A 57,671-nucleotide genomic window follows, 5' to 3' on the forward strand; every position below is an offset into this window, starting at 1 on the left:
CCCCGGTCCGGCCCCCGCCCCGCCCCCCGAAGCCGGCGCGTGTGCCCGTCCGCCTGCCGCCGGCGCCTGCCCCGCCGCCCGCGCCTGCCGGCCCGCGCCGCCGCGGGCGGCGTCCGTCCCGGGGGTACGCGGGGGTTCTGACCCGGATGCGCCAGGAATGCGGCGCTGTCCACGGGGTATGGCTGCGATGTTCCCCGGCGGTGTTCCATGGTCCCTGACCCACCCTCACCCCCCGTACGGACAAAGGAGCAACCGCCCGTGAACACCGCATCCGGCACCCGTCACACCCCTCTGCTCGCCCACCTGCCCGCGCAGGCCGGGCCCGCAGAGGGGCCCCTCACCAGCGAGCCCCCGCTCGCCGGTTCCGCGCACGCGCCGCTGACCAGCGAGCCCCCGCTCGCCGAAGAGGCCCCGCTGACGAGCGAACCGACCCCGCCCGCCGCGGCCGCTGCCGCAGGCGACTAGACACAGGGACACAGGTACTCACATGGACGACCTCGCCCGGCTCGCGGCGCTGCACGGCGTCGCCACCACCTACCAGCCCGCCGAGGACGTCACCGTCCGGGTCCCGGAGGCCACCGTCGCCGCCGTGCTGCGGCAGCTGGGCGTGGACTGCGACGGCCCGGAAGCCGTACGGCGGCACCTGGCCGAAGCCGAGCGCGAGGCCTCGCACCGGCTGTTGCCGCCCGTGCTGGTGTGGTGGGCCGGGGCGCGGCCGCCCGCGGAGCTGGCCGCGCTCCCTCCCGGTACGCGGATCCGCCTGGAGGGCGAAGAGGCGGAGGGCGACGCGGCCGCGGGCGGGGTGTGGGACCGGGGCGCGGGCCGAGTGCCGCCGTTCGGGGTGCACCGGCTCGTCGCCGAGACCCCCGAGGGGCGCACCGGGGACGCCACGCTGATCGTGGCTCCGGAGCGGGCGCCCGCCGGGGGCGGCCGGGTGCACGGGGTGCTCGTGCAGCTGTACTCCCTGCTCTCCGAGCGGTCCTGGGGCATGGGGGACCTCGGTGATCTCGCCGCGCTCGCCCGGTGGGCCGGCCGGGCCCACGGGGCCGGGTTCGTCCAGGTCAACCCGCTGCACGCCGCCGTGCCCGGGGCGCCGACCGACCCCTCCCCGTACCGGCCCTCCTCGCGCCGCTTCCCCGACCCCGTCCACCTGCGGATCGAGGACGTCCCGGAGTACGCCGACTGCCCCGACCAGGAGGCCCTCGGCGAACTCGCCGGCCAGGGCGCCGAGCTGCGCCGCGAGGTGCTCGAAAAGGGGGCGCTGATCGACCGCGACGCCGTCTGGGAGCTGAAGCGCCGGGCCCTCGAACTGCTGTACGCCGCCCCGCGCACCCCCGAACGCGAGGCCGACTACCACCGGTTCTGCGCCGAGCAGGGTGCGGCGCTCGACCGGCACGCCGCCTGGTGCGCGGGCCGCGGTTCCGGAGGCGGGGCCGACTTCCACCGCTGGCTGGTCTGGCTGACGGACACCCAGCTCGCCGCCGCCCAGCGGGCCGCCCGCGAGGCCGGGATGCCGGTCGGCATCGTCCACGACCTCGCCGTCGGCGTGCACCCGCACGGCTCGGACGCCGAGGGCCCGTCCCTCTACGCGAAGGGCGTCTCCGTCGGCGCCCCGCCCGACGCCTTCAACGCGCGCGGCCAGGACTGGGGGCTGCCGCCGTGGCGGCCCGACCGGCTCGCGGCCACCGGGTACGAGCCGTTCCGGGCCCTGCTGCGCGGGGTGTTCCGCTACGCCGGCGCCCTGCGCATCGACCACGTCATGGGCCTGTTCCGGCTCTGGTGGATCCCGGAGGGCGCCCCGCCCGCCGACGGCACGTACGTCTCCTACGACGGCGAGGCGATGCTCGCGATCCTGGTGCTGGAGGCCCACCGGGCCGGGGCCCCGGTCATCGGCGAGGACCTCGGGACGGTGGAGCCGCGCGTCCGCGAGGCGCTGACCCGGCGCGGGGTGCTCGGCACCTCGGTCCTCTGGTTCGAACGCGACTGGGCGGGCGACGGGCAGCCGCTCTCCCCCGGGGCCTGGCGCGCCGACTGCCTGGCCACCGCCACCACCCACGACCTGCCGCCCACCGCCGCCAAACTGGCCGGCGGCCATGTGGAACTGCGCGACCGGCTGGGCCTGCTGACCCGCCCGGTAGCGGAGGAGCGGGCCCAGGACGCCGCCGACACCGCGCAGTGGCTGGACGTACTGGAGGGGCTCGGCCTGGACACCAAGGGCGAGGAGGCCGCCGTACGGGCCCTGTACGGCTTCCTGCTGCGCACCCCGGCCCGGATGGTCGGCGTATGGCTGCCCGACGCGGTGGGGGACCGGCGGCCGCAGAACCTGCCCGGGACCTGGGACCAGTACCCCAATTGGCGGCTGCCGCTCGCGGACTCGGCGGGACGGCCGCTGACCCTGGAGGCGCTCGCCGCCTCGCCCCGGGCGAACGCCCTGCTGAGCGCGGTGCGGGAGGGGGCGGGTGCCCGTACGGCACCCCCGGGCGCGCGCCTCGTTTAGGTGTTCGCTACGTTTGCACCGTGGACAAGAAGAACGCTCTGCGCGCCGGCGCCGTCACGGCCGGATCGACGCTGATGATGCTGCTCATGACGTCTCCCGCGCTCGCGGTGACCCGCGACGACGGCGACGACCCGGGCAACGGTCTGAGCATCGCCCAGACCCTCGGCCTCTACGTGGCCACGCCGATCGTGCTGTTCCTGATCATCGTGGGCCTGGTGATGGTCCTCGACAAGTCGGACAGGCCGCAGCCCACCAACTGAACAGACTGACCGACCGACCCGACCGGGTCGGTCCCCGTCAGGCCTCCGGGGCGGGGTGTCCCCCGGTGGCTCCCCCGTTGGCCCCCTAGACCTCGGCCATCAGCTTGCGGAGCAGGCCCGTCAGGACGGCGACCTCCTCGTCGCCGAGTCCCGCGAGCGCGGCCCGCTGCACCTCCAGCCCGGCGGCGACGGCCTCGTCGACGAGGGCGAGCCCGCGGTCGGTGATCGTCACCTGGAGCCCCCGCCGGTCGTGCGGATCGGGCTTGCGGCCGAGCAGGCCGGCCTTCTCCAGCTTGTCCAGGCGTCCGGTCATCCCGCCCGTCGTGAGCATGAGCGTGGCCGACAGCTGGCGCGGTGAGAGCGTGTACGGGGCTCCGGAGCGGCGCAGCGTCGCGACGACGTCGAACTCGCCGCGCGAGATCCCGTACCGGACGTAGGCCTGCTCCACGGCGTCGCCCATGGCGCGGGCGATCCGGTAGATGCGGCCGAAGACGGCCATGGGAGCGGTGTCCAGGTCCGGTCGCACCACGTGCCACTGGTTGATGATCGCGTCGACGGCGTCCGCGTGGACAGTTTCCCTGTCGGCGGTGTCCTTGTAGGCCTCGGTCATGAAGCGCAGTATCCGGCCTTCCTCCGATCGTTCGCAAGAAAGTAGCTTGCCTAAAAGTAGCTTAGGAGTAAGCTACTTTCTTGCAAGCAGCCTACTGGGGGAGCCACTGCCATGAAGCGTTTCGCCACCGTCGCCCTGACCGCCCTCGCCCCGATCTCCTGGGGCTCGACCTACGCCGTCGCCACCGAACTGCTCCCGCCCGACCGGCCCCTGTTCACCGGGGTCATGCGGGCCCTGCCCGCCGGACTCCTGCTCACCGCCCTGGCCCGCAGAATCCCGAGCGGCGCGTGGTGGTGGAAGTCCGCCGTCCTCGGCACGCTCAACATCGGCGCCTTCTTCCCGCTGCTCTTCCTCTCCGCGTACCGGCTGCCCGGCGGGGTGGCGGCCGTCCTCGGCTCCGCCGGGCCGCTCTTCGTCGTCGGGCTCGCCGCCCTCGTCCTGGGGGAACGGGCGCGGCTGCGGACCGTACTCGCGGCCGTCGCGGGGGCGTTCGGCGTGAGCATGGTCGTCCTGACCGCCGCGGCCCGGCTGGACCTCGTCGGCATCGTCGCCGGCGTGGTCTCCTCCGCCTCCATGGCCGCGGGCACGGTCATGACCAAGCGGTGGGGGCGTCCGGAGGGGGTCGGCCCGCTGGCCCTGACCGGCTGGCAGCTCACGGCGGGCGGGCTGGTCATCATCCCCGTCGCGGCCCTGATCGAGGGGGCCCCGCCCGCGCTCGACGGCAAGGCCTTCCTCGGGTACGGCTACATGATGCTGATCAACACCGGCATCGCGTACTGGCTCTGGTTCCGCGGGATCGGCCGGCTCACCGCCGCCTCGGTCACCCTGCTGGGCCCGCTCTCGCCGCTCACCGCGGCGGTCATCGGCTGGGCGGCCCTCGGCCAGGCCCTGTCGCCCGTACAGCTGCTGGGCATGGCGATCGCCTTCGGGGCCACGGTCGCGGGCCAGCTGTTCGCCGCCGGAACGAAGGTGGAACCGTTCAGTTCTACTGAAAAGAATGATCGGAACATTTCGATGGACCTGACGGATGGCCCGGTGCGACGGTAGAGCCACTTCAGGCGAGACCTGATCAGACCAGCACCCGAGGGGGAGACACACCGTGGCCGTCATGGACAGGGTCCGTACCGGTACGCAGCACCAGCCCGAGGCCGGGCCCGGCGGCCGGGCGGCGAAGGGGTCCGCAGGACTCGGCCTCCTCCTCGCCCTGGTCGCGACGGTCGTCTGGTCCGGCAGCTTCGTCGCCACCCGGGGGATGGCCGACACCGTCCCGCCCGTCCAGGCCGTGTTCTGGCGCTGGGTCATCGCGGCCCTCGCCGTCGCCCCGTTCGCGGCCCGCCAGGCCTGGCAGCAGCGGGCGCTGATCCGCCGCCACCTCGGGTTCATCGCCCTCGCCTCGCTCTTCGGCGTCGCCCTGTACAACACGCTCGTGCACCAGGCCGGACTGACCACCTCCGCCTCCAACATGGGCATGATCATGGCCGCCTCGCCGGTCGTCATGGCGCTGTACGCCCGCCTCGGCGGTGAACGGCTCGGCGTCCGGCGGACCTTCGGGCTGCTGCTCGCCGCGTTCGGGGTGCTGCTGCTCGTCGGGGACGGCTCGCTCGGCTTCGACTTCGGGGCCGGCGACCTGTGGATGCTCGCCGCCGCGCTGTCGTTCGCCACGTACAGCGCGCTGCTCAAGCGCAAGCCCGCCGAGCTCGGCGGCCTCGCCTTCCTGATCACCACTTTCGTGCTCGGCGCGCTGATGCTGGCCCCCGCGTACGCCGTCTCCGTCACCGTCCAGGGCGGCTTCGAGCTCACCGCGGGCACCGGCGGCATGCTGCTCTACGTCGGCGTCATGTCCTCCGCGGTCGCCTTCTTCGCCTGGAACAAGGCCATCTCGCTCATCGGCGCCGCCCGGGCGGGAGTCGTCTACTACCTCCAGCCGGTCTGCGTCGCGGGCCTCGGCCTCCTGCTCCTGGGCGAGCGGACCGGCCCGGCGGAGCTGCTCTGCATGGCGCTGATCCTCGGCGGCGTGGGCCTGGGGGCCCGCCGGTAGGTTCGGTCCCATGACCGAGTGGGACATCAAGAAGCTGCGCATCCTGCGGACCCTGGCCGACCGGGGGACCGTGACCGCGACGGCCGAGGCGCTGCACATGACGCCCTCGGCTGTTTCGCAGCAGCTGACCAATCTCGCCCGGCAGCTGGGGGTGCCGCTGCTGGAGGCGCAGGGGCGCCGGGTCCGGCTCACGGACGCGGCGCACCTCGTACTGCGGCACGCGGAGGCGGTGTTCGCGCAGCTGGAGCGGGCGGACGCCGAGCTGGCCGGGTACCTGGCCGGGGACGCGGGGGAGGTCCGGATCGGGGCGTTCTCCACGGCCGTGCCCGTACTGGTGGTCCCGGCGGTGGCGGCGCTGCGCCACAGCCACCCGGGGGTGGAGGTACGGGTACGGGAGACCGAGGCGGCGCAGTCGTACGAGCTGCTGGCGGCCGGCGCCGTCGACCTGGCCCTCTCGCTGGCGGCGCACGCGCCGACCGCCCGGGACCCGCGGTTCACCCGCATCACGCTGCTGGAGGACCCCCTCGACGTGGCCCTGCCGCCGGACCACCCGCTGGCGGCCGCCCCGGCCCTGCGGCTGGCGGACCTGTCCGGCGATCCGTGGATCTACGGGGGCAGCGGCCCCTGGCAGGAGATCGCCCGCAACGCCTGCGAGGCGGCCGGATTCGTCCCGGAACAGGCGCACTCGGCGTCCGGCTGGACCGCGATCCTGGCCATGGTCGAGGCCGGGATGGGCGTGGCCCTGGTCCCCCGCATGGTGTCGAGCCGTGCCTCGGGGGTGGCGGTGCGGGTCCTGACCCACGACCGCCCCACCCGTCACGTCCTGGCGGCCACCCGCCGCGGCGGCGAAGGCGCCCCGGCCGTGTCCAGGGTCCTGGCCGCCCTCCGGGCCGTGGCCGCGCAGCGCACCCCGTGAGCACGCGTCGAACCCCGCGACCGAACGCCGAACCCCGTGACCGAACGCCGGTGCCCGTGACCGAACGCCGGTGCCCCGGCCCCGCGGGAGCGGGGGCCGGGGCACCGGACTGTCAGGCTGCGGGGCGGCTCAGGAAGCCGAGGCCGCGTCCGCGGACTGGGCCTTGAGCGCGCGCTCCACGCCCGAGCGGGACTCCGAGACCAGGCGGCGCAGGGCCGCGTTCGGCTCGGCCGAGGCCAGCCAGGCGTCCGTCGCCGCCAGGGTCTCCGGGGAGACCTGGAGCGAGGGGTACAGGCCCACCGCGATCTGCTGGGCGATCTCGTGGCTGCGGTTCTCCCAGATCCCCTTGACCACCGCGAAGAACTTCTCGGTGTACGGGGCCAGCAGCTCGCGCTGGTCGGTCTGGACGAAGCCGCCGATCACCGCTTCCTGCACCGCGTTCGGCAGGTCCGCGGACTCCACCACCGAGGCCCACGCCTTCGCCTTGGCCTCCGCCGTCGGACGCGCGGCCCGCGCCGTGGCCGCGTGGCGCTCGCCCGCCGCCGTACGGTCGCGCTCCAGCTCCGCGTCGATGGCCGCGTCGCCCAGGACACCCGTCGCGACGAGGCGCTCCAGGAACGCCCACCGCAGCTCGGTGTCCACGACCAGGCCCTCGATCTCCGCCGCACCGTCCAGCAGCGCGGAGAGGTACGTCAGCTGCCCCTCGGTGCGGGCCGTCGCCGCGAACGCGCGCGCCCACGCCAGCTGGTGGTCGCTGCCCGGCTCGGCGCCGCGCAGGTTCTCCAGCGCGGCCTCGGTCCAGGTCGTCAGGCCCTGCTCCCGCCACGCCGGGTCGGCGTACAGGTCCACGGCCAGCTTCACCTGCCGGTGCAGCGACTGGACGACGCCGATGTCCGACTCCTTGCCGATGCCCGACAGGACCAGGGCGAGGTAGTCGCGCGTCGCCAGCTCGCCGTCGCGGGTCATGTCCCAGGCCGAGGCCCAGCACAGCGCCCGCGGCAGCGACTCGGTGAAGTCGCCGAGGTGCGCGGTGACGTTCTCCAGCGAGACCTCGTCCAGGCGGACCTTGGCGTACGACAGGTCGTCGTCGTTCAGCAGCACGACGGCCGGACGGGTCCGGCCGACCAGCTCCGGAACCGCGGTCAGCTCGCCGTCGATGTCCAGCTCGATGCGGTCCGTACGGACGAGCTTGCCGGCGGCGTCCAGGTCGTACAGGCCGATAGCGATGCGGTGCGGGCGCAGCGTCGGCTCGCCCTTCGCACCCGCGGGCAGCGCCGGGGCTTCCTGGCTGACCGCGAACGCGGTGATGGTGCCGTCCGCCGCCGTCTCGATGCGGGGGCGCAGGACGTTGATGCCGGCCGTCTCCAGCCACGCCTTCGACCAGGCGGTCAGGTCGCGGCCCGAGGTCTCCTCCAGGGCGCCCAGCAGGTCCGACAGGCGCGTGTTCCCGAACGCGTGCGCCTTGAAGTACGCCTGCACGCCCTTGAAGAAGGCGTCCGTGCCCACGTAGGCGACGAGCTGCTTGAGCACCGAGGCGCCCTTGGCGTACGTGATGCCGTCGAAGTTGACCAGGACGTCGTCCAGGTCACGGATGTCGGCCATGATCGGGTGCGTGGACGGCAGCTGGTCCTGCCGGTACGCCCAGGTCTTCATCGAGTTGGCGAAGGTGGTCCACGCGTGCGGCCACTTCGTGCCCTCGGCGGAGGCCTGGCAGGCGACCGAGGTGTACGTCGCGAACGACTCGTTCAGCCACAGGTCGTTCCACCACTCCATGGTGACCAGGTCGCCGAACCACATGTGCGCGAGCTCGTGCAGGATCGTCTCGGCGCGGCCCTCGTACGCCGCGTCCGTCACCTTCGAGCGGAAGACGTACTGGTCGCGGATGGTGACCGCGCCCGCGTTCTCCATCGCGCCCGCGTTGAACTCGGGGACGAAGAGCTGGTCGTACTTGGCGAACGGGTAGTCGTACGCGAACTTCTCCTGGAACCAGTCGAAGCCCTGGCGGGTCACGTCGAAGATCGCCTCGGCGTCCAGGAACTCGGCGAGCGACGGCCGGCAGTAAATGCCCAGCGGCACCGACTGGCCGTTCGGGCCCTCGTACGAGCTGTGCACCGCGTGGTACGGGCCGGCGATCAGGGCCGTGATGTACGTGGAGATGCGCGGCGTCGGCTCGAAGCGCCAGACGTTGTCCTTGACGTCCGCGGCATCCGGCGTCGGAGAGTTCGAGATGACCGTCCAGCCCTCGGGGGCCGTCACGGTGAACTGGAACGTCGCCTTCAGGTCGGGCTGCTCGAAGCTGGCGAACACGCGCCGCGCGTCCGGCACCTCGAACTGGGTGTACAGGTAGGCCTGCTGGTCGACCGGGTCGACGAAGCGGTGCAGGCCCTCGCCCGTGTTGGTGTAGGCGCAGTCCGCGACGACGCGGAGCTCGTTGGCGCCGGCCGCGAGGTGGTGCAGCGCGATGCGCGAGTCCCGGAAGACCTCGGCCACGTCCAGCGACTTGCCGTTCAGGACGACCTCGTGCACGGCCGGGGCGACCAGGTCGATGAAGGTCTCGGCGCCGGCCTCGGCCGACTGGAACCGCACGGTGGTCACGGACGGGTACGTGCCGCCCTCCTGCGCACCGCTGAGATCGAGTTCGACCTCGTACGAGTCGACGGTGAGCAGCTTCGCCCGCTGCTGAGCCTCTTCACGGGTGAGATTCGTGCCAGGCACGCGGTCATCTCCTTTGATGGTGACGTTGCCCCGCCATCCTTCCACGTGGCGCCGACCAGGCGCCTTCGAGTAATCCACGGGCGAAACTCGACGTCCGATTTCCGCCAGCTTCGCCGCTTCCGGGCGCGCACTCTGGACGCCATGACCACACGATTCGCACCCTCCGCGCCCCGAACGGCGCTCCACGCGGTACGTCCCATCGCCCCCGCCGCACTCGCCGCACTGCGCGTCCGTGACGACGCCGGCCGCCCCTGCCTGCCGTACGAGGACCCCGAGGGCGGCGCCCCGCTGCGCTGCTGCCTGCGCCGCAGCCGCCCCGGCGAGCGGATCGCACTCGTCTCGTACGCGCCGCTGCGCCGCTGGGCGGCCGAGCACGGCGCCGACCCGGGCGCGTATGACGAGCAGGGGCCGGTGTTCATCCACGCCGCCGACTGCGGTGGCCCGGCCGAGGCCCCCGGGTACCCCTTCGCCCACCCCGGGGCACTGCGCACGGCCCGCCGCTACGACGCCGCGGGGCACATCCTCGGCGGTCGCGCCCTGTCCCCGGGCGCGACCGCCGAGGAAGCCGACGCGGTGCTGGAGGAGGCGTTGGCGCAGGCCTTCGCGGACCCGGAGGTCGCGCTCGTGCACGTGCGCGCCACCGAGTTCGGCTGCTTCCTCTTCGAGGCCCGCAGGCCCTGACGGGCGGCGGGAACGCAGGAGGGGGCGGCACCGGCCGGTGCCGCCCCCTCCTCGCGCGACCGGGATCAGCCGCGGAGCTCCTCGGCGATCAGCTCGGCGATCTGCACCGCGTTCAGGGCCGCGCCCTTGCGGAGGTTGTCGTTCGAGACGAACAGCGCGAGGCCGTTCTCGACCGTCTCGTCGACGCGGATGCGGCCCACGTACGAGGCGTCCTTGCCCGCCGCCTGGAGCGGGGTCGGGATCTCCGAGAGCTCGACGCCCGGGGCGTCCTTGAGCAGCTCGTACGCGCGCTCCACGCTGATCGGGTTCGCGAAGCGGGCGTTGACCTGGAGGGAGTGGCCGGAGAAGACCGGCACGCGCACGCAGGTGCCGGAGACCTTGAGCTCCGGGATCTCCAGGATCTTGCGGGACTCGTTGCGGAGCTTCTGCTCCTCGTCGGTCTCGAAGGAGCCGTCGTCGACCAGGTTGCCCGCGAGCGGGATCACGTTGTACGCGATCGGGCGCTTGTAGACGGCCGGCTCGGGGAAGTCCACCGCGCCGCCGTCGAAGGTCAGCTGGTCGGCGGCCTCGGAGACCGCGCAGGCCTGGCCCTTGAGCTCGGCGACACCGGCCAGGCCGGAGCCGGAGACGGCCTGGTAGGTGGTGGCGACCATCGACGTCAGGCCGGCCTCGTCGTGCAGCGGGCGCAGCACGGGCATCGCGGCCATGGTGGTGCAGTTCGGGTTCGCGATGATGCCCTTGGGGCGGTTCTTGACCGCGTGCGGGTTGACCTCGGAGACGACGAGCGGCACGTCGGGGTCGCGGCGCCAGGCGGAGGAGTTGTCGATCACGACCGCGCCCTGGGAGGCGACCTTCTCGGCGAGGGCCTTGGAGGTCGCGCCGCCCGCGGAGAAGAGGACGATGTCGAGGCCGGAGTAGTCCGCCGTGGAGGCGTCCTCGATGGTGATCTCCCGGCCCTCCCAGTCGAGGGTCGAGCCCGCGGAACGGGCCGAGGCGAACAGCCGCAGCTCGTCCACCGGGAACTTGCGCTCGGCGAGGATGCCGCGCATGACTGCGCCGACCTGACCGGTGGCTCCGACGATTCCGACCCTCACGGTGACTCCTTTTGCTCCGTACGACGCGGGCGCGCGTGAAGCCATCATGCGTTCGACCCCACGAGGCTTGTCCAATCCATTGTCCGAGGAACGGACAGTGTCACGCGTGTGAACCCCCGTGACACGTTCGTGGCGGCCGTGTTGCACCCCCGCCGAACGCCCCTTTCGCCAGGTCGCGGCTGGTTACGGTCCGGTCTGTCGCGTCCGCTCGCCGGACGGGCGTTCCGCATATCGAACTCGGGGAGAACCACCGTGCGCGCCATCCGCCACAGCCACCGCCACCGCCGCCGGTCCATACCGGCGCTCGCCGCCCTCGCGGCGGCCGCCGTCGCCGCACCCGTCCTGCTGGCCGCCACCCCGGCGGCCGCCCATCCGCGCGAGGGCAGGCTGGCCAAGGAGCTGGTGTCGGAGGTCACCGCCCGCGGTGCCTACCGCCACCTGGCCAGGTTCCAGCAGATCGCCGAGGCCAACGGAGGCAACCGGGCGGCCGGCACGCCCGGCCACGCCGCCTCGGCCGCGTACGTGCACGACACCCTCCGGAAGGCCGGGTACCAGGTCGCGTACCAGGACTTCGACATCTACGAGGCGCACACGAAGACGGAGAGGACCACCGTCCTCGCGGGCGTCGACGGCGCGCCGCGCGAGCTGGCCACCGCCGCCTTCACCTTCACCAAGTCCACCCCGGCCGGCGGCCTGACCGCCCCGCTCGCCCTCGCCCGGGTCGACGAGACCCCGGGCTGCGACGCCGCCGACTACCCGGCCGGGGCCTTCACCGGGAGGATCGCCCTGGTCAAGCGCGGCTCCTGCACCTTCGCGGAGAAGCAGAAGGCCGCCGCCGCGGCCGGCGCCCTCGGCGTGATCGTCTACAACCACAGCGGGACCACCCCGGTGCGGGGCGGGTTCTCCTCGCCCGCCGAGGGGATCATCCCGAGCGCCGGACTGACCCTCGCCGACGGCGAGGCGCTGGCCGCGGCCGCGGCCGCGGGCGAGGTGACCGTACGGCTGGACCTGGACCAGGAGCACGTGAAGAAGACCACCCGCAACGTGGTCGCCGAGACCAGGGGCGGCCGCTCCGACCGCGTCGTCACCGTCGGCGCCCACCTGGACTCGGTCCCCGAGGGCCCGGGCATCAACGACAACGGCTCCGGCTCCGCGGGCCTGCTGGAGGTGGCCCTCAAGCTCGCGGACGAGGGCGCCAACAAGAAGGGCAAGGGCCCCGCGAACAAGGTCCGCTTCGCCTGGTGGTCGGCCGAGGAGCTCGGCCTGCTGGGCTCCGAGCACTACGTGGCGCAGCTGTCCGAGAAGCAGAAGAAGGACATCGCGCTCTACCTGAACTTCGACATGATCGCCTCGCCGAACCCGGTCCAGTTCGTCTACGACGGCGACGACTCGGACCGGGTCGGCGAGGGCGCGGGCCCGGCCGGCTCGGCGCAGATCGAGGCGCTCATCAACGGCTTCCTCGACACGAAGGGCAAGCCGCACGAGGGCAGCGACTTCGACGGCCGCTCGGACTACGGCCCGTTCATCGCGAACGGCATCCCGGCCGGCGGTACGTTCACCGGCGCCGAGGGCATCAAGACCGCCGAGCAGGCCAAGCGGTACGGCGGCACGGCGGGGGCCCCGTACGACCCGAACTACCACGGGGCGGGCGACACCCTGAAGAACCTGGACCTGAAGGCCTTCGACACCAACCTGGACGTCATCGCCCACGCGGTCGGCACGTACGCCCAGGACCTGAGCTCGCTGGGCAAGTAGCCGGCGCGCGGCCTCGCGGGGGGAACGGCGAAGGGGCGGGCGCCCGATCCGGGCGCCCGCCCCTCCGTCATGCGATCAGCCGGTCACCCGTTACGGGAGGACCTTCTCGATCTGGACGCTGCCGGTGCCGGCGGCGGTGCCGCGGGCGTTGAGCAGCTTGACCTCGCCGAAGAACTGACGGCCCTCGGGGGCCGGAGCGGCAGCGAGGACGTTCGCCGTGACGGACGCCGAGGCGCCGTTGGCGAGGTTCACCGCGGCGGCCTCGTCGACCTGGACGGCGCCCAGGGCGGACGAGAAGTACACGTCGCGGTAGTCGTACGTGGTGGACCCGGACGGAACGGCGTAGCCGTCCACCTGGATGGTGTAGGTGCCGGCGGCCGGGTTGAGCAGGGTCACGGCCTCGTCGGAGTCGCCGTCGGCGGAGGAGCCGACCTTCACGCCGTCCTTGAGGACGGTGAGGTCCAGGTCGGCACCGGTGTCGGAGACACCGCCGATGGCCACGTCCAGGCGGGAGACGCCCTCACCGATGGTGACGGTGCTCGTCTGGGTCTCGCCGTTCGCGATGGTCGGCTTGGCGACCTTCGCGGAGCCGAGCGCGCCGCCCTGGAGCTTGCCGCCGCTGATCGCCGCGGCGTCGTTCTTGATGGTCCACTGGACCGGGGCGGGGGTGCCCTGCTTCACCTCGGGCAGGACCTTGACCGCCGGGTCGAAGGCCGCGCCGAGGACGCTGATGTCCAGCTTGAACGGGTTGTCGAGCAGCGGCGACGTACGGCGCGCCTCGACCTCGATCTCCCAGACGCCCGGCGTCGGGTTCGCGTACGAGCGCAGGTCGGGGCGGCACAGGTTGGCCGGGTTGTCGTAGTTCGGGTAGCACTGGGTGGTCGCGCTGTCCTCGACGCCCACACCGTACGGGTGGATCGAGATGAAGCGCGTCTGGCTGCCCGGCTTGAGACCGCCCAGGGCGACCTCGAGGGACTTCGCGCCCTGCGGGACGGTCACGAAGTACGACTTGTGGCTGTTGCGCTGCACGGAGGAGGTGTCAGACGTCGTGAACGACGGCTTCGCCAGCGGCGTGGAGGCGACGACCGTGGTCAGGATCTGCTTGTCGATGCCCTCGGTGGTCTCGTCGTCCAGCTGCAGGATGCCGCTGTGCACGCCGGCCGTCTTGGGCTTGGCCTCGACCTTGATGGTGACCGGCTTGTTCAGCGGCAGCGTGACGTAGTCGTAGTCGCCGAGGACCTTGAACGTGCCGTCGTTGTTGCGCCAGCTCAGGTTGTGCCGGGTGCCGTACTTGACTCCCGTGGTGCGGGTGACGACGACGTCGTAGACCTTCTTCTGGCCGACCTTGAGGCCGCCCTCGCGGTCGTAGAGGCCGGTGCCGAAGCCCGGGGTCTTCAGGAACTGGTCGATCGCGGTGTCGACCGGGGCCTTGACGGTGAACTCGTTGGCCTTGGCGTCGCGCTGGAGGGACTCCCACGCGTCGACGATGTTGATGAGGCCCGCGCCCTGGGCGTGCGCCGGGACGTCGTCGATCTTCTTCGCGGTGCTGGTGAGCGCCACGCGCAGGCTCGCCGGGGTGACCGTCATGTGGTGCTGCTTGGCGGCCGAGAGCAGCAGGGCGCTGGCGCCCGTCGCCTGCGGCGAGGACATCGAGGTGCCCTGCAGCATCGAGTAGCCGGCCGGCAGGTTGTAGCCGGCCTCCTTCACCGGGGAGCCGGGCAGCCAGGTCTGCGTGGTGTTGATGGCGGCGCCGGGGGCGGTGATGGTCGGCGTGAAGCCGCCGTCCTCACGCGGACCGCGCGAGGAGAACGGGAACATGTTGTACTTCTTGGTCACGCCGGAGCCGTAGTTCGCGGCCCAGGTCTCCTTGGAGACCGCGGCACCCACGGAGATGACCTTGTCCGCGAGACCGGGGTCGCCGATGGTGTTGACACCGGGGCCCTCGTTGCCCGCCGAGATGACGAGCTGGACACCGTAGGTGTCGATGAGGTTCTTGTAGAGCTCGGCGCGGGCGTTGTTGCCGTCGTTCAGCGCCGGCAGGCCGCCGATGGACATGTTGACGATGTCCACACCGCGGTTGACGACGAGGTCGATCATGCCCTCGGTCAGCGCGACGTTGGTGCAGCCGCCGGACCAGGAGCAGGCGCGCGAGGAGACGATCTTCGCGCCGGGCGCCTCGCCGTTCATCTTGCCGCCGAAGAGGCTGTTGGCGGCGGTGATGCCGGCGACGTGCGTGCCGTGCTCGGACTCGATGATGCCGATGTTGACGAAGTCGGCCTTCTTGCCGACCCAGTCCCCGCCCAGCGGGTCCATCGGGACGTCCTTGCGGATCTGGATCACGAACGGAATGCGCTCGGCGACGTCGGTCGCCGGGTTGTCCGTGCCGAAGTAGCCGATCTGGTAGCCGTCCTTGTACGGCTTCATCGGCTCGTTGTTCGTGAAGTCGCCGTCCTGGTCGGTGTCGACGCGGACGGTGCCGGCGGCGGCGTCGTAGAGCATGCCGAACCGGTCGGTGGTGTCCCCGTCCCGGTTGACGTCGCCCTTCGCGTCACCGGTGGCGGTGATCGACTCGCTGAACCGGCTCCACTGGTACGAGCCCTCCGGGGCCTTCCAGCTCTGGCCGCCCGCGGAGAAGGTGCCGCCCGCGGCCGTCACCGGGGTGATCTGCGCGCGCCAGGTGGCGTCGTTGTCCGTGATCGGGTCGGTCGCGGTGACCCAGTCGACGATCTTGCGCTCGCCGGTGGTGGTCTTCTGGAGCGCCGGGTGGCCGAGGTCGACGCCCGAGTCCAGGATGCCGATGGTCACGCCGCGGCCGTCGGCCTGCGGGTTCTTGGCGACGAAGTCCACCGCGCCCGTCTCGAAGGACGGGTTGTACGGGTTCTTCGCGGGGGTGTTCTTGTCCGGCCCCGGGTAGGTCTCGGAGGCGGTCTTCCCCACCGTCCCCGAGTCCTTGCCCGCGTCGGGACGCGGGTCCGAGAGCTGGATCTCGTGCTTGAGGTCCAGGGCGTGCACCGAGGACAGCTTCGCGGCCGCCTTCAGCGCGGCCTCGGCCTTGGCGGTCGGCAGCGTGGCGCGCACGTAGCCGAGCTTGTCGTTCGTCTGCCCGACGGAGGCGCCCTGGACCGCACCGAGCTGGTCGGCGACCTGCTTGGTCTGGCCGGGGGCGGTGGCCACCATGACGGTGACGGTCGCGTCACCCTTGGCCTTGGCCTGCTGGAGCAGCTCGGCGTCCGCCGAGCCGATCTTCTCGTCGGCGGACTTGACGGCCGGGCTCGTGCCCGGGGTGCCGGCGGGGCCGGTCGCCGCGAACACGGGCATCGCGCCCGCGGTCGCCAGCGCGGCGACCAGGCCGGCCGCGGCCGCGACACGCGCGACGCGTCTGGCCCCGGATATGGAGCTGGGGGATTCGAGGGTCATCAGCATCCCTGGATAAGTGAAAGATACGGTCCGGATTTCGGTGCCGGATGACCGGTCAGCTTTGCGCAACCGACCGCTCTTTGGGGAGGCTTGTCATTGACCGAGACCTGACATGGCGGACTCTCGCCAGCTCGGACCATGCGCCATCGAGGCCGTACCGGGGCGTACTCGTACGAATCACAGGGGTTGAAGAGTTTCTTTGTCGACTTCCCGACCTCGTCGCGCGGGTGGGGCGATGCGCGGTCTCAGATCGGGTGTGACAACTTCGGGCGTCTCAGCGCACGCGCGTGCGCGCGTTGTGTCGTCGGGGAGGCTCGCCGCCTTGGACGCGGCGGGTCTTCATCGGGGCCGGCCGGCAGGTCCGGGGCGAGCGTACGGGACCGGCCGGCCGGCCGGTCGCCCCTCTCACCTGGGGAGGACGACCAGGTACGCGGCCGGCTCGCGGTCGGCGGACGCCGTCAGCGCGGTCCGGACCACCGCGGCTTGCTGCTCGGGCCAGTCGCGCAGCTTGCGCGGGGTGATGTGCAGGACGGTCACCCCGAGCCGCTCCAGGGTCTCCCGCTTGCGGACGGCCTCCGAGAACTGCTCGTCCTCGCCCTGCCGGGGCGCGCGGGTGTCGATCTCCACGGCGACGGCCTGTTCGGGCCAGTACGCGTCGACCCCGCCGAGGTGCGGGCCGCCGGGCAGGCGCAGGTCCACGTTCCAGACCGGCTCGGGGAGTTCGTAGCCCCGTACGAGCTGGTACAGCCGGTCCTCGGCGATGGCCCGGCCCTCCGCGAGCAGGGACTCGACGGCGTCCACGACGTGGGAACGGTTCAGCAGCCGGGCCACCGTCAGCTCCCGTACGACGGCGGCGGGTTCGCAGTGCCCGCCGCGGACGGCCTCGCTGAGCAGGCGGCGTACGGTGCCCGCGTCGGAGAGCTGGGAGACCGCGTCGGCCAGCGCCCGGGCCACCGGGGCGACGGGGAGCCCGGTCACCTCCTGCGGGCGGGGCGGGGTGTGCGTCCGCACGATCCGGACGGTGCCGACGGAGCGGAGCCGGCGGGTGTGGGGCACCAGGACGTCGATCTGCGTGAGGGCGAGCAGCGCGGGCGCGGAGGCGAACCGGTACAGCGCGAGGGCCGCGAGCCCGGTGATCATGGCCTCGCCGCCGCGGCGGCCCGCGTACAGCAGGGCGGCGTGCAGGCGCTCCTCGCTGGTCGCGGCGCCGGGGTGGAGCAGGAACACCCCCGGCAGGATCTCCTGCCAGGGCCGTCCGGCGGCTTCGGAGGCGCTGACGCCGTGCTCGCGGAGCTGGGCGAGGCTCATCACGCGGGGGCGGTTGCCGGTGAGGTGGGCGAGGGGGAGGGGCGCGTTGTGGTTCATGCGGCGGAGATTCCCGCCCGCCCCGGCCCCGCTAACCCCTGTTACGTACCCGTCGACAAATCCGGACAAGACCGCACTAAAGTACGGCCGTTCGAAAGCCGATAGCGCCGTTCGCATGTCGCGGCGGGGCCGGTCCGCCCGGGCGGACCGCCGACGGCGTGCTAGACCGCGGCCGAGCCCGCGGCGGCCGCCGCGTCGCAGGCCTGCGCGCGCAGCGCCCGCGCCAGGTCGTCACGGGCCTCCAGCACCAGGCGGCGCAGCGCCGGAGCGGAGTCGGCGTGCGCGGCGAGCCAGGCGTCCGTGGCGGCCAGCGTCGGCTCCGAGTCCTCCAGCGAGGGGTACATCCCCTTCACCACGTGCATGCCGATCTGGATCGACCGGTCCGCCCAGATCCGCTCGATCACCTCGAAGTAGCGCCCCGCGTAAGGCGCCAGCAGGGCCCGTTGCGAAGGCTGCTGCATGCCCGCGATCGTCGCCTCCACCAGCGCGTTCGACAGGGCGTCCGACTCGACGACCGCCGCCCACGCCTGGTCCTTGACGGCCTCGGACGGCCGCGCCGCAAGGCAGCGCACCTGGTGCCGCTTGCCCGACGCCGTGTCGTCGCGCGCCAGTTCCGCCGTCAGCACGGCCTCGTCCACCGCGCCGTGCGCGGCCAGCGGCAGCAGGAAGTCCCACCGCAGCTCCTGGTCCACGTCGAGCCCGTCGATCCGGGCCGAACCGTCCAGCAGCCCCAGCAGCAGCTGGAAGTCGCCCTCCGTCGCCGCACCCGCCGCGAAGAAGCGGGCCCAGGTCAGCTGGTGTTCCGAGCCCGGCTCCGCCAGCCGCAGCTCCTGCAGCGCGACCGCCGACAGCACCCGGCCGCCCTGCTCGCGCCAGTCGGCCGCCGCGTAGTGCGTGACCGCCGTCAGCGCCTGCGTGTGCAGCATCTGGAGCACGCCGACGTCGCTCTCGCGGCCGGCGTGGGCCAGCACCATCGAGATGAAGTCGCGCGCCGGCATCAGCCCGTCCCGCGTCAGGTTCCACAGCGCCGACCAGCACAGCGCCCGCGCCAGCGGGTCCGCCACGCTCCCGAGCCGCTGGCGCAGCGTCGCCAGCGAGCCCTCGTCGAAGCGCATCTTGCAGTACGTGAGGTCGTCGTCGTTGACCAGCACCAGGTCGGGCCGCTCCTGCCCGGCCAGCTTCGCCACGACCGTGGAGGCGCCGGCCACGTCCGCCTCGGCCTGCGCGTAGCGGACCAGCGCGCCTTCCTCCAGCCGGTACAGGCCGACCGCCACCCGGTGGGGGCGCAGCTCGTCGCCCTCCTGGACCACCGACAGCTCGGTCACCCGGCCGCCCGCGTCGTACGTCACCACCGGAGTCAGCACGTTCACGCCGGCCGTCTGCAGCCATGCCCGCGACCACTCGGCCATGTCCCGCCCGGAGACCTCGCCGAGCACCGACAGCAGGTCGTCCAGCGTGGTGTTCCCGTACGCGTTGGCCTTGAAGTAGCGCCGCGCGCCCTCCAGGAACGCGTCCCGGCCCACGTAGGCGACGAGCTGCTTGAGCACCGCCGCGCCCTTGGCGTAGGTGATGCCGTCGAAGTTGAGCTTCGCGTCCTCCAGGTCACGGATGTCGGCCGTGATCGGGTGCGTGGAGGGGAGCTGGTCGGCCCGGTACGCCCACGCCTTGCGGTTGTTGGCGAAGGTCACCCATGCCTGGTCGAAGCGGGTCGCCTCCACCTGCGAGAACGAGCCCATGAAGTCCGCGAAGGACTCCTTCAGCCACAGGTCGTCCCACCACTTCATGGTGACGAGGTCGCCGAACCACATGTGGGCCATCTCGTGCAGGATCGTGTTGCAGCGGCGCTCGTACGCGGCCCGCGTCACCTTGCCGCGGAAGATGTACTCCTCGCGGAAGGTCACCATCCCCGGGTTCTCCATCGCGCCCAGGTTGTACTCGGGCACGAAGGCCTGGTCGTACTTCCCGAAGGGGTACGGGTAGTCGAAGTGCTCGTGGAAGAAGTCGAAGCCCTGCTTGGTGACGAGGAAGACGTCGTCCGCGTCGAAGTGCTTCGCCAGCCCCTTGCGGCACATCGCGCCCAGCGGGATCGTCAGGTCCCCGCGCGTGTAGGTGTCCGTCACGTAGTGGTACGGGCCCGCCACCACGCAGGTGATGTACGTGGAGATCGGCGCGGTCTCGGCGAAGCGCCGGGTCTGGCCCTCGCGGGACTCCTCGGCGCCGTTGCTCCAGACGTGCCAGCCCTCCGGCGCGGTCACCTCGAAGCGGTAGGGGGCCTTCAGGTCGGGCTGCTCGAAGTTCGCGTACACGCGGCGGGCGTCGGCCGGCTCGTACTGCGTGTAGAGGTAGACCTCGCCGTCCTCCGGGTCGACGAAGCGGTGCATGCCCTCGCCCGTCCGGCTGTACGCGCAGTTCGCGTCCACCACCAGGACGTTCTCGGCGGCCAGATCGGCCAGGGCGATCCGCGCCCCGTCGAAGACGGCGGCCGGCTCCAGCTCCCGCCCGTTGAGGGTGACGGAGTTCACCGACGGGGCGACGAGGTCGGCGAAGGTGGCCGAGCCGGGGGCCGCGGCCCGGAAGCGGATCGTGGTCACCGAGCGGAAGGTCCGGGGTCCCTCGGCCGGTTCGGCCTCGTCCACGGCTGACCTCAGGTCGAGGACCACCTCGTACCCGTCGACGGACAGCAGCTCGGCCCGCTCGCGGGCCTCGTCACGGGACAGATTCTCTCCGGGCACGTGCACTCCTTCGTGCGTGATCGCGATACCTGACGGAATCCTCGCACGGGGGAATGCGGGCGGCCCCGGCCTGGTTGGCGAGGGGGAAACACGACCAGTGATGCTCAAGCGACTCGAGGAGAGACATGGCCGACACCCAGGTGCGCGAGAAGACCCCGGTCGACTTCTGGTTCGACCCGCTCTGCCCCTGGGCCTGGATGACGTCCCGCTGGATGCTGGAGGTCGAGAAGGTCCGCGACGTCGAGGTGCGCTGGCACGTGATGAGCCTCGCCGTCCTCAACGAGAACAAGCTCGAAGAGCTGCCCGAGCGCTACCGCGAGATCCTCGGCCCCAAGGGCTGGGCCCCGGTCCGCGTCGTCATCGCGGCCCAGCAGAAGCACGGTGACGAGGTCACCGGCAAGCTCTACACCGCGCTCGGCACCCGGATCCACAACGAGGACAAGGGCGCGACCCGCGAGGTCATCGCCGAGGCTCTGGCGGAGGTCGGCCTGCCGGCCGAGCTGCTGGCCTACGCCGACTCCGACGAGTACGACCAGGTGCTGCGCGACTCCCACAACAACGGCATCGAGCGCGTCGGCCAGGAGGTCGGCACCCCGGTGATCTCCGTGCCCGGCGCCGAGGGCGACGAGGTGGCCTTCTTCGGCCCGGTCGTCACCCCGACCCCGCGCGGCGAGGCCGCCGCCCGGCTGTGGGACGGCACCCTGCTGGTCGCCTCCACCCCCGGCTTCTACGAGATCAAGCGCACCCGCACCAAGGGCCCGTCCTTCGAGTAGGGCTTGCGGCAGACCGTCCGGCGCATACAGAAGACCCCCGCAAGTCACGTCCTTGCGGGGGTCTTCCGTTGGACACGTCCGCACGCGAAGGCTGAGAAGACGATCACGAGGCGGACGGCTCGGTGGAGCTGTGATCAGCCCTTGACGGGGATCAGCAGCGGGGTGTTCGCCTTGGCGTCGGTGTAGCGCTTGGCCACGTCCTGCCAGTTGACGACGTTCCACATGGCTTCGATGAAGTCCACCTTCTGGTTCTTGTACTGCAGGTAGAAGGCGTGCTCCCAGGCGTCGAAGACCAGGATCGGGGTGCTGGCCATGCCCACGTTGCCCTGGTGGTCATAGATCTGCTCGACGACCAGACGGCCGCTGACGGGCTCGTACGCGAGCACGCCCCAGCCGGAGCCCTGCGTCGCGGAGGAAGCGAAGGTCAGCTGCTTCTTGAACTTCGCGAACGAGCCGAAGGACTCGGTGATCGCGTCGGCCAGGTCGCCGAGGCCGTCGGCCGCGGTGGGCTCGCCGCCGCCCTCGCCGGTCTTCGGGCTGGCCATGTTGTGCCAGTAGATGCTGTGCAGGATGTGACCGGAGAGGTGGAAGGCCAGGTTCTTCTCCAGGCCGTTCAGCGCGCCCCAGTTCTCCTTGTCCCGGGCCTCCGCCAGCTGCTCCAGCGTGGTGTTGGCGCCGGCGACGTAGGCCGCGTGGTGCTTGTCGTGGTGCAGCTCGATGATCTGCGGGTTGATCACCGGCTCCAGCGCCGCGTAGTCGTACGGAAGCTCAGGAAGCGTGTAGATGGCCATGCGTGTTATCCGGTCCCCTCAGCGTGCCAACTGCTTATTGCAATCAATGCGCAACTGCACGCTAGCAGTATCTATTCCGGCGATCACGTAAGGGTCGCCTCTGTAAACGCAGGTGGGCCCCGTGCGTTCGCACGGGGCCCACCGGGGACGGAGCGGATGTCAGCGGGCGGCCGCCGCCCGGCGCTGCATCGCGTAACCGGTCACCGCCAGGGCGACGGTGAGGCCGCCGGTGAAGACCACCTGGACCCGGGTGTCCTGGTCCAGGACCATCAGGACCAGGACCCCGGCCACCCCGGCCAGCGCCACCCAGGTCAGGTACGGGAAGCCCCACATCTTCACGACCAGCTTCTGCGGAGCCTCCCGCTCCAGCCTGCGCCGCAGCACGAACTGCGAGACGGCGATGAAGCCCCAGACGACGAGGATGACCCCGCCGACCATGTTCAGCAGCCAGGCGAACAGGGTGTCCGGGTACCAGTACGACAGCAGCACGGTGACGAAGCCGAACCCGCAGGAGGCGAGCACCGCGCGGCGCGGCACCCGGCCGCTGACCTTGCCCAGCGCCTTCGGGCCCTGGCCGCGGGCGACGAGCGAGTAGGCCATGCGCGAGGAGCCGTAGATGTTGGCGTTCATCGCCGACAGCAGGGCGATCAGGATGACCACGTTCATGATCTCGCCGGCGGCCGGGATCCCCAGGTGGTCCAGGGCGGCCGCGTACGGGCCGTCCTCGGTCACCGCCGGGTCGTTCCACGGCAGCAGCGTGACGATGATCAGCATGGAGCCGACGTAGACGATCGCGATCCGCCACATGGTGGTCTTCACGGCCCTGGCCACGCCCTTGACGGGGTTCTCCGACTCGGCCGCCGCGATGGTCACCGTCTCCAGGCCGCCGTACGCGACGACCGAGGCGAGCAGTCCGACCAGCAGGCCGTCCATGCCGTTGGGCAGGAACCCGCCGTCGTGCACCAGGTTGGCGGCGCCGGGGGAGGAGGTGCCGGGCAGCAGGCCCAGGACGGCCAGCACGCCCAGGCCCAGGAAGAGCGCGATCGCGCCGATCTTGAGGGCGGCGAACCAGAACTCGAACTCGCCGAAGTGGGAGACGGCGCCCAGGTTGGTGCCGCAGAACAGCGCCATGAAGGCCAGCACCCACATCCAGGACGAGGTGCCGGGGAACCAGCCGGTCATGATGTGCGCCGCGCCGATCGCCTCGATGGCCACGCCCACGCACAGCAGGGTCCAGAACATCCAGCCGGCCGTGAACCCGGCCCAGGGGCCGATCGCCCGGTCCGCGTGGACGGAGAAGGAGCCGGAGGCCGGGTTCGCGGCGGACATCTCGCCGAGCATCCGCATCACGAACATGACGAGCAGACCGGACACGGCGTACGCGATCACGATCGAGGGACCCGCGGCGGCGATGCCGGCGCCGGAGCCCACGAAGAGGCCGGCGCCGATGACCCCGCCGAGGGCGATCATCGAAAGGTGGCGCTGCTTGAGGCCGTTGCCGAGGGGGGATCCGCCGTCGGCCCGCGCTGCCGTGCCGTGCTGCTGCTCGGGGGGTGTGGTGGTGCTCTGACTCATGGGGCCATAGTGCCCACCGTCCGGTTATCGAACATTTTTTGTCCAATATCCGGACAGTGGGCTGCTGGGCTGCCGGGCTGCCGGGCGCGGGCGTCAGGCCGCCCGGCGCGCCCGGAGCTCGCGCACCCACGCCACCACGAGGACCGCCCCGGCCGCACCCGCGGACCACAGCAGCTGCGGCCGCGCCGCGTCGTCGAACAGCATCAGCACCAGGACCGCCGCCATGCCGAGCAGCGCCGCCCACGTCAGGTACGGGAAGCACCACATCCGCAGCGTCAGGCGCTCCGGCATCTCCCGCTCCAGCATCCGCCGCAGCTTCAGCTCCGAGACCGCGATCAGCGCCCACACGAACAGCAGCACCGAGCCGACCGCGTTCAGCATGTAGAGGAAGACCGTGTCCGGCCACAGCAGGTTCAGCACCACCGACACGAAGCCGAAGGCCACCGAGGCGAACACGGCCCGGCGCGGCACCCCGCCGCCCGACACCTTCAGCAGCGACTGGGGCGCCTCGCCGCGCTCGGCCAGCGAGAACACCATGCGCGAGGAGCCGTACAGGTTGGCATTGAGCGCCGACAGCAGCGCCACGAACACCACGATGTTCATGATCTGGCCGGCCCCCGGGATCCCGATGGAGTCCAGGACGGCGACGTACGGGCTCTGCCCCGGCTCCAGCGAGTGCCACGGCAGCAGGGTCACGATGACCACCATCGAGCCGACGTAGAAGAAGAGGATGCGCCACACGGCGCTGCGCACCGCGCGGGCCACGGATTTGGCCGGGTCGTCGGACTCGGCGGCCGCGATGGTGACGACCTCCAGGCCGCCGAAGGCGAAGATGACCGCGAGCATGCCGGCGACCACTCCGCCGAAGCCCTCGGGGAAGAACCCGCCCTGGCCGGTCAGGTTGGCCGTGCCGATGGGATCGGTGTCGGGCAGCAGGCCGAAGATCGCCAGGGTGCCGAGGATCAGGAAGAGGACGATCGCGCCGACCTTGAGGGCCGCGAACCAGAACTCGAACTCGCCGAAGTTCTTCACGGCGGCCAGGTTGCTCACGGTGAAGACCACCATGAAGATCAGCACCCAGACCCACTGGTCGACCGAGGGGAGCCAGCCGTTCGCGATCTTCGCCGCACCGGTGGCCTCCACCGCCAGCACCACGACCAGCAGGAACCAGTAGAGCCAGCCCGCCGAGAACCCGGCCCAGCGCCCCAGCGCCTTCTCCGCGTACACGGAGAACGAGCCGGAGGCGGGCATCGCCGCCGACATCTCGCCGAGCGCGCGCATCACCAGCATGGCGAGGGCGCCCGCGAGCAGGTACGAGCAGATGATCGCGGGGCCGGCGATGCCGATGCCGGCTCCGGAGCCGACGAACAGCCCGGCGCCGATCACGCCGCCGAGGCCCAGCATGGTCAGGTGGCGCTGCTTGAGGCTGTGGCTGAGGGGTTCCGCCGGCAACTCGGACCCGCCGGAAGGGTTGGGTCCCGTCGGTCCCGTCGGTCCTGTTGGAGGGGTGGTGGGCAAGCGGTCGCGCATGAGTGGATGCTCGTACTCTCGTGCTCGGCAGCGGCGGTGGGGGCTCCGCATTCGGGTTGGCGGGACCCTACAGTCTCGCCGGACGGCGCCCATCCGCGCAAAACGGACGTGTTGTCTGAATCTGGCTCGTGACGCGGATCACTCCCCCTCGGGTGTGGACCCGCCTCTTTGTGCACTCCCCACCAAAGCGGTGAGCAGGGCTTTGTCCCGGCCGGAGGTGGGGCGGCGCCCGGCCGCGCACTAGCGTCGGTGATCGTCCCGTCACCCTCACCCCGCGGAGCCTCCGATGAGCACTGCTTCCGTCTCCTTCCGCCCCGGCACCGTCCTGGCCGACCTGCTGCCCGCGAGCCGCGTCCGCGACATCGCGCTCGTCGCCGGCGGAGCCGCGCTCACCGGCCTCGCCGCGCAGATCGCCGTGCCCGTCCCCGGCTCCCCGGTCCCGGTCACCGGCCAGACCTTCGCGGCCCTGCTGGTCGGTACCGCGTTCGGTGCCCGCCGCGGCTTCCTCTCGCTCGCCCTGTACGCCCTCGTCGGCATGGCGGGCGTGCCGTGGTTCGCGGGCGGCACCTCCGGCGCGGGCGGCGCCTCGTTCGGCTACGTGCTCGGCATGCTCCTCGCCGCCACCGTCGTGGGCGCGCTGGCCCGCCGCGGCGCCGACCGCTCGGTCCTCCGTACGGCGGGCACGATGGCGCTGGGCTCGGCCCTGATCTACGCCGTGGGCGTGCCGTACCTGGCGCTGTCCACCGGGATGTCCTTCGGCGCGGCCGTCGCGGCGGGGCTGACCCCGTTCCTGATCGGCGACGCGCTCAAGGCGGCGCTGGCGATGGGCCTGCTGCCCGCCGCGTGGAAGCTGGCCGGCCGCAAGTAGCCCGCCCCCGTACGCGTACGGCGGACCCTCGCACGGCAGACACGGCAGACACGGCAGCCCCGGACCACGTGAAGTGGTCCGGGGCTGCCGTGTGTCCGCATGCGTGACTACGCGCGCTCGACGGCCTTGCGGCGGATGTCGCGCACCACGCCGATGACCAGCACGACGGCGGCGACCAGCAGCGACAGCATGACCGTCTCGCGGTTGTCCTTGTCGTAGACCATGTAGCCCAGGACGAAGGTGATCATCGCGGCGGTGGCCCACGTCAGGTACGGGAAGAGCCACATCTTGACCGTCAGCTTGTCCGGCGCCTCGCGCACCAGGATCTTGCGCATCCGCAGCTGCGTCAGGCAGATCACCAGCCACACGAAGAGCGCGATCGCACCCGAGGAGTTCAGCAGGAAGCTGAAGACCGTGTCCGGGGAGGTGTAGTTGAAGTAGACGGCGGCGAAGCCGAAGACCACCGAGCCCAGGATGGCGGCCGTGGGCACGCCCCTCTTGTTGACCTTGGCGAAGACCTTGGGCGCGTCACCGCGCTCGCCCAGCGAGAACGCCATGCGCGAGGCCGTGTACATGCCCGAGTTCAGGCAGGACAGCACGGCGGTCAGGACGATCACGTTCATGATCTGGCCGGCGTGCGCGATGCCGATGGAGTCCAGGGCGGCGACGTACGAGCCCTTGTCGACGATCGACTTGTCGTTCCACGGCAGCAGGGTGAGGACGATGAAGATCGAGCCCAAGTAGAAGACGCCGATGCGCCAGATCACCGAGTTGGTGGCCTTGGTGACCGCGCGGCGCGGGTCCTCGGACTCGCCGGCCGCCAGGGTGACGATCTCGCTGCCCATGAAGGAGAAGACGACCATCAGCACACCGGTGAGGATGGAGCCCCAGCCGTTCGGCATGAACCCGCCGGCATCGGTGAGGTGGGCGAAGCCCGCGCCCGGGTTGTCCGAACCCGGCAGCACGCCGAAGACGGCGAGCATGCCGACGATGACGAAGGCGCCGATGGCGACGACCTTGATGCCGGCGAACCAGAACTCGAACTCGCCGTAGGACGAGACGGAGCCGAGGTTGGTGATCGTCAGGACCGCCATCACGATCAGGGCCCAGCCCCACTGCGGGACGGCCGGGATCCAGCCCTCGAGGATCTTCGCACCGGCGGTCGCCTCCACGGCGAGCACGACGACCCAGAAGAACCAGTACAGCCAGCCGATGGAGAAGCCGGCCCAGCGGCCGAGCGCGCGGTCGGCGTACGCGGAGAAGGAGCCGGAGTTCGGGCTGGCGGCGGCCATCTCGCCCAGCATCCGCATCACGAAGACGACCATCGCGCCGACGAGGAGGTACGAGATCAGGATGGCGGGGCCGGCCTTGGCGATGCCGCCACCGGAGCCGACGAAGAGACCGGCGCCGATGACGCCGCCAATGGCGATCATGGACAGGTGGCGGTTCTTGAGACCGGCCTTCAGACCGTCGGAGGGCTGCGTGTCGCCGGAGTTACCGGACGGGTCGCCTGCCTTCTGAAGGGTCGTCGTGGAGCTCATGGACGGATCCTTAGGTTCTCGGGTTGCGAGCCCGGGCATTCAAACCTGAGATGAACGCAGGACGGAAGACCTCAGTCCGGATCGTTGCTTTGGGACGAACGTCCAGGACCCGGGTCCTGCCGTGTCCCATCTGCGTTCTTTGGGTTTACTTGAGCTTTAGAAGTGACTTACGCGACACCCTGCCGCGGTCCGCGGGGGGTGCCCGTGCCACACTCGTCCCATGCGCGTGTACCTCGGATCCGACCATGCCGGCTTTGAGCTCAAGAACCACCTGGTGGACTGGCTCAAGAACAACGGCCACGAGCCCGTCGACTGCGGGCCCCACATCTACGACGCGGTGGACGACTACCCGCCGTTCTGCCTGCGCGCCGCGGAGAAGACCGCCGCCGACGCCGACGGCCTCGGCATCGTCATCGGCGGCTCCGGCAACGGCGAGCAGATCGCCGCGAACAAGGTCAAGGGCGTCCGCGCCATCCTGGCCTGGAGCGTCGAGACCGCGAAGCTCGGCCGTGAGCACAACAACGCCAACGTGATCTCCGTCGGCGGCCGCATGCACACGCAGGACGAGGCCGTCTCCTTCATCGAGGCCTTCCTGGCGACCCCGTACTCCGGCGAGGAGCGCCACACCCGCCGCATCGACATGCTCTCCGCGTACGAGCAGACCGGCGAGCTCCCCCCGATCCCGGCCCACCACCCGCAGGGCTGATCTTCCGCTCCACCGTGCCGCCGCGGCCTCCGGCCCGGCGGCACGGCCGTTTCCAGAGGTAGGAGCAGTGCAGTGCCCGAGGGGCATACGATCCACCGCCTCGCCCAGGACCACACCGAGCGCTTCGCCGGGCAGCCGGTCCGGGTGAGCAGCCCGCAGGGCCGCTTCGCCGAGAGCGCCGCCCTGCTCGACGGGCGGGACCTGGAGAGTGCCGAGGCGCACGGCAAGCACCTGTTCCTGGAACTCGGCGACGCCTGGATCCACATCCACCTCGGCCTGTTCGGCAAGCTCGGCTTCGGCCCCGCCCCGGCGCCCCCGGCCACCGACACGGTCCGGCTGCGGCTGCTCAACCCGGAGCACTGGGCCGACCTGCGCGGCCCCACCGCCTGCGCACTGATCGGCGAAGCCGAGAAGAAGGCGATACACGAGCGGCTCGGCCCCGACCCGCTGCGCCCGGCCGACGATCCGGACCGCGCCTGGAAGCGGATCTCCCGCTCCCGCACCACCGTCGCCGCCCTGCTCATGGACCAGAAGGTGATCGCGGGCGTCGGCAACGTCTACCGCGCCGAGGTCCTCTTCCGGCAGGGCATCGACCCGTACCGGCTGGGCAAGGACCTCGCGCGCGGCGAGTGGGACGCGATGTGGGCGGACCTGGCGGCGCTGATGCGCGAGGGCGTACGGAACAACCGGATCGACACCGTCCGCGACGAGCACCTGCCCGAGGCCATGGGCCGCCCGCCGCGCGTGGACGACCACGGCGGCGAGGTGTACGTCTACCGCAGGGCGAACATGCCCTGCCACATCTGCGGGACCGAGGTCCGCACCGCCGACCTGGCGGCGCGGAACCTCTTCTGGTGCCCCTCCTGCCAGACCCGGTGAGGCCGTCAGACCTGGTGAGGCTGTCGGACCCGGCGAGGCTGTCGGACCCGATGAGCCCGAAGCGCCCTCAGGCCGGACGACGGCTCAGAAGCCGTGCGGGAGCCAGGGCGCCACATCGCCGGTGAAGGCCCGCGAGGCCGCCGCCAGGGCGCCCGGGCGCAGCTCGCGCACCCGGCCGGCCGCCGCCAGCGAGCTCAGGGTGATCCCGCCGAGGTACGCCGAGCCCAGCTCCCGGGCCGACAGCTCCAGGTCCGCCGGGTCCGCGGTCCGCGTACAGGCGACGGCGCCCTGCGCGTCGGCGACCAGCCGCCACCGCCCCTCGTTCCACGGGCAGAACGCGTCCTCGACCTCCATCACCACGTCCAGCGGGGCCCCGTACGCCCGGGCCTCCAGGGCCGCCGGCAGGTCCACCAGCCGCAGGTGCAGCGAGTCGCGCGCGTTCGGCCGCGAACGCCGGATGTCGCTGACCAGGTGGAGCAGCGGATCGTCCACCGGCCGCCTGCCCGCCCGTACGGTCGAGGTCAGGTCCATCTCGAAGAGGTAGCGCCACAGCGCTGCCGTCGCGGCCGGATCCAGCGCGTCGAGATCGGCGACCTCGACCTTGCTCTCCCAGCCGTGTGCCGCGTACTCGGGCTTGACCCGGTAGCGGGCGTACCCGACCACCTCGCCGTCCGCCCGCTCCGCCACCACGCACTTGAGCGGCGAGGCGCCCTCGCGCATCGACTCCGGGTCCAGCAGGGACAACCGCTCCCAGCCCGGCTGCCGCGCCGGCATGCCGGGCCGCCGGGCGACCAGCTCGCCGTACACCTGCTCGCACTCCGGCAGCGCCTTGTCCGGGTCGACGAGCCGCAGCCGCACCTCGTCCGTCCCCGCCGGCACCGCGAGCCGTACGCGCGCGCTGTCGATGGTCAGGGCCATGGCGTACGTCGCGGTGCCGTAGCCGAAGCGCCCGTAGATCGCCGGTTCCGAGGCCGTCAGCACGGCGATCGGCTCGCCACCCGCCCGGACGTCGTCGAGTTGGCGGCGCATCATCGAGGTCAGCACCCCGCGCCGGCGGTGCGTGGGCGCGACCCCCACCATCGTGACCCCGGCCGCTGGCACCAGCGCCCCGCCCGGCACCGACAGCCGGAAGGAGAAGGCACCGGCCGAGCCGACGCAGGTCCCGCCGTCCCAGACGCCCAGAGAGCGCCCGACCTCTGTCAGAGACTTGTAGAGTTCCCGCTCCTGGGGAGACTCCGGCACCCCGCCGAACGCCAGTTCCAGGTGGTCGTACCAGACATCCCACTCATCAGCCTGCAATACGCGCATCTCAAGAGCCATACGCCCATCCTTACCAGGGCATTCCGTCACAGTCGAAGGGTTTTCGACCGTGCTGAGCCCCGTGGGAGACAGGCCGCAGACCCCAGGTCCGGGGGTCCCCCTGCGCGCGCACAGCCAGGATGGATAGGGTCCCGAAGCAATGGCCGGAGCACGCAGGGAGACGCTCATGGCCCGGACGCGCATGCTGTCGCACCGGGCCCGCACCGCCCTGCGCAAATCCGCCGTCGACTACTTCCGCGGCGACGCCTCCGACTGGCTCGCCTTCGCCGGGCTGCTCCTGACCGTCCCCGCCATCGCCTGCGGCACGCTCATGCTGCCCGTCTGGTTCTCGCCCTCCGCCCTCGTCCTGCCCATCGTCGCGGGCGGCCTGCTGCTGCGCCCCGCGAGCCTGCTCGCGCTGTACGCGGCCTCCGCCGCCGCCCTCATCGTCGAGGCGCTGGTCCTCGGGCCGTACACCCTGGGCCCCGCCCGGGTCACCCCCGGAACCGTCCTGGTCGTGGCCGCCTGCGGATTCTTCGGACTGGTCATCGCGCAGTTCCGCAGCCGCGTCGGCGTGCCCTGGCGGCGCGGCGGCACCATGCTCTTCGACCTGCGCGAACGCATCCGGGTCCAGAGCAAGCTGCCCGCCCTGCCGCGCGGCTGGCACCGCGAGATGGCCCTGCGCCCGGCCGGCGGCCAGTCCTTCTCCGGCGACTTCGTCGTCGCCGCCCGTACGAACGGCGGCCGGACCCTGGAGATCGTCCTGACCGACGTCTCCGGCAAGGGCATGGAAGCCGGCTCCCGCGCCCTGCTGCTGTCCGGCGCGTTCGGCGGCCTGCTCGGCGCCCTTCCCCCGCACGGGTTCCTGCCCGCAGCCAACGGCTACCTCCTCCGCCAGGACTGGGACGAGGGCTTCGCCACCTCCATCCACCTCGTCCTGGACCTGGAGACCGGCGACTACGAGCTCCTCTCCGCAGGCCACCTGCCCGCCCTCCAGCTCTCCGCGGGCACCGGCCGCTGGGAGGAGCGGTCCGGCGAGGGCCCGCTGCTCGGCGTCTACGACGGCGCCGAGTTCGAACCCGCCCGCGGCAACCTACGCCGCGGCGACGTCCTCATGCTCTTCACGGACGGGCTCGTCGAGACCGCCGACCGCGACATCAGCGAGGGCATCGACCGCCTCACCGGCGAGGCCGACCGCTACGTCGCCGCCGGGTGGGAGGGCGCGGCCTGGCACCTCATCGAAAAGGTCGCCAAGGACGTCAACGACGACCGCGCCCTGCTGCTCATCCGCCGCTCTCCCTGACCTGCGTACGGGGGTTTTCCCCACCACCGATCCGCCTGGTTCCGCCATGTCCGCACCCGTACCCCCGTCCGTAGCGTCGGGACCACGATCACCGACGGGTACGGAAGGCGGCACACCATGGGGCTCCGGCGGAGCAGGCGCAAGCGCGAGAGCGCGCAGGCGGGGTACGACGGCACCGGGCGGGCGGCGTACGGCGGCACGGGCCGGGCGGACCACGACAGCACGGCCGCCGTCGAGCTGCGCGGCGTACGGCGCGAGTACGGGCGGGGGGCCGCCACCGTCCACGCGCTGCGCGGGATCGACCTCAGCCTGCCGCGCGGCAGCTTCACCGCCGTGATGGGGCCCTCCGGCTCCGGCAAGTCCACCTTCCTCCAGTGCGCGGCCGGGCTGGACGTCCCCACCGCGGGCTCCGTCCGCCTCGGCGGCACCGAGATCACCGGCATGAACGAGAACGAGCTCACCGAACTGCGCCGCAGCCGCCTCGGCTTCGTCTTCCAGGCCTTCAACCTGCTGCCCTCCCTCACCGTGGAGCAGAACGTGCTCCTCCCGATGCGGCTCGCCGGCGCCGGATCGTCGCGGCAGGGCCGGGACCGGGCCGCCGACCTGCTCGCCCGGGTCGGCCTCGAAGGCAAGGGCGGCCGCCGCCCCGCCGAGCTCTCCGGCGGCCAGCAGCAGCGCGTCGCCATCGCGCGGGCCCTGGTCACCCGGCCCGACGTCGTCTTCGCCGACGAACCCACCGGAGCCCTCGACACCACCACCGCCGCCGAGGTCCTCGGACTGCTCCGGTCCGCCGTGGACTCCCTCGGCGCCACCATCGTCATGGTCACCCACGACCCGGCCGCCGCGGCCGCCGCCGACCAGGTGCTCTTCCTCGCCGACGGCCTGATCGCCGACCGGCTGCCGCAGAGCTCCGCCGCGACCATCGCCGCCCGGATGACCGCCCTCACCGCCCCCGTGTACGCGGGAGCGGCCGCCTGATGCCGTTCCACCCCAACGGCCTGGCCCGGGCGGCGCTGCGGCTGCGCCCCGCCGCCTTCGCCGGCACCTTCGTCGCCCTGCTCATGACCGTCGCCATCGTCTCCGCCTGCGGGATCCTGCTGGAGAGCGGAGCCCGGGCGAGCGTCCCGCCGACCCGGTACGCCCAAGCCCCCGTCGTCGTGGCCGCCGACCAGGAGATCCGCTGGCGGGCGGGCAGCGGCGAAGGCGCCTACGAGGAGTCGGTACGGGTCCCGGAGCGGGCCAGGGTCGACGCCGCCCTGCTGGAACGCCTGGCGCCGCTCGGCCGGGCCGTCCCCGACGTGGTCTTCCCCGTACGGGGCGGTGCGGGCTCTGCCGTCGAGGCCTCGGGCTGGGGCGCGTCGGCCTTCACGGGCGCGGCGCTCGCGGGCGGCCGGGCCCCGGGGGCTCCGGGGGAGGTCGTCCTGGGCACGGGTTCGGGGTTCGCAGGAGACCGGGTGTCGCTCGACACCCCGGTCGGGAAGCGGGAATTCCGGGTCGTGGGACGGGCCGAAGGCACCGGAGTCTGGTTCTCCGACGCCGAGGCCCGCGCCCTGTCCGGGCACCCCGGGGCACTCGACGCCGTCGTCCTGTTCGACGCCGACCCGGAGCGGGTCCGCGCCGCCGTCGACGGCCGCGCCCAGGTGCTGACCGGCGCCGCCCGCGCCGTGGACCCGCGGCTCGCGGGCGCCAGGGAACTGCTGATCGGCCTCGGCGGCTCCTTCGGCGGCACCGCCACCCTCGTCGCCGTCTTCACCGCCGCCGCGACGGTCGCGCTCTCCGTCGGGCAGCGCTCCCGCGAGTTCGCCCTGCTGCGCGCCGTCGGAGCCACCCCGCGGCAGATCCGCCGCATCATCGCCACCGAAGCCCTGCTCGTCGCGCCCGCCGCGGGGGTACTGGGCTGCGTACCCGGCATCGGCCTCGCCGCCTGGTGGTTCGGGCAGCTCCAGGCCAAGGGCGCGATCCCGGGCGGGGTCGAGCTGACCGTCTCCTGGATCCCGCTCGTCTCGGCAGCCGGCGCCGGTCTCGTCACCGCGTTGCTCGCGGGCTGGGCCGCCGCCCGCAGGCCCGCCCGGATCCGGCCCGGCCAGGCGCTGGCCGCGGCGGCCGTGGAACGCCTCCGGCCGGGGTGGATCCGTACGCCGCTGGGCATCGCCGCCCTGGCCGGCGGCACCGCCTGCGCGGGGCTGGCCGCCACCTCCGGCGGGGAGGACGCCGCCAACGCCGCGCTCGGCGTGGTCATGCTCTTCATGTTGGCCGTGGCCCTGCTCGGGCCGCTGATCGCCCGCGCCTGCGCCTCCGTACTCGGCTTCCCGCTGCGCGCCGGCGGGGCGTCCGGCTCGCTCGCCGCCGCCAACTCCCGGGCCCACGCCCGCCGGCTCGCCTCCGCGATCACCCCGATCGTGCTCGCCATGGCCTTCTCCTCGACCCTGGTCTTCCTGCACACCAGCGAGGAACGGGCCGTACGGCAGCAGCAGGAGGCCGGACTGCTCGCCGACCACGTGATCAGCGACCCGCCCGCCGATCTCCGCGGCGGAGTCGCGGTCACCCGCACCTCCGTCCTCGCGATGCTCGGCACGGGCGCCGAGCGGCGGTTCCAGTCCGCCTCGGCACAGGGCGTCGCGGGCGACGTCACCACCGTCCAGGACCTGGGCGTACGCGAGGGCAGCCTCGCCGCGCTGCGCCCCGGCACGGTCGCCGTGGACCGCAGCGTCGCGGAGTCCGCGCACCTCGGCGTCGGCGACCGCGTCGAACTCCGCCTCCCCGACGGGGTCCCGGCGAACCCCGAGATCGTGGCCGTCTACACCCGGGGCCTCGGCCTCGGCCAGGTCACCCTCCCGGCAGCCGACCTGACCGGCCACACCACGGCCGGGCGCGCCACCGAGCTGCTGATCCGCGGACCGGTCTCGGCGGGCCTGGGACCCGCGATGTCCACCTCGGACTGGACCACCGCCCAGAACACGGACCGCGAGGTCAACGCCTGGGCCAACACCGTCATGGCGGCCGTCCTCGGCGGCTTCGCGGCCGTCACCGCCGCCAACACGCTGGTGATGACCGTCCTCGACCGCCGCCGCGAGCTGCGGATGCTGCGCCTGGTCGGCTCGACCCGGCGCCAGGTCCTGCGGATGCTCCGCTGGGAGGCCCTCCTGATCGGCGGCGCGGGCGTCACCCTGGGCAGCGCGATCGCCCTGGCCACCCTGTTCCCGCTGACCAAGGCGGTCACGGGGGCGCCCCCGCACATCCCGCCGGTGCTGTACGCCTCCTTCGCGGCGGCGGCCCTGACCCTGGGGCTGGCCGCCACCACCCTGCCGGCCCGCTGGAGCCTCCGCCGGGGGGCCTGCTCCGTCTAGTCGAACCGGATGTGGCGGACACCGACGAGCGCGCGCCGCAGCCTTGCGCGGAGCGGGCCGTCGGTGTCCGGGGCGGCCCGCAGCCCCGTCATGGCCGCGATCCGGCCCGCCACCTGGGACACCGTGAGGTGGTCGGTGACCAGGTGGTGGGCGAACTCGGGTCCGCGCAGCGCCTCCAGACATCCGTCGAGCCGAGCCACGGCGAAGCTCTCCCGCTTCAGCCCGTGCCCGAGCCCGCGCTCACGGAGCCGGCGCAGTACGGTCGCCCGATCGGCCAGCAGCGCGAAGTGCCGTACGTCGTGCCCCGCTTCGCGCAGCCGCCCCACCGTCTCGGCGAAGTAGCGCGGCTCCGTCACGGTCATCGGCACGAGGACGGGCCCCGCATGCCGTTCCGCCGCCAGCTCCAGCACCTCGAACACGCCCTGCCGCCACGCCGGCAGGTCCTGGAAGTCCCCGCGCAGCGCCGGCGGCATCATGCGGTGCAGCCCGAACCCGACGTGCTCCGGATCGCACACGACGCTGCCGGGCAGCCGCCGGTGCAGTGCGTACGCGGTCTGCGTCTTGCCGCCCCCGAAGGGCCCGTTGAGCCAGATGATCACCGGGCGGCCGTCTTCCAGGGGCTGATCCCGAGCTTGCCGGTGTTCCCGAGGTCGACGGAATGCCGGAGCTCCAGCTCCACCCGGGGAGCGCCGGCCCGCGGGGTCACGTCCAGCACCCATCCCTCGGCGGCGGGCACGGTCGAGTCGGTCACCAGGTTCCGCCACACCATGGCGACGGCCGCCGCCTGACCGGGCTGGAGCTCCAGCTTCTGCGGGACGCCCTCCACGCCGGTCGGCGCGCTGGTGATCCCGTCCGCTCCGTGCACGACGGACACCTCGACCGGTGCGCGCTTCTTGTCCAGCAGCCGGATCTCCGGATAGCCGTCGAGTACGTAGGGCTGCGTACCGCAGTTCACCAGCTGGATGTCGGCGACGCGCAGCCCCATGGCGGCGTCCCCGGCCCCTTCGAGCAGCCGCACCCCGCCCTCGGGACACGCGGACGCCTTCGCGGCGGGCGGGGAGGCGACCACGGCGGGTGCGGGGGAGCGCACCCCACTGGGCCCCGGCGCAGCAGCAGGAGCGGGCGGCACATCGCATCCCACCAGCACTCCCGCCACGACCACCCCGACGACAACCCCCACCACGGCCCGAGTCATCCCCCGACCCTACGCCGCCCAACTCCCCTCCCGCACGGCCCAATGCCGGCCCCGCACGGCTACCCGGCCCGCGCGTGGCTACCCGCCCCGCGCCTGGTAACTCCGGCCCGGGCGTGGTGACTCCGGCCCCCGCACGCTGACTCCGGCCCGGGCCGGCTCATTCCAGCCCCGCCGGCGTTTGAGGCGCGGGGTCCGGGGCGGAGCCCCAGGAGCCCGGCGCTGCCGGGGCCGCTTGCGCTGCCGGGGCCGCTTGCGCTGCCGGGGCCGCGCCCGCACCCGCAGCCGGGGCCGCACCCACTGCATTCCGGGAGCCGGGCCGGGCCAATCACCCCCGATTGGCCGGTCCGCCGGGCCCGGCGGGTCCCTACCGTGCCCCCATGGACCGCACGCTCGCCACCGACCTCGCCCGCCTCCCCGAGCTCCTGGAGGCCACCCGCCGCACCGCCGCCGACGCCCTCGAAGCCCTGGACGCCCGTCCCGTCGTACCGTCCGCCACGCCTCCGCGGGACCCCGAGCCCCTGCCGGAGCACGCCGCCGGGGCGGAATCGGCCCTCACCGCCTTCGCGGAGCGCTGGGCGCCCCGGCTGTCGGCTTCCGCGGGACCCCGCTACCTCGGCTTCGTCACCGGCGGCGCCACCCCCGCCGCCCTCGCGGGCGACTGGCTGACCGCCGTCCACGACCAGAACTCCAACTCCGCCCTGGACGGCGCCGGCCAGGAACTCGAACGCGAGACCGTCACCTGGCTGCGCGACCTCTTCGTCCTCACCGACGCCCACACCGGAACCTTCGTCAGCGGCGCCACCATGTCCAACACCACCGGCCTCGCCATCGCCCGCGAGTGGCTCGGCGAACGCCTCGGCGTCTCCCCCTCCGAGGACGGCGCGGCAGCGCTCGGCCCGGTCCGCGTCCTGTCCGGAGCCCCGCACTCCTCCATCGCCAAGGCCCTCTCCGTCCTAGGCCTCGGCCGGAGCTCCCTCGTCGCCGTCCCCACCCTCCCCGGCCGCGAGGCCGTCGACCCCGCCGCCCTCGACCGGGCCCTCGCCGACACGCCCGGCCCGGCCGTCGTCGTCGCCAACGCCGGCACCGTCAACACCGTGGACTTCGACGACCTCCGCGCCATCGCCGCCCTCCGCGAACGCCACGCGTTCTGGCTCCACACCGACGCCGCCTTCGGCGCCTTCGCCGCGCTCTCCCCGGACCGCGCCCACCTCGTCGACGGTCTCGACGCCTCCGACTCCGTCTGCGTCGACCTGCACAAATGGCTGAACGTCCCCTATGACAGCGCCGTCCAGTTCACCCGCCGCCAAGACCTCCAGGCCCGCGTCTTCCAGAACGCCGCCGCCTACCTCGGCCCCCTGGGCGAGCGCCCCGACCTTGTCCACCTCACCCCCGAGAACTCGCACCGGCTGCGCGCCCTCGCCGCCTGGTTCACCCTTCGCGCGTACGGACGAGAAGGGCACCGCGAGATCGTCGAGCGCGACATCGCCTGCGCCCGGGCGCTGGGCGCCGCGCTGGAGCAGGATCCGGCCTTCCGGCTCCTCGCCCCGGTCCGCCTGAACGTCGTCTGCTTCACCCTCGCCGACGACCCCACCCCGGCCCGTCTGGCGGCCCTGCGCGAGGCGGCGCAGGAGGAGGTCTTCGTCACCCCGACCGTCTACGCGGGAACCCCCGGCCTGCGCGCGGCGTTCTCCAACTGGCGTACCACGCAGGCCGACGTGCGCCGCGCCGTGCAGGCCCTGCGTAAGGCGGCGGCACAGGGGGCACACGAGACGGGGACGACACGGACGACGGCGAAGGGGACCGCATGACGCAGCAGCAACCGCTGACCCTGATGGAGGTCGAGGCACTGGCGCGCTCCGCGCACGAGGGCCAGATCGACAAGGCCGGCCGGCCGTACGCCGAGCACCTCGCGGCCGTCGCCGAGGGAGTGCGCGCCCGCGGCGGCAGCCCGGAGCAGCAGGCGGCGGCCTGGCTGCACGACTCCGTCGAGGACGACGCGCTCAGCCGGGAGTGGCTGGATTCTGCCGTCCTGCCCCAGTCGGTCAAGGACATGGTGCTGGCGGTCACCAAGCGCGCCGGCGAGCCGGTGGAGGAGTACGCGGCCCGGATCCTCGCCACGCCGGGTGCCCTCCTGGTCAAGGAGGCGGATCTGGCGCACAACGCGGACCCCGTGCGGCTTTCCGTCCTGGACGGTCCCACCCGGGAACGGCTGTCCGCGAAGTACGCGTATGTCCGCTCCCTCCTCGGCCTCACCGCGCCGTGAACCGGGCCCCACGCCCGAAATATGCCCGGTGCATGGCCGGTTGGCGGGAAAGCGCCGACGCCGATTCGCCACGGGACGGATAGCCGGGGCCCGTTGGTGGGAGGATGGTCCATGTGGGGGTGCGCGTGGCCGTGTGCCCCAGGCCGACCAGGGGACGACCGAAGGTGTGATCAGTAGTGGCCATTTCGCTGTCAGTGGTGGTTCTGTTGGCGGTCATCCTGGTGGTGCTGATCCGCGGCAACCACATCAAGGCCGGCCCCGCGATCGTCGCCGTCCTCTTCGGCTTCTTCCTGGCGTCCAGCTCCATCGCACCGGACGTCAACCGCTTCCTCAACTCCCTCGCGGACACCATCGCGGGGATCAAGCTCTAGGGGCCGTCCGCCCGCCGCCACTCCAGATCCGAACTCACCTGGCCGCCCAGCGTCATGACGTTGAGGGTGGCCGAGTTCTCGTTGGCGATCGCCGTCTCCACCCGGGACACGAGCAGCGTGAACGCATCGGCGTCGGACAGCCCGGAGTACGGGCCGACCCCGGTCTCGAAGTAGACCCGCTCGTGCCCCAGCAGTTGCTCGGTCGACCGGTAGTTCTTCCACTGCTCCCGGTACCGGTACACGCTCTCGAGGGAGACGGAGACAACCACGAGCAGGCTGAGCGCGGTGGCGGCGATCCGGGCGAACGGCACGTCGAGGTTGACCAGCACGGGCACGAGCGCCCCGCCGACGACCGACAGGGTCCGCATCCGTAAATGGACGGCCTTGCTTCGCACGGCCTTGCGGTCGTACCACTGCTGGTACTGACCCAGCCGCGTCTCGACGTACTCCCGCGCCCCGCCCGCCCCGGACATGCGGGGAGTACACAACCTGCCCCCGCCGCAGTCAAGACCATCCGCGAGATGCTGCGGGATAAACCGGACGATACGATGAAAACGGCATCAGGCCTCACGGAATGCGCCGGACATCGGACGGCACGCAGGTCCATGTGGGGCCAAAAGAGTACGGCGTAACGGCGCGAGACCTTCCCCTCGGAGCCTTGTGCGACCGCTGCCGCGGGTACCGGAGCCGTCACGCCCCATCGGCCGCACCGTCAGCGTCCAAGGCAGGTTGAATGATGAACCGGACACGTCGTCTTGCAGCACTCGCGCTCCTGGTGGCCCCTGCTCTCGCGGTGGGCCCCGCAGTCGCCGCACACGCTTCGACCACCGCCGCACCCGGGATCCCGTCCGCCGCGACGTGCAAAGTCGAGCCGGAATCGAACGGCAAGTACCACCTGTGGGGTGAGGGATTCAGTGGAACGGTGACCTACTCCGGGTCCGCCTCGGGCACCGTCCCCACCAATGCGGGAAGGTTCGACATCGGCGGTCTCAGCGGGAGCAAGTACGTCGTCAAGGCGGCCGACGGGACCACCGTCAACTGCACCGTGGTCCACTACTGAGGTCATGCCATCCGTGCCGTGGTCGCAGACCCCGGGAAAAACGCTGAAGGGCCAGGTCGAGGAGAACTCCTCCGACCTGGCCCTTCAGTGTTCAGAGCGGGCGACGGGAATCGAACCCGCGTAGCTAGTTTGGAAGACTAGGGCTCTACCATTGAGCTACGCCCGCAACGCGTGCGCCGCAGGTCCGGGGACCGCGGCACGGACAGCATCCTAGCGGGTCGGGCCGGGGGAGTGCACACCCCATTGGGGGGTCTCGCCGGGGCGTCCGGAAACGCTCGCTCAAAACCCCGCGCATCAGAGTGTCTCCGGCCATGTACCCTACGTGTCGCACCGACGGGGTGTGGCGCAGCTTGGTAGCGCGTCCGCTTTGGGAGCGGAAGGTCGTCGGTTCGAATCCGGCCACCCCGACCACCACCACCGCCATCACAAGATCGCGTTGTGGGCTGATTGCCGCTTGCGGTTACTATGCAAGCTGCGTGCCCGTGTGTCTGATGTACCGGGCCGAATCCGCCGAACCGCTGAATCGCAGCGTGGACGCAGACCCCAAGCAGTCAGCCACAAGGAGACCGAACCGTGAAGAGCGCCGTGGAGACCCTGAACCCGACTCGGGTTCGGCTCACTGTTGAGGTGCCCTTCGAGGAGCTCAAGGACAGCCTCGACGCGGCGTACAAGAAGATCAACCAGCAGGTCACGGTGAAGGGCTTCCGCAAGGGCAAGATCCCCGCCCGAGTCATCGACCAGCGCTTCGGTCGCGGTGCGGTGCTGGAGGAGGCCGTCAACGACGCCCTCCCGAAGTTCTACACCGAGGCGGTCAACGAGGCCGACCTGAACCCGCTGGGCCAGCCCGAGGTCGACATCACGGAGCTGAAGGACGGCGAGCTGCTGGCCTTCACCGCCGAGGTGGACGTCCGCCCCGAGATCGAGATCCCGGACTACTCCGGCATCGAGGTCGAGGTCGACGCGGTCGAGGTCTCCGACGAGGACGTCGACAAGTCGGTCGAGCAGCTGCGCGGCCGCTTCGCGTCCACGAACGACGTCGAGCGCGCCGCCGCCGAGGGTGACGTCGTCACCATCGACCTGGAGGCCAAGGTCGACGGCGAGGTGCTGCCCGACGGCGTCGCCTCCGACGTCTCGTACACCATCGGCTCGGGCGAGCTCCTCGACGGCATCGACGAGGCCGTCAAGGGCCTGGAGGCCGGTGGCGAGGCCACCTTCACCTCCCAGCTGAAGGGCGGCTCCGCCGAGGGCAAGGACGCCGAGGTCACCGTCAAGGTCACCAAGGTCTCCGCCAAGGAGCTCCCGGAGCTGGACGACGAGTTCGCGCAGATGGCGAGCGAGTTCGACACCCTCGAGGACCTCAAGGCGGACAGCCGCAAGCGCCTCGAGAACATGAAGCAGTACGACCAGGCCACGCAGGCCCAGGAGCGCGTCCTGGAGAAGCTGCTGGAGCTCGTCGAGGTGCCGATCCCCGAGAAGCTGCTCGAGGACGAGGTCAACACCCGCAAGCACAACCTGGAGCACCACCAGCTCGGCCAGATGGGCCTGACCATCGAGAAGTACCTGGAGTTCCAGGGCAAGACGGTCGAGGAGTTCGACGCCGAGACCAAGGACCAGGCGATCAAGGGCATCAAGACCCAGTTCGTCCTGGACGCGCTGGTCAACAAGGAGAAGCTGGGCGTCGACCAGGAGGAGCTCACCGAGCACCTCATGCGCCGCGCTGCCTCCTCCGGCATGTCCCCCGACCAGTTCGCCCAGGCCGTCGTCGAGGGTGGCCAGGTGCCGATGCTCGTCGGCGAGGTCGCCCGCGGCAAGGCCCTCGCGGTCGTCGTCGAGGCCTCCAAGGTCGTCGACACCAACGGTGAGGTCGTGGACCTGTCCGACGAGGACGAGGAGACGGCCACCGAGACCGTCGAGGCGGCCGTCGACGGTGACGCCGAGGCGCAGGCCGACGAGGCCAAGTAACACCCTGGGTGCCGCCCCGCGCGGCACCCGATGAGCAGCATCGGAGAGGCCCGTACACAGCCGTGTGTGCGGGCCTTTCCGCACTCTCGGAGCGCCCGCGGACCTTGCGCTCCGAGCGAACAGTTCGGGAAGCGGGATGGCGTTGTCCGACCTGCGCGTTAGGGTCCATGAATACGAGGGCACGGGAGTAACCGGACGCGGCGGCCACCGCCGCCCCGACCGGTCCGCGCCCCAGAACGAGACGCTGAGACGGCAAGTGGCCGTCGGAGACGAGCAGGTGGATACGTGACGAATCTGAAGCCTTACGCCGCGGGTGAGCCGTCCATCGGTGGCGGCCTCGGCGACCATGTCTACAACCGGCTGCTCGGCGAGCGCATCATCTTCCTCGGCCAGCAGGTCGACGACGACATCGCGAACAAGATCACGGCGCAGCTCCTCCTCCTGGCCGCGGAGCCGGAGAAGGACATCTACCTGTACATCAACAGCCCTGGCGGTTCGGTGACGGCGGGCATGGCGGTCTACGACACCATGCAGTACATCCCGAACGACGTCGTCACCATCGGCATGGGCATGGCGGCCTCCATGGGCCAGTTCCTGCTCACCGGCGGCGCCACGGGCAAGCGCTTCGCGCTCCCGAACACCGACATCCTGATGCACCAGGGTTCCGCCGGTATCGGCGGCACCGCCTCGGACATCAAGATCCAGGCCGAGTACCTGCTGCGCACCAAGCAGCGCATGGCCGAGATCACCGCGCACCACTCCGGCCAGACCGTGGAGGCGATCATCCGCGACGGCGACCGCGACCGCTGGTTCACCGCGGAGGAGGCCAAGGATTACGGCCTCATCGACGAGATCATCTCCGCCGCGTCGCTGGTCCCGGGCGGCGGCGGCACCGGGGCCTGATCCCGGCCCCGGCGCGCGGGTCCTCGTACGAGGACCCGTACGCCCGCCCCACCCGGCAAGCCCCAGCCCGCAGAACGCCACCAGGATGGTGAACACCCAGATGCACATGAACAACCTCTCTCCCGCGAGCGGCCTCTACACCGGCGCGCCGGTGGACAACCGCTACGTCGTTCCGCGCTTCGTCGAGCGCACCTCGCAGGGCGTGCGCGAGTACGACCCGTACGCGAAGCTCTTCGAGGAGCGCGTGATCTTCCTCGGCGTGCAGATCGACGACGCCTCCGCCAACGACGTCATGGCGCAGCTGCTGTGCCTGGAGTCGATGGACCCGGACCGCGACATCTCGATCTACATCAACAGCCCCGGCGGCTCCTTCACGGCGCTGACGGCCATCTACGACACGATGCAGTTCGTGAAGCCGGACATCCAGACGGTCTGCATGGGCCAGGCGGCCTCCGCCGCCGCCGTCCTGCTGGCCGCCGGCACCCCCGGCAAGCGCATGGCGCTGCCGAACGCCCGCGTGCTGATCCACCAGCCGTCCGGCGGCACCGGCCGCGAGCAGCTCTCCGACCTGGAGATCGCGGCCAAGGAGATCCTGCGCATGCGTGACCAGCTGGAGACCATGCTGGCCAAGCACTCGACCACGCCGATCGAGAAGATCCGCGAGGACATCGAGCGCGACAAGATCCTGACGGCCGAGGACGCGCTCGCGTACGGCCTGATCGACCAGATCGTCTCGACCCGCAAGAACTCCCACTGATCCTTGCCGCCAGTTGGCGTGGGCACGTCGTCACATTCGGCGATGTGAACCACGTCAAGGGGGCCCCGTACGGGGCCCCCGGCAAGGTACCGTCGGATATGAGGCACCAGGAGCGCTGAACCAGGCGTCTCCCAGGCGAAGGGGAAGCACCTCGTGGCACGCATCGGTGACGGCGGCGACCTGCTCAAGTGCTCGTTCTGCGGAAAGAGCCAGAAGCAGGTGAAGAAGCTCATCGCAGGACCCGGTGTGTACATCTGCGACGAGTGCATCGACCTCTGCAACGAGATCATCGAGGAGGAGCTCGCGGAGACCTCCGAGGTCCGGTGGGAGGAACTCCCCAAGCCTCGTGAGATCTACGAGTTCCTGGAGAGCTACGTCGTCGGCCAGGAGCCGGCGAAGAAGGCCCTCTCGGTGGCGGTGTACAACCACTACAAGCGCGTCCAGGCCGGCGAGAACGGCGGCGCGCAGGGCCGGGACGACGCGATCGAGCTCGCGAAGTCCAACATCCTGCTGCTGGGCCCGACGGGCTCCGGCAAGACGCTGCTGGCCCAGACGCTCGCGCGCATGCTCAACGTCCCGTTCGCCATCGCCGACGCGACGGCGCTGACGGAGGCCGGGTACGTGGGCGAGGACGTCGAGAACATCCTGCTCAAGCTGATCCAGGCGGCCGACTACGACGTCAAGAAGGCCGAGACCGGGATCATCTACATCGACGAGATCGACAAGGTCGCCCGGAAGAGCGAGAACCCGTCGATCACGCGCGACGTGAGCGGCGAGGGCGTGCAGCAGGCCCTGCTGAAGATCCTGGAGGGCACGACGGCGTCGGTCCCGCCGCAGGGCGGTCGCAAGCACCCGCACCAGGAGTTCATCCAGATCGACACGACGAACGTGCTGTTCATCGTGGGCGGTGCTTTCGCCGGCCTGGAGAAGATCATCGAGTCGCGGGCCGGGGCCAAGGGCATCGGCTTCGGGGCGACGATCCGCTCGAAGCGCGAGATCGAGGCGAGCGACCAGTTCCAGGAGGTCATGCCGGAGGACCTGGTGAAGTTCGGGATGATCCCCGAGTTCATCGGCCGTCTGCCCGTCATCACCTCGGTGCACAACCTGGACCGCGAGGCGCTGCTGCAGATCCTGGTGGAGCCGCGGAACGCGCTGGTGAAGCAGTACCAGCGGCTGTTCGAACTCGACGGGGTGGAGCTGGACTTCGAGCGCGAGGCGCTGGAAGCCATCGCGGACCAGGCGATCCTGCGCCAGACGGGTGCGCGGGGTCTGCGCGCCATCATGGAAGAGGTCCTGATGTCGGTGATGTACGAGGTCCCGTCCCGCAAGGACGTGGCCCGCGTGGTCATCACCTCGGACGTCGTCCGCTCGAACGTGAACCCGACGCTGGTCCCCCGCATCGTCCCGAAGGACCAGGGCCCGCAGGAGAAGTCGGCGTAGCCGACACGACGCACGCGAAGGGGCGCCCCGGTCACCCGGGGCGCCCCTTTCGCATATTCGGACTATCTTTGCCGATAATCGGACAAGTGGGCCGTGTCGCCTGGTGTGGCGGATGACTTCTTGATCACCTTTGTCTCGACCAGCCTTAGCCAAGGGGAACGAGACATGAAGATGAAGAAGCGCGCAGTCGGCGTCCTGGCCGCGACGTTCGCCGCGGCAGCCCTCCCGATCGTGGTGGCTTCACCCGCCTCGGCCGACCAGGGGGACTGCCAGTACTACTTGCACGAAGCGGGCTACAAGGTCGGCCCGAAGATAGAGGCTGCTTGTGAATCGGGGGACCAGTTTTCGCCCACCGCTTACGGCAGCTGTTTGATGGGCCTGCTCAACATCGGGGTACGGGTCGACCACGCGCAGTCAGCGTGCGGCCTGGCAGGGGCATGAAAGGGGGTCCGGCGCGGGTCACGTGCCCGAGCCGGACACCGTCCCGATCAGAGCTTGGTCCGTGAGGTGTTGTAGAGCTTCGCCGCCAGCTTGGAGACGTCCTCCAAGGTGCCCTGGCTGCCGCCGGTCAGGATCGTGGTCTGGTCCATGTGGTTGACCGCGGCCAGGGTGGAGTGGTCGCTCCAGGCGCAGGTGGGGACCACGAGCGAGCTGGGCTCCCCGGGCTTGGTGGTCTTCGTGGTCGTCATCTTGACCTCGACGCACTTCATGACGGCGCCCTTGAACCCGTCCGGCGTGAACGCCTTGGGGGAGCCGACCTTTTCGTACTTCAGGCCGAGCTTGTCGGTCTCCGGGTTGGGCGCGCCGATGGTGCCGAAGTATGCGTCGAGGGCCCGCTCCGGATCGTCGATCTGGCCCCAGAAGCCGCTCGCGGTCATCTGCTTGGCCTTGCCCTTGATGCCGTTCAGGTACTGCTGGGTCGCCTGGTGCGGGTCCTTGATGCCGATGGCCTCGGCCTTGGTCTTCTGCTCGCCCGTCAGGGGCGTATCGCCGTTCGCGGTGCCGACCGCCTGCTCGTTCTTCGCGTAGCTGTCGACCGAGGCCGGGTAGGCCAGCTTGTAACCCTTGGTGTCCGCGGCGACCGAGCCCGAGGCGCCGCCGCCCTTCGTGAAGTACCAGCCGGCGCCCGCGATGGCCGCCACCGCGACGACCACGGCGATCACCACGCCGGCCTTGGACTTCTTCGGCTGCTGCGGCTGCATGCCGTACGGCGGCTGCTGCGGGTAGCCGTAGCCCGGCTGGGGCTGCTGCGGCTGCTGGGGGTAACCCTGCGGGGGGATGCCCGGCGGCGGGGGCTGCTGCGGGTAGCCGTAGCCGGGCTGCGGCGCGGGCTGCCCGTACGGTCCCGGCTGCTGGCCCCCGTACGGTCCCGGCTGCTGCGGCGGCTGGCCTCCGTACGGCCCCGGCTGGTTGTAGCTCATGCCCGCATCCCCCTTCAGGAATCCTTATGCGTTTCAGACATCCTGTCGGAAGCAGATCCCCCGCAGGCCGCCGGGCCCCCGGATTACCGGTTTCATAGCTGGACTGTTACGGCTCTAAACTGTGCCTCGTGACCGAGAACACGCAGACACCCAGCAGCCCCCACTCCGAACTGCCGACCGCGTACGCTCCGGCCGAGGTAGAGGGGAAGCTCTACGAGCGCTGGGTAGAGCGTGGCTACTTCACGGCGGATCCCGCGAGCGAGAAGCCCGCGTACACCATCGTCATCCCGCCGCCGAACGTCACCGGCTCGCTGCACCTGGGGCACGCCTTCCAGCACACGCTCATGGACGCCCTGACCCGCCGCAAGCGGATGCAGGGCTACGAGGCGCTGTGGTTGCCCGGCATGGACCACGCCGGCATCGCCACCCAGAACAAGGTCGAGCAGCAGCTCGCCGAGGAGGGCAAGTCCCGCCACGACCTGGGCCGCGAGGAGTTCGTCGAGCGCGTCTGGCAGTGGAAGGAAGAGTACGGCGGCAAGATCCTCGGCCAGATGCGCCGCCTCGGCGACGGCGTCGACTGGTCCCGTGAGCGGTTCACCATGGACGAGGGCCTCTCCAAGGCCGTCCAGACGATCTTCAAGAAGCTCTACGACGACGAGCTGATCTACCGCGCCGAGCGCATCATCAACTGGTGCCCCCGCTGCCTCACGGCCATCTCGGACATCGAGGTGGAGTACCAGGAGGACGCGGGCGAGCTCGTCTCGATCAAGTACGGCGAGGGCGAGGACACCCTCGTCGTCGCCACCACGCGCGCCGAGACGATGCTCGGTGACACGGCCATCGCCGTCCACCCGGACGACGAGCGCTACAAGCACCTCGTCGGCAAGCTCATCAAGCTGCCGCTCACCGACCGCTCCATCCCGGTCGTCGCCGACACGCACGTCGACCCGGAGTTCGGCACCGGCTGCGTCAAGGTGACCCCGGCGCACGACCCGAACGACTTCGCCATCGGACAGCGCCACGGCCTGCCCAACATGACGATCATGGACGAGCACGGCGTCATCACCGTCCACGGCCCCTTCCTCGGCCTGGACCGCTTCGAGGCCCGTTCCGCGGTCGTCGGCGCGCTGCGCGAGCAGGGCCGGATCGTCGCCGAGAAGCGCCCGTACCTGCACTCCGTCGGGCACTGCTCCCGCTGCTCCACCACCGTCGAGCCGCGCCTGTCGCTGCAGTGGTGGGTCAAGGTCGAGACCCTCGCCAAGGCCGCCGGCGACGCGGTCCGCGACGACCGGGTCACGATCCACCCGAAGGAGATGGAGAAGCGCTACTTCGACTGGGTCGACAACCTCAACGACTGGTGCATCTCGCGCCAGCTGTGGTGGGGCCACCGGATCCCGGTCTGGTACGGCCCGGACGGCGAGATCGTCTGCGTCGGGCCGGACGACGAGGCGCCCACCGGCGAGGGCTGGCACCAGGACACCGACGTCCTCGACACCTGGTTCTCCTCCGGCCTGTGGCCGTTCTCGACGCTCGGCTGGCCGGAGAAGACCCCGGACCTGGCGAAGTTCTACTCCACCGACGTCCTGCTCACCGGCCACGACATCATCTTCTTCTGGGTCGCCCGGATGATGATGTTCGGCCTGTACGCCATGGACGGCGAGGTGCCGTTCAAGACGATCGCGCTGACCGGCCTGGTCCGCGACGAGCGCGGCAAGAAGATGTCGAAGTCCTTCGGCAACGTCGTCGACCCGCTGGACTGGATGGACAAGTACGGCTCCGACGCCGTCCGCTTCACCCTGGCCAAGGGCGCCAACCCGGGCACCGACGTCCCGATCGGCGAGGACTGGGTCCAGGCCTCCAGCAAGTTCGCCAACAAGATCTGGAACGCCACGCGCTTCGCGCTGATGAACGGCGCCACGATCGAGGGTGACCTGCCCCCGGTCGAGCAGCTGTCCGCGACCGACCGCTGGATCCTGTCCCGCCTCAACAAGACGGTCGCCCAGGTCGACGCGTACTACGAGGACTTCCAGTTCTCGAAGCTCAGCGAGGCGCTCTACCACTTCGCGTGGGACGAGGTCTTCGACTGGTACGTCGAGCTGTCGAAGACGACGTTCTTCGCGGGCGGCGAGCAGGCCAAGGTCTCCGGCCGGGTGCTGGGCGAGGTCATCGACGTCATGCTGCGCATGCTGCACCCGGTGGTCCCGTTCGTCACGGAGACGCTGTGGACCACGCTGACCGGGCGTGAGTCGCTGGTCATCGCCGAGTGGCCCAAGGCCGTGTCCGTTCCCGGGGCTGACACCCCGGGCGGCTTCCGCGACGAGGCCGCCGAGGCCGAGATCGAGAGCGTCCAGGCCGTCGTCACCGAGGTCCGCCGGTTCCGCAAGGAGCAGGGCCTCCAGGACGGCCAGAAGGTCCCGGCCCGCCTGGACCTGACCGGTACGGCGCTCGCCGCGCACGAGGCGGCCGTGCGCCAGCTGCTCCGCCTCCAGCCGGAGGGCGAGGGCTTCACCGCCACCGCCACCCTGCCGGTCGCCGGCGCCACGGTCGCGCTCGACCTGTCGGGCACGATCGACGTGGCCGCCGAGCGGGGGCGCCTCTCCAAGGACCTCGCGGCCGCGGAGAAGGAGAAGCAGCAGGCCGAGGCGAAGCTCGGGAACGAGGCCTTCCTGGCCAAGGCCCCCGACAACGTCGTGGACAAGATCAAGGGCCGGCTGGCCAAGGCCGAGGCGGACATCGCCCGGATCCAGGCCCAACTGGACACGCTGCCCGCCGCCTAAGACGTACAAACGGTGAACCACACGTACATACGGTGAACCATCGGCCCCCGAGCGCATGGCCCGGGGGCCGACGCGTAGGGTGACACCGGCCCCGAGGGTTGCGTGCGACCGGCACGGGCCATTGTCGGCCTGCTGTCGACCGAGGGGGGTCTCGGAGTGTTGGGTCGTGACGTGCCGGGTCGCGAGGCGTTAAGCCGCGACCTGAAGCGCCGCAATCTCCTCCTGGGAGCGGCTGCCACCGTGGCCACGGGCGGAGCCCTCGCCGGAGTGGCGGCCTTCAGCACCTCGCGCGCGCCCGCCACCGGACTCCAGAAGGACCTGGTGTCGCGGGATCCCAAGGCCTCCAAGGCCGCGAGGGCCGTGTACCGCTTACTGGTCGGCCTGGAGGCCGACGCCCGCGCCGGCCGCCGCCGCGGCACCCTCATGGGCCAGCACGCCGAGGTGCACAACGAGCGGTACAACCCGGAGTACGGCGACCACAGCGGTCCCAAACCTCCCGGCTACTACTACCGCAAGCCCCAGGACATCACCGGGAAGCTGCCGGCCTTCCTCGAACTGGACCTGGGTCCGGGCTACCAGCAGGACAGTTGGGGCGTGGGTGAGGCGCGGGACTACTCGCGCGCAGCCTGGCCCGCCCGCCGCGAGTTCTGGACCTACACGAACGACGTCGTGGACCTCGCCATGGGGGTCTGGCACGGGCTGCCCCGCAAGGACGACGGCTCGTACAACCCGACCGGCACCGAACGCCTGTGGAACGGCGCCGAGACCGTGCTGCCGACCAACGGGGGAGCACCCGCCGGCCTGGTCGGCATGTCGTTCCACCAGCCGTGGCCGGGCAGCCCCGTCAAGAGCTACGACCAGACGCTGCGCCGCAACGCGCCCTCCGCCAAGGACCCCGGCTGGATCGACCGGGTGCTCACCCCCGGTACCCCCGAGCACGCCGCGCTCCTGCTCGACCTGTCCTTCCTCGCGGACCACCTCGGCTATCTGGCCGCGTACGACGTCCCCGTACTGCTGCGCCCGTACCACGAGATGAACTCGCTGGGCGGGGAGCAGAGCTTCTGGTGGGCGGGGCTGAAGCCCCAGCAGTACACGGCCCTCTGGGAGTTGCTCTACCACTACCTGGTGGGCTCCCGCGGACTGCACAACCTGATCTTCGTCTGGGCCCCCACGGCCTGGGACGGCGTCCACGGCAGCGAACCGTGGGACTTCTACCCGGGCGCCGACTACGTGGACGTCGTCGGCGTCGACGACTACAGCGGAACCCCGGACCGGCCCTTCGACCCGGACGCCTGGACCTCGACGTGGCACCGCGGTCTCAAGGACTACGGCAAGCCGCGGATCCTCGCGGAGTCCTTCCACGTGCCGCTGGGCGCGGCGCAGCGCACGACGCTCGACCGGGCGCCGTGGGTGCTGTGGACCGTGTGGGGCGACGGGCTCACCGCGAAGAACCCGAACGCCGATGTGCGACAGACGTACGACGACCCCAAGACGATCACCGGCGGCCGGGAATCCGGCCCCGCGGGCGTGCAATGGCTCGCCTTGCACGACGGAACCTTCGAATAGGAGTGAAGTTGAGCGCGTCAACGCCACGCGCCCACCGTGTGGCCGCCTTCGTGGCCATGGGCTGGGCAGGCATCCTGCTCCTCTGGGCCGTGTACAACTGCTTCTGGCAGGTCGGCGTCGCCGACTTCCTCCAGGGCATCGTGTACTACGGCACGGGTGACGGCTCCGGAAGCGCAGAGACGTTCAACCTCAACTGGGGTGTCGTCTACGTGTCCGGCGGACTGCTGGTCCTGCGCGGGAACACCCTCGGGCGGGGCATCATCATCGGCGGCGCCGCCATCGAGGGCTACAACCGGGTGCGCAGCCTGTCGGGTGCGCTCTTCGACGACAGGCAGGCCGAGTACTTCACCACGACCGCGCAGGGCGGGCTGAAGCTGGCGACCTTCGCGGTCGGGACCCTGGTGACCTGCACGCTCATCGTCCTGCTGCTGCGGGACTTCGCGGTGTACGAAGCGTGGCAGCCGCCGGTGAACCCGTGGACCCAGCAGGCCAACGAAGCCCGGCTGGCCCAGGAGGTGCCGCAGCAGCAGTCTCCGCAGCCGTCCCACGGGTTCGGGGCCGCACCGGCCTATCCGGCGCAGCCCGCGCCGCAGTTGCCGCAGACGGGCTACGCGCAGCCGCAGCCGCAGCCGCAGCCGCAGCCGCAGCCGCAGCACCAGCCCTACGCGCCCCCGCAGCCCCAACCCGGTTACGGGCCCGGCCCGTACGGCGGCCAGCCCGCTTGGCCCCAGCAGCCCCAGCATCCTCAGCAGCCCCGGCAGTCGCCGCCGCAACAGCAGTAGCAGTAGGAACCCCGAAGGACCTATGCCATGACCCCCGCCTCCGTACAAGAGGTCGCGCCCGCCACCCGGCGCGATGCGAAAATGGTGCAGCGCCACGCCGAGTGGAAGCCCGGTGTGCTGCCCTTCCTGCTGCCCTTCCTGCTCCTCGCCGGCTTCGGCCTGTGGTCGTTCAAGCCGAATCCGACCCCGCTGGGCTGGACCCTGTCGGTGGTCTGGTCGCTGCCCGGCGTAGGCGTCATGGTCGGCCTCCAGGGCGCCCTGCTGATCCGCCGCCGGCTGCGGAAGGCGCACGAGATGGTCCCGCCGACGCCGGTGGAGGAGGACTTCCTCATCGTGCTCGTGCCGACCATCGGCCGCCACGACACGTACCCGGCGCTGGAGCGCTCGGTCCTGAGCTACGTGGAGCACCTGCCCCCGTACTTCCCGCTCATGCGGGTCGACGTCCTGACGGAGGAGGGGTGCGAGGCGGCCGAGCGGATCGACGACCTGGCCGCGATGAACCCGCTGATCCGGGTGGTCACCGTGCCCAAGGCGTACGAGACGGCGAACGGGACCCGGTTCAAGGCCCGCGCCAACCACTACGCGCACGAACTGCGGATCGACGAGGGCGAGGCCCTCGACGACATCTGGGTCCTGCACATGGACGACGACACCGGGGTCGGCCCCGACACCGCCGCGTCCATGGCCCAGTTCGTCAACCGCCAGCGGCGGGCCGGGGACGAGGGCAAGCACATGGCGCAGGGCATCCTCGCCTACCCGCGCGAGAACGCCGTGAACCGCTTCACCTGGCTCGCCGACGCGGTCCGCCCCGCCGACGACATAGCCCGGTTCCGCGCCCTCACCGGTCTCGGAACGCCGGTCGCCGGCGTGCACGGGGAGCTGCTGCTGCTCCGCGCCTCCATCGAGGCGACCATCGGCTGGGACTTCGGCCCGAAGGCCATCGTCGAGGACGCGCAGCTGGCGCTGACGTTCTGCCGCACGTACCCCGGCCGCAGCGACTGGTTCAACGGCCGCTGCTACGGCGCCTCCCCGGCCACCACCAGGGACTTCGTCAAGCAGCGTGAGCGCTGGGCCTGGGGGCTCGTCGCACTGTGCTTCAACCGCACGGTGCCGTTCCGGTACCGCTGGTTCCTGCTGCTCTGCGTGGCCACCTGGGTCTTCGGCCCGCTCCAGCACGTCGCGACCGTGCTCTTCGTGGCCTGGCTCATCGGCGACTTCAACACCTCCCCCGTGGCCCAGACTGTCGTGATCATGTGGGCGCTCAATTTCGCGTACGTCATCTGGACGTACTGGGAGGGGCTGAGGCTCAACGGCCTGGTCTCGGCGAACGGCCGGCGCCTGTGGTGGGAGCCGATCGTCGTGCTCGGTCTCATCCCGGTGTTCTCCGTGATGGAAGGGCTCGGCGGCCTGCGCGGGCTGATCAAGTTCATCAAGCGCGAAGAGAACAAGTTCGTCGTCATCGCCAAGCCCGCCTGAGAAACCGAGAGCCCCTCGTGAACGACGAGATGAAGAACGAGAACCAGAGCGAGAACCAGAGCGAGAACCGGAGCGGGAACAAGACCGGGAACAAGAGCGAGAGGGCGGCCAGGCGTTCCAAGGTCCCGCTGCTCGCGATCCTGCCGGTGACCGTGACCTCCTTGGTCATAGGCCTGCCGTTCGTGGTCGGGGACCATCCCCTGCGCTGGCGGGCCGGCTCCCTGGAGCCGTCCCTGGTCCTGCGCGACTCCCCCTCCGGCTCCACCCGCACCACGGTCCACGGCAGTACCGGCGTCCCCGCCGTCGGCGGGGGCGCGGAGACCGAGGAGGCTCAGCCCGCCGGGCCCCTGCCGACGGTGGACAAGCCCTGGAAGGCCGGCATGCCCGAGTGGGGCGTCCAGATCTTCTGGGAGGACAAGAAGGAGCACGACGCCGCGTACGTCGAGAAGCAGGCGCGCAAGCAGGCCGCCTACCTCGTCGGGCTGAAGGCCAACGCCGTCTCCGTGTCCTTCCCCTTCTACACGGAGGGCCGCACCTCGACGAAGCTCGCGGCCGGCCGCGGCACCCCGACGCCCGAGCACCTCGAAACGGTGCTGCGCGTCTTCCACGAGGCCGGATTGCGAACCACCGTGCGCCCGACGCTGGACGAGGCCGTGCTCGTCCCGCCGGAGGGCTGGCGCGGCAACATCAAGCCGACCGACAAGGAGGCCTGGTTCGATGCGTACGAGGCCCTGCTCGGCCCGTACCTCGACGTGGCCCAGCGGCAGCGGGCGGCGACGTTCGTGATCGGCACGGAGCTGAACTCGATGGAGGGCCACCCGGGCTGGAAGCCCCTGATCGCGGCGGCCGAGAAGCGGTTCAAGGGCGAGGTGTCCTACGACGCCAACTGGGACAACTACGTGGGCGGCCACATCGACGTGCCCGTCAACCGGCTGGGCGTCGACGCGTACTTCCCCGTCAAGGTCCCCGACGACGCCTCCGTCGACCAGCTCGTCGACGGATGGAACACCTGGCTGGACAAGAAGAGCAAGGGCCCCCTGTCGCGGATCGTGCTCGCGGAGGCGGGCATCAGCGCCATGGACGGGGCGTACCACGCACCCGGCGACTTCTACGCGCGGCGCAAGCTCAATCCCGCGGTGCAGGCCACCTGGTACAAGGCGGTCTGCCAGGTCGTCCGGGAGCGGAGGATGACGGGCGTCTACTGGTGGTCGGTCTCCTTCGAAGCCGACCCCAAGGCCGCCCCCAAGGAGGAGGACTCCCGGCTCAACTTCGCGGGACGTCCGGACTCGGAGCGGGAGATCCGGTCCTGTTTCGGCTCCGACTACGCGGGCCCGGGCACTGATCCGACGTCCTGACGGGTTGTGTCCCGAGTTGTCCGGAGTGTCGCACATCACGTTTTCGGCCGGGTTGGCTGATCCGATACCCCTCGCCGAGCACGGATGATGGAAGGCATGTACGTCCCGCCCGTCGCCTCGGCGCTCCACCGGGCCGCGGCCGCCGGCCGACGGCTCGCCGCGGGCTGGGCCGGGTCACCCCGGGCGCTTGACGTGCTCACCGCACTCAGCTGCCTGGCGCTGATGGCGCTGGACCTGCCCGGTCTGGCCGCCGCGGACAACTCGCTCAGCGGTCCGATGGCCGCCGTCGTGCTCGCCGCCGGGTGCTCCGGCCTGGTGGTGCGGCGCCGGGCGCCCTGGGCCTCGTACCTCACCGCCCTGCTCTTCATCGGCTGGCTGCACGAGCTGACGCTGATCCAGTTCGCGCTCTACTCGGTCGGCCGCTACCGGGGACGGCGGCCCGCCGTCCTGGCCACCGTCGGGTACGTCGCCTTCGCGCTGATCGTCTTCTGCGTGCCGGGCTGGCCGGAGCCGCACGCCCAGACGCTCAGCGCGTTCCTCAGCCTCGTCCTGCCGATCGGGGTGCTCGCCTCGGCCGTCGGCATCGCCGCCTACCGGCACGACCTGGTGGGGGAGCTGGCCGCCGGGCGCGCCGAGTCGGCCGTGCTCCAGGCCGTCCAGCAGGAGCGCACCTCGGTCGCCCGCGACGTCCACGACTTCGTCGGCCGCGAGCTGACCCTGCTGACGGTGCGCTCCGAGGTGCTGTCGACGCGGGCGCGCGAGACGGCGTACGCGAAGGACTTCGAGGAGCTCGCCGACACCGCGCGCCGCGCCCACCTGGTGCTCAACGAGATCATCGTGCAGCGCGGGGAGCGGGCCCCGACCCCGGGGGTGGACGGGCTGCCGGCCCTCGCGGAGGAGAGCGGACGGGCCGGTTCGCCCGTACGGCTGGCCCTGGATCCCCAGGTGCACGGGCTGTCGCCGCTGCGCCAGGCCGCGGTCTACCGGGTGGTGCAGGAATGCCTGACCAACGCGGCCAAGCACGCCCATGGAGAGACCATCGACGTGTCCATCGAGGCGGACGGTGCGCAGCTGCGGATCGCGGTCCGCAACGGCCTGCCCGTCCGGACGCCGGTGCGGGCCCCCGTCTCGGCGGGCTCGGGCACGGCGAGCATGTCCGAGCGCGTGCGCAGCCTGGGCGGATCCCTGACGGCGACGCGCACGGCGGACTCGTACACGGTCGTGGCCACCCTCCCGCGGGGCTAGCGCCCCGGGGGCCTGAGGCCTCAGGCTCCAGGACTCAGGCTCCAGGACTCAGGCCCCAGGCCCCAGGCCTCACGCCTTCGCCGGGACCAGCAGGCTGTTCAGCGTGTCCAGGTCCTCCACGCACCTGCCCGAGCCCAGCGCCACGCAGTCCAGCGGGGCGTCGGCGACGAAGACCGGGATCCCCGTCGCGGAGGCCATCCGCAGGTCCAGCCCCGGCAGCAGCGCCCCGCCGCCGGTCAGCACGATGCCGTGCTCCATCACGTCGCCCGACAGCTCGGGCGGGCACTCCTCCAGGGTGGTGCGCACCGCGGCGATGATCGCCTCGACCGGCTCGTCGAGGGCGGCCCGTACGTCCGCGGCCCCCAGCGAGAGCGTCTTCGGCATCCCGCCGACCCGCTCCCGGCCGCGCACCGTGAAGGTCCGGGTCTCCAGCTCCGGCCGGTCCGGCACCGGCCAGGCCGATCCGATGCCGACCTTGACGTCCTCGGCGGTGCGCTCCCCGATGAGCAGCCCGTGCTCCTTGCGCACGTAGTCCATGATCGCGCTGTCCAGCCGGTCCCCGCCGACCCGCAGCGACTGGGAGGTGACGATCCCGCCGAGCGAGATGACGGCGACCTCGGTGGTGCCGCCGCCGATGTCCACCACCATCGAGCCGCGCGGTTCGGCCACCGGCAGCCCCGCGCCGATCGCCGCGGCCATCGGCTCCTCGATCAGGTGGACGGCTTTGGCCCCGGCCCGCGTCGAGGCGTGGACGATGGCCCGCCGCTCGACGGGGGTCACCCCGGAGGGCACGCAGATCACCATCCGGGTGCGCGGCCGCCGCCCCGGCACGGCCTTGCGGACGAAGTGCCGGATCATCTCCTCGGCGGCCTCGTAGTCGCAGATCACCCCGTCCTTCAGGGGGCGGATCGCGGTGATGGAGCCGGGGGTGCGGCCGATGGTCTCCTTGGCCTCGGTCCCCACGGCCAGGGCCGTGGTGGTGCCCGCCTTCACCGCGACCACGGACGGCTCATTGAGGACGATGCCGTGCCCCCGGGCGTAGACCAGGGTGTTCGCGGTCCCCAGGTCGATCCCTATGTCGCGGCTGGAAGCGGACTTGTTGGTGCTGGCCTGCGGCATTTGTTCCCCTATCTCCTGCCCGCAAGGCTTGCATAACGATCCGGTCGCAGCGGCCGCCGAACGTCCTGAAACGGCCGGGTCGAAAGTCCCCGGGCCCCCCGTCCGTAGACTGGGCCCGTGAGTGAGCAGCAGCCCGAGAGCAACGGACCCGACGACCGCGACGAGACCACGGAGGTCTTCGAACGGATCGTGGCCGAAGAGTCCGACCGCGACCCCGACCTGGCGGTGATCGAGGCCGGCAGCCGCACCCTGCGCGCCCAGGCCGGACCGCCCCAGGGCGACCCGGTACCGTCGCAGCCCCTCGACCCGGAGGTGGCACGGGCGCTCCAGGAGGTGGAGCAGGAGCTCTCCACCCGCTGGGGCGAGACCAAGCTGGAGCCCTCCGTCACGCGGATCGCCGCGCTGATGGACGTCCTGGGCGAACCGCAGCACGCGTACCCCTCGATCCACGTGACCGGCACCAACGGCAAGACCAGCACCGCCCGCATGATCGAGGCCCTGCTGAACGCCTTCGAACTGCGCACCGGGCGCTACACCAGCCCGCACGTGCAGTCGGTCACCGAGCGGATCAGCCTCGACGGGGCCCCGATCAGCGCCGAGCGCTTCATCGAGACGTACCACGACATCAAGCCGTACGTGGAGATGGTCGACTCCTCCGAGGAGTACCGGCTGTCCTTCTTCGAGGTGCTCACCGGAATGGCGTACGCGGCCTTCGCGGACGCCCCGGTCGACGCGGCCGTCGTCGAGGTCGGCATGGGCGGCACCTGGGACGCGACCAACGTGATCGACGGCGCGGTCGCGGTGATCACCCCGATCAGCCTCGACCACACGGACCGGCTCGGCGCGACGCCCGGCGAGATCGCCCAGGAGAAGGGCGGCGTCATCAAGCAGGACGCCACCGTGATCCTGGCGCAGCAGCCGGTGGACGCGGCGCAGGTGCTGCTGAAGAAGGCCGTCGAGGTCGACGCGACGGTGGCCCGCGAGGGCATGGAGTTCGGCGTCGTCTCGCGCGAGGTGGCGGTCGGCGGGCAGATGCTGACGCTGCGCGGCGTGGGCGGCGAGTACGACGGCATCTTCCTGCCGCTGTACGGGGCGCACATGGCGCACAACGCGGCGGTGGCGCTGGCGGCGGTCGAGGCCTTCTTCGGCGTCGGCGTGGAGCAGTCGCGGGAGCTGGACCTGGAGACCGTGCGCAGGGCCTTCGCCTCGGTGACCTCGCCGGGCCGGATGGAGGTCGTGCGGCGCAGTCCGACGGTGGTCCTGGACGCGGCGCACAACCCGGCGGGC

General features: G+C 71.5%; 47 protein-coding genes and 2 tRNA genes (1 of these 49 running past the window's edge). 32 read left to right on the top strand and 17 right to left on the bottom strand.

Translation table 11 applies throughout. The features are described 5' to 3' along the window. Positions 1-258: 258 nt before the first annotated feature. From ADK52_RS07420 to ADK52_RS07430, 3 genes are read left to right on the top strand one after another with little or no spacing between them, the layout of a single operon-like run. On the top strand, positions 259-465 hold the full coding sequence (locus tag ADK52_RS07420) for a hypothetical protein (RefSeq protein ID WP_053688973.1): 207 nt from the start codon (positions 259-261) through the stop codon (positions 463-465). Positions 466-487: 22 nt separating this feature from the next. Then, entirely contained in the window at positions 488-2,497 is a 2,010-nt protein-coding gene (locus ADK52_RS07425) for a 4-alpha-glucanotransferase (protein WP_053688974.1), read from the top strand. A gap of 20 nt (positions 2,498-2,517) precedes the next feature. After that, the gene (locus tag ADK52_RS07430; protein WP_053688975.1) at positions 2,518-2,757 is read left to right on the top strand and encodes a hypothetical protein; all 240 of its coding nucleotides are present in this window, start codon (positions 2,518-2,520) and stop codon (positions 2,755-2,757) included. 85 nt (positions 2,758-2,842) lie between these two features. On the opposite strand, the gene ADK52_RS07435 is transcribed toward ADK52_RS07430, so the two are convergent. Continuing rightward, positions 2,843-3,367 (bottom strand): MarR family winged helix-turn-helix transcriptional regulator, encoded by a 525-nt coding sequence (locus tag ADK52_RS07435; protein WP_053688976.1) that lies wholly within the window; start codon positions 3,365-3,367, stop codon positions 2,843-2,845. 111 nt (positions 3,368-3,478) lie between these two features. Between ADK52_RS07435 and ADK52_RS07440 the strand changes: the two genes are divergently transcribed. From ADK52_RS07440 to ADK52_RS07450, 3 genes are all read left to right on the top strand, one after another. Next, the gene (locus tag ADK52_RS07440; protein WP_053688977.1) at positions 3,479-4,414 is read left to right on the top strand and encodes an EamA family transporter; all 936 of its coding nucleotides are present in this window, start codon (positions 3,479-3,481) and stop codon (positions 4,412-4,414) included. Positions 4,415-4,475: 61 nt separating this feature from the next. Further along, complete coding sequence (locus tag ADK52_RS07445) at positions 4,476-5,405, top strand: DMT family transporter (protein WP_053689054.1); 930 nt, start codon at positions 4,476-4,478, stop codon at positions 5,403-5,405. A 10-nt stretch (positions 5,406-5,415) separates the two neighbouring features. After that, positions 5,416-6,321 (top strand): LysR family transcriptional regulator, encoded by a 906-nt coding sequence (locus tag ADK52_RS07450; RefSeq protein WP_053688978.1) that lies wholly within the window; start codon positions 5,416-5,418, stop codon positions 6,319-6,321. A gap of 129 nt (positions 6,322-6,450) precedes the next feature. Here the strand turns inward: ADK52_RS07450 and pepN (ADK52_RS07455) are convergent, their stop codons facing one another. Continuing rightward, the gene (gene pepN / locus ADK52_RS07455; protein ID WP_053688979.1) at positions 6,451-9,036 is read right to left on the bottom strand and encodes an aminopeptidase N; all 2,586 of its coding nucleotides are present in this window, start codon (positions 9,034-9,036) and stop codon (positions 6,451-6,453) included. Between the two features lie 141 nt (positions 9,037-9,177). On the opposite strand from pepN (ADK52_RS07455), the gene ADK52_RS07460 reads away from it, so the two are divergent. Next, a complete protein-coding gene (locus ADK52_RS07460) occupies positions 9,178-9,717 on the top strand; it encodes a DUF1203 domain-containing protein (RefSeq protein ID WP_053688980.1) in 540 nt (179 codons plus the stop codon). Between the two features lie 65 nt (positions 9,718-9,782). On the opposite strand, the gene ADK52_RS07465 is transcribed toward ADK52_RS07460, so the two are convergent. Continuing rightward, the gene (locus tag ADK52_RS07465) at positions 9,783-10,811 is read right to left on the bottom strand and encodes an aspartate-semialdehyde dehydrogenase (protein WP_053688981.1); all 1,029 of its coding nucleotides are present in this window, start codon (positions 10,809-10,811) and stop codon (positions 9,783-9,785) included. A 252-nt stretch (positions 10,812-11,063) separates the two neighbouring features. Here ADK52_RS07465 and ADK52_RS07470 point away from each other — a divergent pair, with 252 nt between their 5' ends. Next, a complete protein-coding gene (locus tag ADK52_RS07470) occupies positions 11,064-12,566 on the top strand; it encodes a M28 family metallopeptidase (RefSeq protein WP_053688982.1) in 1,503 nt (500 codons plus the stop codon). A 90-nt stretch (positions 12,567-12,656) separates the two neighbouring features. On the opposite strand, the gene ADK52_RS07475 is transcribed toward ADK52_RS07470, so the two are convergent. The 3 genes from ADK52_RS07475 to pepN (ADK52_RS07485) form a co-directional block, all read right to left on the bottom strand. After that, a complete protein-coding gene (locus tag ADK52_RS07475) occupies positions 12,657-15,983 on the bottom strand; it encodes a S8 family serine peptidase (protein WP_053689055.1) in 3,327 nt (1,108 codons plus the stop codon). A gap of 405 nt (positions 15,984-16,388) precedes the next feature. Then, positions 16,389-17,348: a hypothetical protein gene (locus tag ADK52_RS07480; protein ID WP_053688983.1), complete on the bottom strand. Its 960-nt coding sequence runs from the start codon at positions 17,346-17,348 to the stop codon at positions 16,389-16,391. Positions 17,349-17,509: 161 nt separating this feature from the next. Further along, positions 17,510-20,080 (bottom strand): aminopeptidase N, encoded by a 2,571-nt coding sequence (gene pepN / locus ADK52_RS07485; protein WP_053688984.1) that lies wholly within the window; start codon positions 20,078-20,080, stop codon positions 17,510-17,512. Between the two features lie 125 nt (positions 20,081-20,205). Here pepN (ADK52_RS07485) and ADK52_RS07490 point away from each other — a divergent pair, with 125 nt between their 5' ends. After that, positions 20,206-20,853, top strand: coding sequence for a DsbA family protein (locus tag ADK52_RS07490; protein ID WP_053688985.1), 648 nt, complete (start codon positions 20,206-20,208; stop codon positions 20,851-20,853). A gap of 134 nt (positions 20,854-20,987) precedes the next feature. Here ADK52_RS07490 and ADK52_RS07495 read toward each other — a convergent pair whose 3' ends face one another. From ADK52_RS07495 to ADK52_RS07505, 3 genes are all read right to left on the bottom strand, one after another. Next, a complete protein-coding gene (locus ADK52_RS07495; protein ID WP_053688986.1) occupies positions 20,988-21,644 on the bottom strand; it encodes a superoxide dismutase in 657 nt (218 codons plus the stop codon). Between the two features lie 159 nt (positions 21,645-21,803). Further along, positions 21,804-23,219 carry an amino acid permease gene (locus tag ADK52_RS07500; RefSeq protein ID WP_053688987.1) on the bottom strand — a complete coding sequence of 472 codons (1,416 nt, stop codon included), beginning with the start codon at positions 23,217-23,219 and terminating at the stop codon, positions 21,804-21,806. 93 nt (positions 23,220-23,312) lie between these two features. Then, positions 23,313-24,623 (bottom strand): amino acid permease, encoded by a 1,311-nt coding sequence (locus tag ADK52_RS07505; RefSeq protein WP_234343514.1) that lies wholly within the window; start codon positions 24,621-24,623, stop codon positions 23,313-23,315. Positions 24,624-25,035: 412 nt separating this feature from the next. Between ADK52_RS07505 and ADK52_RS07510 the strand changes: the two genes are divergently transcribed. After that, the gene (locus ADK52_RS07510) at positions 25,036-25,617 is read left to right on the top strand and encodes a biotin transporter BioY (RefSeq protein ID WP_053688989.1); all 582 of its coding nucleotides are present in this window, start codon (positions 25,036-25,038) and stop codon (positions 25,615-25,617) included. Between the two features lie 107 nt (positions 25,618-25,724). Here the strand turns inward: ADK52_RS07510 and ADK52_RS07515 are convergent, their stop codons facing one another. Beyond that, positions 25,725-27,158 (bottom strand): amino acid permease, encoded by a 1,434-nt coding sequence (locus ADK52_RS07515; RefSeq protein WP_053688990.1) that lies wholly within the window; start codon positions 27,156-27,158, stop codon positions 25,725-25,727. 220 nt (positions 27,159-27,378) lie between these two features. Between ADK52_RS07515 and ADK52_RS07520 the strand changes: the two genes are divergently transcribed. Both ADK52_RS07520 and ADK52_RS07525 read left to right on the top strand, forming a co-directional pair. Beyond that, positions 27,379-27,864, top strand: a complete 486-nt coding sequence (locus ADK52_RS07520) for a ribose-5-phosphate isomerase (protein WP_053688991.1) — start codon at positions 27,379-27,381, stop codon at positions 27,862-27,864. Between the two features lie 72 nt (positions 27,865-27,936). Then, the gene (locus ADK52_RS07525) at positions 27,937-28,743 is read left to right on the top strand and encodes an Fpg/Nei family DNA glycosylase (RefSeq protein ID WP_053688992.1); all 807 of its coding nucleotides are present in this window, start codon (positions 27,937-27,939) and stop codon (positions 28,741-28,743) included. 84 nt (positions 28,744-28,827) lie between these two features. On the opposite strand, the gene ADK52_RS07530 is transcribed toward ADK52_RS07525, so the two are convergent. After that, a complete protein-coding gene (locus ADK52_RS07530; protein WP_053688993.1) occupies positions 28,828-30,063 on the bottom strand; it encodes a GNAT family N-acetyltransferase in 1,236 nt (411 codons plus the stop codon). A gap of 139 nt (positions 30,064-30,202) precedes the next feature. Here ADK52_RS07530 and ADK52_RS07535 point away from each other — a divergent pair, with 139 nt between their 5' ends. The 3 genes from ADK52_RS07535 to ADK52_RS07545 all read left to right on the top strand — a co-directional run bounded on the left by ADK52_RS07535 (position 30,203) and on the right by ADK52_RS07545 (position 34,692). Further along, on the top strand, positions 30,203-31,345 hold the full coding sequence (locus ADK52_RS07535; RefSeq protein ID WP_053688994.1) for a PP2C family protein-serine/threonine phosphatase: 1,143 nt from the start codon (positions 30,203-30,205) through the stop codon (positions 31,343-31,345). Between the two features lie 117 nt (positions 31,346-31,462). After that, on the top strand, positions 31,463-32,323 hold the full coding sequence (locus tag ADK52_RS07540; RefSeq protein ID WP_053688995.1) for an ABC transporter ATP-binding protein: 861 nt from the start codon (positions 31,463-31,465) through the stop codon (positions 32,321-32,323). After that, positions 32,323-34,692, top strand: coding sequence for an ABC transporter permease (locus ADK52_RS07545; RefSeq protein WP_053688996.1), 2,370 nt, complete (start codon positions 32,323-32,325; stop codon positions 34,690-34,692). Before ADK52_RS07540 ends, ADK52_RS07545 begins: the two co-directional genes overlap by 1 nt. Here the strand turns inward: ADK52_RS07545 and ADK52_RS07550 are convergent. Together ADK52_RS07550 and ADK52_RS07555 are read right to left on the bottom strand one after the other, a co-directional pair. Continuing rightward, a complete protein-coding gene (locus ADK52_RS07550; protein ID WP_053688997.1) occupies positions 34,689-35,291 on the bottom strand; it encodes an AAA family ATPase in 603 nt (200 codons plus the stop codon). The genes ADK52_RS07545 and ADK52_RS07550 overlap by 4 nt on opposite strands. After that, entirely contained in the window at positions 35,288-35,887 is a 600-nt protein-coding gene (locus ADK52_RS07555; protein WP_078988068.1) for a DUF4232 domain-containing protein, read from the bottom strand. The genes ADK52_RS07550 and ADK52_RS07555 overlap by 4 nt, the downstream gene beginning before the upstream one ends. 377 nt (positions 35,888-36,264) lie before the next feature. Between ADK52_RS07555 and ADK52_RS07560 the strand changes: the two genes are divergently transcribed. The 3 genes from ADK52_RS07560 (at position 36,265) to ADK52_RS07570 (ending at position 38,521) form a co-directional block, all read left to right on the top strand. Then, positions 36,265-37,695 (top strand): pyridoxal phosphate-dependent decarboxylase family protein, encoded by a 1,431-nt coding sequence (locus ADK52_RS07560; RefSeq protein WP_053688999.1) that lies wholly within the window; start codon positions 36,265-36,267, stop codon positions 37,693-37,695. Further along, positions 37,692-38,150: an HD domain-containing protein gene (locus ADK52_RS07565; RefSeq protein WP_053689000.1), complete on the top strand. Its 459-nt coding sequence runs from the start codon at positions 37,692-37,694 to the stop codon at positions 38,148-38,150. Before ADK52_RS07560 ends, ADK52_RS07565 begins: the two co-directional genes overlap by 4 nt. A 176-nt stretch (positions 38,151-38,326) precedes the next feature. Beyond that, a complete protein-coding gene (locus ADK52_RS07570) occupies positions 38,327-38,521 on the top strand; it encodes a hypothetical protein (RefSeq protein WP_030159386.1) in 195 nt (64 codons plus the stop codon). On the opposite strand, the gene ADK52_RS07575 is transcribed toward ADK52_RS07570, so the two are convergent. Further along, positions 38,518-38,994, bottom strand: a complete 477-nt coding sequence (locus ADK52_RS07575; RefSeq protein ID WP_053689001.1) for a DUF4231 domain-containing protein — start codon at positions 38,992-38,994, stop codon at positions 38,518-38,520. The two genes, ADK52_RS07570 and ADK52_RS07575, sit on opposite strands and share 4 nt — an antisense overlap. 449 nt (positions 38,995-39,443) lie before the next feature. Here ADK52_RS07575 and ADK52_RS42190 point away from each other — a divergent pair, with 449 nt between their 5' ends. Then, the gene (locus tag ADK52_RS42190) at positions 39,444-39,581 is read left to right on the top strand and encodes a hypothetical protein (RefSeq protein ID WP_159045867.1); all 138 of its coding nucleotides are present in this window, start codon (positions 39,444-39,446) and stop codon (positions 39,579-39,581) included. Between the two features lie 95 nt (positions 39,582-39,676). On the opposite strand, the gene ADK52_RS07585 is transcribed toward ADK52_RS42190, so the two are convergent. Next, positions 39,677-39,747: transfer RNA gene (locus ADK52_RS07585), tRNA-Gly, on the bottom strand. 168 nt (positions 39,748-39,915) lie between these two features. Between ADK52_RS07585 and ADK52_RS07590 the strand changes: the two genes are divergently transcribed. The 6 genes from ADK52_RS07590 (at position 39,916) to ADK52_RS07615 (ending at position 45,084) form a co-directional block, all read left to right on the top strand. Further along, a tRNA-Pro gene (locus ADK52_RS07590) sits at positions 39,916-39,992 on the top strand. Positions 39,993-40,154: 162 nt separating this feature from the next. Beyond that, positions 40,155-41,543: a trigger factor gene (gene tig / locus ADK52_RS07595; protein ID WP_053689003.1), complete on the top strand. Its 1,389-nt coding sequence runs from the start codon at positions 40,155-40,157 to the stop codon at positions 41,541-41,543. A 285-nt stretch (positions 41,544-41,828) separates the two neighbouring features. Further along, a complete protein-coding gene (locus ADK52_RS07600) occupies positions 41,829-42,446 on the top strand; it encodes an ATP-dependent Clp protease proteolytic subunit (protein WP_053689004.1) in 618 nt (205 codons plus the stop codon). 85 nt (positions 42,447-42,531) lie between these two features. Further along, complete coding sequence (locus ADK52_RS07605; RefSeq protein ID WP_053689005.1) at positions 42,532-43,203, top strand: ATP-dependent Clp protease proteolytic subunit; 672 nt, start codon at positions 42,532-42,534, stop codon at positions 43,201-43,203. A 153-nt stretch (positions 43,204-43,356) separates the two neighbouring features. Next, positions 43,357-44,643 carry an ATP-dependent Clp protease ATP-binding subunit ClpX gene (gene clpX / locus ADK52_RS07610; RefSeq protein ID WP_030159377.1) on the top strand — a complete coding sequence of 429 codons (1,287 nt, stop codon included), beginning with the start codon at positions 43,357-43,359 and terminating at the stop codon, positions 44,641-44,643. 165 nt (positions 44,644-44,808) lie between these two features. Beyond that, positions 44,809-45,084 carry a hypothetical protein gene (locus ADK52_RS07615; RefSeq protein ID WP_159045868.1) on the top strand — a complete coding sequence of 92 codons (276 nt, stop codon included), beginning with the start codon at positions 44,809-44,811 and terminating at the stop codon, positions 45,082-45,084. A 47-nt stretch (positions 45,085-45,131) separates the two neighbouring features. On the opposite strand, the gene ADK52_RS07620 is transcribed toward ADK52_RS07615, so the two are convergent. Continuing rightward, positions 45,132-46,064: a hypothetical protein gene (locus ADK52_RS07620; protein WP_063783788.1), complete on the bottom strand. Its 933-nt coding sequence runs from the start codon at positions 46,062-46,064 to the stop codon at positions 45,132-45,134. A 128-nt stretch (positions 46,065-46,192) separates the two neighbouring features. On the opposite strand from ADK52_RS07620, the gene ADK52_RS07625 reads away from it, so the two are divergent. The 6 genes from ADK52_RS07625 (at position 46,193) to ADK52_RS07650 (ending at position 55,265) form a co-directional block, all read left to right on the top strand. Further along, positions 46,193-48,841, top strand: a complete 2,649-nt coding sequence (locus ADK52_RS07625; protein WP_053689008.1) for a valine--tRNA ligase — start codon at positions 46,193-46,195, stop codon at positions 48,839-48,841. A gap of 240 nt (positions 48,842-49,081) precedes the next feature. Then, a complete protein-coding gene (locus ADK52_RS07630) occupies positions 49,082-50,407 on the top strand; it encodes a glycosyl hydrolase (RefSeq protein ID WP_159045869.1) in 1,326 nt (441 codons plus the stop codon). A gap of 8 nt (positions 50,408-50,415) precedes the next feature. Next, the gene (locus ADK52_RS42195) at positions 50,416-51,189 is read left to right on the top strand and encodes a hypothetical protein (RefSeq protein ID WP_159045870.1); all 774 of its coding nucleotides are present in this window, start codon (positions 50,416-50,418) and stop codon (positions 51,187-51,189) included. Between the two features lie 27 nt (positions 51,190-51,216). Then, complete coding sequence (locus ADK52_RS07640; RefSeq protein ID WP_053689011.1) at positions 51,217-52,665, top strand: glycosyltransferase family 2 protein; 1,449 nt, start codon at positions 51,217-51,219, stop codon at positions 52,663-52,665. 17 nt (positions 52,666-52,682) lie between these two features. After that, entirely contained in the window at positions 52,683-54,020 is a 1,338-nt protein-coding gene (locus ADK52_RS07645; protein ID WP_234343512.1) for a glycoside hydrolase family 113, read from the top strand. A 96-nt stretch (positions 54,021-54,116) separates the two neighbouring features. After that, the gene (locus tag ADK52_RS07650) at positions 54,117-55,265 is read left to right on the top strand and encodes a sensor histidine kinase (RefSeq protein ID WP_053689057.1); all 1,149 of its coding nucleotides are present in this window, start codon (positions 54,117-54,119) and stop codon (positions 55,263-55,265) included. Positions 55,266-55,334: 69 nt separating this feature from the next. Here ADK52_RS07650 and ADK52_RS07655 read toward each other — a convergent pair whose 3' ends face one another. Next, on the bottom strand, positions 55,335-56,384 hold the full coding sequence (locus tag ADK52_RS07655; protein ID WP_053689012.1) for a rod shape-determining protein: 1,050 nt from the start codon (positions 56,382-56,384) through the stop codon (positions 55,335-55,337). 117 nt (positions 56,385-56,501) lie between these two features. On the opposite strand from ADK52_RS07655, the gene folC reads away from it, so the two are divergent. Next, on the top strand, positions 56,502-57,671 hold the 5' portion of the coding sequence (folC, locus tag ADK52_RS07660; RefSeq protein WP_053689013.1) for a bifunctional tetrahydrofolate synthase/dihydrofolate synthase. Its footprint extends 360 nt past the window's final position; only the first 1,170 of its 1,530 coding nucleotides appear in the window; the start codon lies at positions 56,502-56,504; the stop codon falls past the right edge of the window.

Origin of the sequence: Streptomyces sp. WM6372 (genome assembly GCF_001279655.1) — a bacterium.
Classification (GTDB): Bacteria; Actinomycetota; Actinomycetes; order Streptomycetales; family Streptomycetaceae; genus Streptomyces.

What these genes read in the sequence shown, in the direction of transcription:
- ADK52_RS07425 (WP_053688974.1), top strand. Translation starts at nt 488, where the DNA reads ATGGACGACCTCGCCCGGCTCGCGGCGCTGCACGGCGTCGCCACCACC.
- ADK52_RS07435 (WP_053688976.1), bottom strand. Translation starts at nt 3,367, where the DNA reads ATGACCGAGGCCTACAAGGACACCGCCGACAGGGAAACTGTCCACGCG.
- ADK52_RS07440 (WP_053688977.1), top strand. Translation starts at nt 3,479, where the DNA reads ATGAAGCGTTTCGCCACCGTCGCCCTGACCGCCCTCGCCCCGATCTCC.
- ADK52_RS07445 (WP_053689054.1), top strand. Translation starts at nt 4,476, where the DNA reads ATGGACAGGGTCCGTACCGGTACGCAGCACCAGCCCGAGGCCGGGCCC.
- ADK52_RS07450 (WP_053688978.1), top strand. Translation starts at nt 5,416, where the DNA reads ATGACCGAGTGGGACATCAAGAAGCTGCGCATCCTGCGGACCCTGGCC.
- ADK52_RS07460 (WP_053688980.1), top strand. Translation starts at nt 9,178, where the DNA reads ATGACCACACGATTCGCACCCTCCGCGCCCCGAACGGCGCTCCACGCG.
- ADK52_RS07475 (WP_053689055.1), bottom strand. Translation starts at nt 15,983, where the DNA reads ATGACCCTCGAATCCCCCAGCTCCATATCCGGGGCCAGACGCGTCGCG.
- ADK52_RS07480 (WP_053688983.1), bottom strand. Translation starts at nt 17,348, where the DNA reads ATGAACCACAACGCGCCCCTCCCCCTCGCCCACCTCACCGGCAACCGC.
- ADK52_RS07490 (WP_053688985.1), top strand. Translation starts at nt 20,206, where the DNA reads ATGGCCGACACCCAGGTGCGCGAGAAGACCCCGGTCGACTTCTGGTTC.
- ADK52_RS07495 (WP_053688986.1), bottom strand. Translation starts at nt 21,644, where the DNA reads ATGGCCATCTACACGCTTCCTGAGCTTCCGTACGACTACGCGGCGCTG.
- ADK52_RS07500 (WP_053688987.1), bottom strand. Translation starts at nt 23,219, where the DNA reads ATGAGTCAGAGCACCACCACACCCCCCGAGCAGCAGCACGGCACGGCA.
- ADK52_RS07505 (WP_234343514.1), bottom strand. Translation starts at nt 24,623, where the DNA reads ATGCTGGGCCTCGGCGGCGTGATCGGCGCCGGGCTGTTCGTCGGCTCC.
- ADK52_RS07510 (WP_053688989.1), top strand. Translation starts at nt 25,036, where the DNA reads ATGAGCACTGCTTCCGTCTCCTTCCGCCCCGGCACCGTCCTGGCCGAC.
- ADK52_RS07515 (WP_053688990.1), bottom strand. Translation starts at nt 27,158, where the DNA reads ATGAGCTCCACGACGACCCTTCAGAAGGCAGGCGACCCGTCCGGTAAC.
- ADK52_RS07520 (WP_053688991.1), top strand. Translation starts at nt 27,379, where the DNA reads ATGCGCGTGTACCTCGGATCCGACCATGCCGGCTTTGAGCTCAAGAAC.
- ADK52_RS07530 (WP_053688993.1), bottom strand. Translation starts at nt 30,063, where the DNA reads ATGGCTCTTGAGATGCGCGTATTGCAGGCTGATGAGTGGGATGTCTGG.
- ADK52_RS07535 (WP_053688994.1), top strand. Translation starts at nt 30,203, where the DNA reads ATGGCCGGAGCACGCAGGGAGACGCTCATGGCCCGGACGCGCATGCTG.
- ADK52_RS07540 (WP_053688995.1), top strand. Translation starts at nt 31,463, where the DNA reads ATGGGGCTCCGGCGGAGCAGGCGCAAGCGCGAGAGCGCGCAGGCGGGG.
- ADK52_RS07545 (WP_053688996.1), top strand. Translation starts at nt 32,323, where the DNA reads ATGCCGTTCCACCCCAACGGCCTGGCCCGGGCGGCGCTGCGGCTGCGC.
- ADK52_RS07555 (WP_078988068.1), bottom strand. Translation starts at nt 35,887, where the DNA reads ATGACTCGGGCCGTGGTGGGGGTTGTCGTCGGGGTGGTCGTGGCGGGA.
- ADK52_RS07560 (WP_053688999.1), top strand. Translation starts at nt 36,265, where the DNA reads ATGGACCGCACGCTCGCCACCGACCTCGCCCGCCTCCCCGAGCTCCTG.
- ADK52_RS07565 (WP_053689000.1), top strand. Translation starts at nt 37,692, where the DNA reads ATGACGCAGCAGCAACCGCTGACCCTGATGGAGGTCGAGGCACTGGCG.
- ADK52_RS07575 (WP_053689001.1), bottom strand. Translation starts at nt 38,994, where the DNA reads ATGTCCGGGGCGGGCGGGGCGCGGGAGTACGTCGAGACGCGGCTGGGT.
- ADK52_RS07605 (WP_053689005.1), top strand. Translation starts at nt 42,532, where the DNA reads ATGGTGAACACCCAGATGCACATGAACAACCTCTCTCCCGCGAGCGGC.
- ADK52_RS07615 (WP_159045868.1), top strand. Translation starts at nt 44,809, where the DNA reads ATGAAGATGAAGAAGCGCGCAGTCGGCGTCCTGGCCGCGACGTTCGCC.
- ADK52_RS07620 (WP_063783788.1), bottom strand. Translation starts at nt 46,064, where the DNA reads ATGAGCTACAACCAGCCGGGGCCGTACGGAGGCCAGCCGCCGCAGCAG.
- ADK52_RS07640 (WP_053689011.1), top strand. Translation starts at nt 51,217, where the DNA reads ATGACCCCCGCCTCCGTACAAGAGGTCGCGCCCGCCACCCGGCGCGAT.
- ADK52_RS07650 (WP_053689057.1), top strand. Translation starts at nt 54,117, where the DNA reads ATGTACGTCCCGCCCGTCGCCTCGGCGCTCCACCGGGCCGCGGCCGCC.
- ADK52_RS07655 (WP_053689012.1), bottom strand. Translation starts at nt 56,384, where the DNA reads ATGCCGCAGGCCAGCACCAACAAGTCCGCTTCCAGCCGCGACATAGGG.